Source organism: Flavobacterium sp. FG68, from assembly GCF_057808895.1.
Map to the genome: position 1 here is coordinate 1 of NZ_JBMDIY010000046.1, position 48890 is coordinate 48890.

Sequence of the window (48890 nt, forward strand, 5' to 3'; positions counted from 1 at the left end):
CTAATTATAAAAATGTAGCTTAACTTTTTCTCCAGTTTTTGTTTGCATATCCAGTATTGTAGTTTTCATATTTTAAAATATTTACAGGATAAAATGTCAAAATTTATCTAAGTCATTTACTTCAGATTCTTCTTCATACAGATTTGAAGGTGTGTTTAAATCTTTTTCATATTGTTTGCGATCTTTATTGTTTTGTATAAAGATGTAAATCATCACAATTAAAATGACGATGCTCATAAATGTTAATATGATCCAGCCTGGTTCCATGATAGTGATATTTAAGAGTTAGCTTTTTGATAGTTTTGTCTTATGTTACTAATCAGAATTACGGCTGTGATTGCTGTAATTGCCATTAAGGCTATTATTGTTTTCATGATTTTTTATTTTAAGATTTATTTTTTTAAGAAACTTTAAAAAATGAAATTGGTATCTGTTTTTTATAAGGTTTAATAAAAGGGAGAATTTCATCTCCCTTTTAAAGTTATTCTGATATAGCATATTTATGTTCCACAACAAGCTGATTATCTACCGACCAGATACCAGGGGTTTTCCACACTATTTTTTCTGCTAAATCTTTTTGAAAAAGTGAAGAAACAGCTCCTGTTAATGTCACCGTTGTACCATTAACTTTAATGAATATGTTTTCAGAGTGCAGTGTCCAGTTGCTTTCTAAGGCTCTTACAATATTTTTTTTCTCAATTTCATCCTGTACTTCAGATTTTATTTTGATACGGTTGGTTACGCCTTTAACACCAGTAAGATGGCCGACGGATTTATTGGCGGCTTCTTTTTGATAATTCCAGGTTACCTGACCCTCCAGAGTGACCCAGCCCTTTTCAACTTTAATCTGAATCTTTTCCTGAGGTACATTCCAGTTATCTGTTAGAGCCTTTAAGACATCGTTGGCAATATCTTCATCAGACTTGGTATTGCTGGAGTATTTGATTTCAATTTCCTCAACAACTGCTTTGACGCCATCAACATTTTTGGCAGCATTTTCAGCTTCAATTTTTTTATAATAGCCATCTACAGTTCCCATGAGCGTCACTACGCCGTCTTTGGCGGTTACACCAATTTCAGCGGCATGCAGCTGCGGTTCCCATTTAATGGCATTCTGAACATCTCTTTGCAGTTCTTCATTTGTTTTCATATCGTTTTCATTTAGATATTTAATATTAATAGTAGCTTAATTTGAAATTTTAGTTTTTATCTGCTAAAGGTGAAAAGCTTCGTTTTGTAATAAAGTTTGGTTTTCTTTTTCCTGTATCGAATTTTGTTTAGGAACATGAGTATTAAGTGTGGTTCTCATAATTTCAATGTTGTCATTTGTTTCCTTAGCAAAGAGTACATATTTACGAGCTTTTACTTCGGTTTTATATTTTATGGTTTTGTCTTTTGAAAGTCCCATACCTATTAATGGCAGCGTAGCTCCCAGAAGTATAGCTACACACGCATATATGATTGGTATTCTAAAGTATGGAAGACTTGCGGTGAAGTTGAAAATAAAAAGTAATCCAAACAATAATCCGCATAGCCCTACAGCAAATAATCCAGTAGTACTCCATTTTTCCATTTTATCATAAATATTAAAGTACCCAAGGATGTTTTGTTCCGTATAACAATCTGTTCCAATTATGGAAAGTTTTGTAACGTCGTAACCACTTTTTTTTAGTTTTTTGATTGCATCTTCAGCCTGCTGCTGTGTTTTATAATTTGCTACGAATAATTGTTGATTTTCCATGGCTGTCTATTTTTTTAGTTAGTGTAAGATTTGATTAGGTTTACAAATCATTAGAATCTGTACAACTCTATATCTTAAATTTGCCATTAATTCCTTTTGATTTGCTATGTAAAATTGCATTAATGCACAAAAAATACAAATGATCTGAATCATTTGTATTAATGACTTTTAGCACTTTTATTTTTAGTTTTTAATTTATTACCGGATAAAATATATGTTGGATATCATTTATTACTAGTGAGCAACTTACTAATTTAGTTATTATGAAAACTTTACAAGAATATCAGGTAGATTTAGAATGTCAGGTGAATGGAACTGCAAGAGTAAGTGCCGTTATCTTTAATAACGATATAGAAGTATCATCTTATTCCTGTTTAAAAAATCTCGATGAAAATGCATGGTCGGCAGAACATTTATTTCTCGCGGCTGTAGAAAGTTCTTATATGACAGCATTTTTTAATACAGCCAAACACAAAGGAATAAAGTTTAAGCAGTTCAAAAGTACCGCCCGTGCATCTATACTACTATCAGATGAATTTTTAGAGATAACAGATATCGTTCTAAGACCTATAGTAATTATTGAGGAAAGAAACCAGCTTAATAAAACACTGAAAATTTTTTCACTCTGTACTCAACATTGTTTGGTTGTGAATGCTTTAAAAGTACGGCTGCATATATTTCCGACGATTAATCTGCAATGACAATAATGCTTTCTTTCAATACTTTAAAGCGGCTGTTAAAGCAAAAAGTTATTTCGTATCTTTAAGATATTATACTGTGATCTAATTTATCTACATAACCTATGAATAAAAAGGAACAAGAATTACAGGGACTAAATGTTCACGAGGTACTTGATTTTAGAGCAAAATTTGGAGTAAATAAGTATAATTATAAAAAAGAGAACAGGTTTTTAGATTTCCTAAAAAGCATTTTTGCAGAACCAATGATTCTTTTATTACTCATTGCAGCCGGAATTTACTTTATCAATAGGCAATATAGCGACGCAGTATTTCTTACCGCTTCAATTTTATTAATTGCAGCAATTTCCCTTTATCAGGAAAAGAGAAGCCAAAATGCTTTGGCAAAATTACAGGAATTCACAGAGCCTTTGTGCAAAGTTATTCGTGACGGGAAACAGCAAAATATTAAAACACAAGATATTGTTGTTAGTGATTTGGTAATTGTTGAAGAAGGAGGATTGGTTCCCGCTGATGGTGTTATCATACGTTCAAATGATTTTTCAGTAAACGAATCGATACTTACTGGTGAATCAATGAATGTTTTTAAAGATAAAGAAAAAGAACATAATAAAGTTTTTTCGGGAACTACCGTTGTCAGTGGATTGGCTATATTTAAAGTAAAAGAAATAGGCAATGAAACAAGGTTGGGCAAAATAGGAAGCAGCCTCGAAGCTATTACCGAAGAAAAAACGCCTTTAGAACATCAGATCGGGAATTTTATAAAAAAAATGGTTTTTGTCGGAGTTCTGGTTTTTATTCTGGTATGGGCTATCAATTATTCAAGAATAGGTAATGTTTTGGGAAGCCTTTTGGTAGCGCTTACTTTGGCAATGAGCATATTACCAGAGGAGATACCGGTTGCTTTTACAACATTTATGGCACTGGGAGCACGCCGATTGATGAAAATGGGCATCGTAGTCAAACAAATGAAAACAGTTGAAACCCTAGGTAGCGCCACCATAATCTGTACAGATAAAACAGGTACCATAACTCAGAATAAAATGGAGCTCGCCGGTCTTTATTTACCGTCAGGGTTAGATGCAGACGTTAATACTTTTAGAGAATTAAAAGAAACTGAGGATCTTATAACAACCGCTATGTGGGCCAGTGAACCCATACCTTTTGATCCGATGGAAATAGCACTGCATAATACTTATAAAAAGTTTACAGCTAAAGATTTGACGGCCAATTTTAAAATGATTCATGAATATCCGTTATCAGGAAAGCCGCCTATGATGACTCATATTTTTGAAGATGATGGAGGAAATCGAATTATTGCTGCAAAAGGAGCACCTGAAGCAATTTTTGAAGTTTGCCATCTTACAACTAAGGAAATAGAAATCGTACTATTGGCTATGGATAAACTAACAGGAAAAGGTTACAGGGTTCTTGGTGTTGCCCATGGTCTTTTGGAAGGAAATAGGTATCCTCAAACACAGCAGGAAATTTCATTTCTATTTAAAGGCCTGGTTGCTTTCTACGATCCGCCTAAGGATAATATTTCGGAGGTACTACAGTCTTTTTACAAAGCCGGACTAGGAGTTAAGATTATTACCGGAGATAATGCCCGCACAACAAAAGCTATTGCTCAACAAATCGGTTTTAAGGGATTTGATAAAGCCATTACAGGCGATGAGCTAATGAAGTTACGTGATTCAGAATTACAAAGTAAAGTAATGGATATCAATTTGTTTAGCCGAATGTTTCCCGAAGCAAAACTAAGAATTGTCAACGCTCTCAAAGCAAATGGACAAATTGTTGCCATGACGGGAGACGGTGTTAATGATGGGCCTTCACTTAAAGCAGCTCACATAGGTGTTGCCATGGGAAAAAAAGGAACAGCTATAGCAAAAGATGCTGCCTCCCTTATTCTGGTAGAAGATGATCTTTCTAAAATGGTAGAGGCCGTAGCAATGGGAAGAAGAATTTATACGAATCTGAAAAAGGCAATTCAATATATTATATCAATACATATTCCCATAATTCTAATCGTTTTTATTCCACTTGCTTTAGGATGGATTTATCCGAATATATTCAGTCCGCTCCATGTAATTCTGCTAGAACTAATTATGGGACCAACCTGTTCAATACTCTATGAGAATGAACCTACTGAAGCCGATACCATGCAAAGAGGACCAAGAGCATTGACATCTACTTTTTTTAAGACAAAAGAATTGATAACAAGTATTTTGCAGGGAGTTGTTATTACTATAGGAGTATTAGGTATATATCAGTGGTCAGTATACAATCAATGGAATGAAAACAGCACACGAAGCATGGTTTTTTTAACTTTGATTACGGCCAATGTCTTGCTCACATTAGTAAACCGATCTTTTTATTATTCATTATGGGTAACACTTCACTATAAAAATTTTATGGTTTCTCTTTTAATAGGCATTACGGTGCTTTTGGTTATACTACTATTTGCAGTACCCTTTTTACGTTCTTTATTTAATTTTGAAATGCCTACATTTTTTCAGTTCATTACGTGTGTTTTGGCAGGATCAGTATCCGTATTATGGTTTGAGGTTCCAAAATATTTTAGAAGGAAATGAAAAATCTATTAGATTTCTACCTCACTTCCTATCAGCGGAACAGCACAGTTAAAACCATATCGCTCCTGAATTTTAATTCGAAGTTCATCTGCCGGAAGATTTTCTCCATGTACTAAGTAAATACATTTGGGAACATTTTCAAGTGATGAAAGCCAGTTTACAAGATCTTGCTGATCTCCATGAGCAGAGAGTCCTTCAATCTGAACTATTTTAGCCTCTACGTTATAGTAGTTGCCGTATATTTTAATTTCATAGGCACCTTCTAGAAGTCTTCTTCCACGAGTACCCTCTGCCTGATATCCTACCATTACAACAGTAGTTTTATCCAGGCCTATATAATGCTCGAAATAGGATAATACGCGACCTCCTGTGGCCATTCCGCTTGCGGCGATGATTACCTTCGGCTGAGGATCTTCAATAATTCGCATAGTCTGTTCGTATTCAGAAACTATTTTAAACATTTTACACATTTCGTGGCAGTCATTAGCAGAGAGTTTGTGCCATTGCATATTCAGTAAAAAAATATCCAGGACACTTGCACCCATAGGTGTATCCAGAATATAAGGAACATTTGGAATTCTGCCTTCCGTTTTAAGCTGCCATATCAAATACATTATGGATTGTGCTCTTTCAACAGCAAATCCTGGAATAATAACAGTACCTTTTTGTTCTATAGTGGTATTGATATAGTTTTCAAGCTCTTTTTTTGCATCCAGATCAGGATGAATACGGTTACCATAAGTACTTTCTAAAAAGAGATAATCCCCTAGTGTGGGTTTTGTTGGCGGAAACATCAATACATCGTCATCGCGTCCTATGTCACCTGAAAATACCAAAGTTTTGCCTTCAAGTACTAGTGTAATAGTGCAGGCACCTATAATATGTCCTGCACCAGTATATGTAGCAGTAATATCAGAAGCAATGTCAGTTGAAATGTCAGTTGAAATGTCAGTTGAAATGTCAGTTGAAATGTCAGTTGAAATGTCGGGTTGTACGATTTTAAAATAGGGAAGAACAGCTTCTGCTTGCTCTAAAGTATAAAGAGGTTCTGCTTTTTCATGCTTGGAATAATGTTCTTTGTTAGCTTTATTAGCTTCTTCTTCCTGAATTTTAGCACTGTCTAAAAGAACAAGTTTGGCCACATCTCTAGTAGGAGAGGTGCAATATATTTTGCCTGTAAATCCCTGTGCAACCAATCTCGGAAGCCATCCGCAATGATCGAGATGACCATGGGTGAGAAGTACATAATCTATTGTGGAAGGTAAAACGGGGAAAGGCTCCCAGTTAAGTCGTCTAAGCGTCTTAAGCCCTTGAAAAAGCCCACAATCAATCAATATTCTAGTACCATTACTTTCTATGAGTGTCTTTGAGCCTGTTACAGTTCCGGCGCCTCCAATAAATTTTATTTTCATTTTAAATAAGTTTACAAATTTGTGAAGCTTCTTTTAATACATTTCTGATTCGGTTTTCACTAATTCCTATTTTATGAAGACTTTTCGAATCATTGATAAGATCTTTTACAAGTATTTGATCCAGAATAAGCAATTTTTCTTTTTCAACCATTGAGAGTGTTGTGAGACAGGTAATCGGGTAGAGTCCTCCTTTATCTATTTTATTTTTAATGCTGTCATTTTTAGGATAATCCCAGCTTAAAAGAGTGATGCCGCTACAGACAGCAAAATTTTCAGCATCTTTTGTAAATCGGTTGTTAGTTACTATTATACAGGAATCGATGTTTTCGCTTCCGCTAAAAATAGTGTGCTGTTTTGATTTGAGATCATTAAACCGTGACAGAATATACATGGGTACTTTTACATCTGATGCGCCTTCTCTGCTGCTGTGGAATTTACACTCAACCATCCAGAGCTTGTTCTCTTTTTTAAGGGCTACATCTACTTCATGCGATACACATTTTCCCTGCAGGGTTAGATTTGTCCTTGTCTTATAGCCTTCAGCGGCATAAAGTCTGGATATGAATTTTTCAAAGAAAAAACCGGCCGGCCCAAGCATTTGTAATGCATAGCGCAGGTTATATCGCGCTGCATGTGCGTTTGATGCTTTCTTTAAGATCGCAAATGCCAGCTTGTATATTTCCTTGGTTGTTATGCCTTCATACATTTGATTTTGTATCTGTGCAAGGGACTCTTTGATAAGATCAGGAGCAGCTCCCGATTTTTGAAGAGAAAGTTTTAATTTTTCAATATCGAAAGGAACGACATGACCTGAGTGTTTAATTACTTTCATGCTATTCAATATTAAAGCAGATTCTGATTATTAATCAAAATATGACATAAGATGTGCCTAAAAAAATATTTTATAAGCACATCTTATTTTTTTGGTTTATCCTATTTTAATTTGTTTTGCAGGAGTTTTAGGACTGCTGTTCTTTTTGGGTAATGTAAGCTTTAAAATGCCATTTTTATAATTAGCATCAATTTTATCGGCTGCTACATTATCTGGTAAAGCAAAAGAACGGCTGAAGGAGCTATAAGAGAATTCTCTTTTTCTAAAATTTTTATCTTCCTCTTTTATTTCTTCTTCTTTTTCAGCGCTTATAGTTAATACCCCATTTTTAACCTCTGCTTTGAAATCTTTATTCTGAAGCCCGGGCGCAGCAAGTTCAATTTCAAAATTTTCGGCATTTTCAATAACATTAACATTGGGCATAAAAGCTCCTTTTTGATTTGTAAAAGCAAAAAAGGATGGTATGTCCAGAAAACCATCATTAAAGAAATCTTCAAAAATACTTGGTTGAGAACCATTTTTCTTAGTTGGCACTAGTGTTGTCATGATATTCTAAAATTTAAATTAAACATTTAATTGAATTGTTAATCAAAATTAGAGCAGATTATCGGCAGATAAGATGACGCAAATCATGTGAGAAATTGATACTCATCACATTGAAAAATTAGTTTTTTATTCTGCTTAGTTTTTCTAAATTAAGAATATGTATAGTACTGGAAGTCTTTTCTATTAACCCTTCTTCTTTAAAATCGCTTAAAGTGCGGCTTACAGTTTCAGGTGAAGTTCCGGAAAAAGCAGCAAGATCATCTCTGGAAAATTTAATACTGGTTCCATCAGAGCTATGTTGTTTTAGCAGGTGTACAATGCCTTGGGCAATTCTTTTTCGTACTGACATATAGGCAATCTGCAGCAATCGTTCTTCTTTTTCCCGCATATCATTTGCGAGAATTTTAATGAATTTGGCCCCTACATCAGGATACAGAAAAAGTAGTTTGTCAAGTTGTTCTGTTGGCAAAAAGCTTAAAACGGTTTCTTCGAGTGCGATCGTTGTATCGTTATAGGTATCGTTTGAGAACAGTATACTAATATCAAGATAATCGTTTTCTTTATAAACACCCGTAATAAGTTCACGTCCTTCCTGAGTAAGTTTTACGGTTTTGACTTTTCCGCTTATGATATAATAGATCCCTAGTACATGATCGCCTTCGTAATGAATATATTGATTTTTTTTATAATGTCGCGTACTGCGATCAAGCATGATTTCTTTTAGTTTTACGAGACCGTCTTCTTTAGAAATAACTGCGTTGAGGTTTTCTGCACTCTGTCCATAAAAAAGTTGTTGGAGTTCTTTTTTCTTCAACCGGGCTTCTATTGCCTTAAGGAGCTCAATATCATCAAATGGCTTGGTAAGATAATCATCAACTCCCAGTTCCATTCCTTTTCGGATATCGGCTCTTTCCGCTTTGGCAGTCAAAAATATAATAGGTGTTGCTTGTGTTTCAGGGTGTTTATGGAGTATATGTAAAACGCCATATCCATCAAGTTCAGGCATCATAATATCACATAGTATTAGATCAGGCAACATTTTAAGCGCTGTTTCTACTCCTGTTTTTCCATTAGCCGCGGCAAAAACCTCATATCCTGATAGTTCAAGTATTTCAACAACATTTTCTCTGATATTGTCATTATCTTCGATGATAAGTATTTTAGTCATAACGTGGCAATTCAATGGTAAATAAGGTTCCTTTATCAATGGCGCTTTTAAATGAAATAGTACCATGCAGTAGTGATACATAGCGTGAAACAATATGGAGTCCCAGACCGGTTCCGGGAATATTTCCTGTATTATGTGCTCTGAAAAAAGCTTCAAACAAATGTTTTTGATCTTCCTCTGGAATACCAATGCCATTATCTTTAACATTGATTATTATCATAGTATCCGTGATAGAAGTCGATAGTTCGATTTCGGTTTCCTCTCCTGAATATTTTATAGCATTGGATACAAGATTTATGATACAATTTTTGAGTAAGTTTTTGTCCAGCTTTACCAAAATAATTTCATTATTTGGTATGCTAATTATCTTTTGTTTCTTTTTTGTGAGAAGCTTCATTTCTCCTATAATTTCTTTTATAAAATCCTGCAGATTAAAAGTTGATATTTCAAGAGTAATTTTATTCGACTCTGCTTTTTCAAGAAGTAAAAAATCATTCAAAATTGTGGTCAGGTTTTCAATGGCGCTTTTGATTTTTCGTATATGGGTTTCAATTTTTGGATTATCTATGCTTTCTACATAACGCTGAAGCAGGGCAGTGGAAAGCTGAATTGTACTCAAAGGTGTTCTAAATTCGTGGGAGGCCATAGATAATAGTCGGCTTTTAATTTTATTAAGTTCTTTCTCTTTTTCGAGGGTGTTACTCACCTCTTCTTGTGTGGCGGTTAAGGCTTCAATGGTTTCGTTTAACGTCTGCGTACGGTCTTTTACTAGTTCTTCTAAATGCTGAGTGTATTGCATTAAACGGTTTTCCGCTTCTTTTTGGTGACTCATATCATGAATGAAACCTGCAAAAATTCTTTCTCCCTCAAATTTAACTTCACTTACTCCAAGTCTGAAAGGAAATATGTTTCCGTCTTTTTTCCTCCCAAGCACATCCCTGTCATGTCCAATAATATGCGGAATTCCGGAAGATTTATAATTTTGTATATAAGAATCGTGTTTTTCTTTATCAGGAGAAGGCATTAACAGTGAAATGTTTTTGCCGACAACTTCATCAGGAGTATACAAAAAAAGCCGGCAGGCAGAAGGATTAATCGATTCAACAATTCCTCTTTCGTTGATTATAATGATTCCATCGATTGCATTATCAATAATTGCCTTTAAAAGTGCTTGATTTTTCATGTCGCAATCGATTTGTTTTAAACAAATTTCGTGAAATGTTTTTGATAATCAATGTTTTGTTTTTTTAATTTTATTATTCAAGAAGCTCTTTTAGTGTAGAGAACCATTTCTTTTAACCTTAATTGTCGCTAAAGATTTGTTTATATTTTTAATGCCATTTACCAAAGCATCAGCATTAAAAGAAACACTATCGATTCCTGCCGTTACTAAAAATTTTGTAAAGTATGCAGAATCACTTGGCGCCTGTCCGCAAAGTCCAATTTTCTTACCCATTTTCACAGCGGTATTTATCATTTGGAGTATGAATTGTTTTGAAGCTGGATTTTGTTCATCAAAAAGATCCGCAATTAATTCAGAATCTCTGTCGATGCCTAAAGTAAGCTGTGTTAGATCATTGGAACCGATAGAAAAACCATCAAAAATGGCAGCAAACTCTTCGGCCAGTAATATGTTGGAGGGAATTTCTGCCATTACATATATTTCAAGGCCATTATTGTGCTGTTTTAAACCGTATTCTTCCATTAGAGCGATTACTTTTTTTCCTTCTTCGGGAGTACGACAAAATGGAATCATGAGTTTTACATTGGTAAGTCCCATTTCATCGCGAACTATTTTCATCGCTTCACATTCAAGTCGGAATCCTTCGCGGTATTTTTCATGATAATAACGGGAAGCGCCACGAAAACCAAGCATTGGATTTTCTTCGTGAGGCTCAAAAAAAGAGCCTCCGAGAAGTTGAGAATATTCATTACTTTTAAAATCACTCATTCTCACAATGACTTCTTTGGGATAAAAGGCGGCTGCTATTGTAGCGACACCCTGTGAAAGCTTTTCGATGAGGTAATTTGGTTTGTGACTATAATTTTGCGTTAGTTCTGTTATCGCTAAACTTTGATCAGGATCCATTACTTTTTCCGGATGAATCAGGGCCATCGGATGTATTTTCACATCATGGCTTATTATAAACTCAATTCGAAGTAATCCTACGCCATCATTTGGATAAAATGATAAATCAAATGCTTTCTCGGGTTCAGAAGCTATGAGCTGTATTTTTGGTTTTTGAGGGAGCTGGATTTTACTGAGTGGGACAGTTGTTTGCAGGTATTTCAATTTACCTTTATAGACATTACCGGTTTTTCCTTCAGCACAGCTTAGGGTAATAAGATCTCCGTTTTTAATAATTTCAGTGGCATTACCTGTTCCTACAATTGCTGGGGTTCCCATTTCCCTGGCTACTATAGAGGCATGACTTGTTCTTCCTCCTTTATTGGTAATTATTCCAGCCACTTTTTTAAGAATAGGATCCCAATCCGGGCTGGTAAAATTAGTAATCAGAATTTCGCCGCTTTGTAGTGCTGAAGCCTCTTTCGGCGATAATAAAATTCTCGCAATACCACAAATTATACGGTTTCCTACAGCCTCACCCTGAACTAGTGCGATTCCTTTTTTTTCTAATTTATAAGTAGTAATTGCTATTGGCTTTACTAGAGAATGCACCGTTTCTGGTCTGGCCTGAATAATATAAAACTCGCCATTTAAGCCATCCTTTGCCCATTCAAAATCCATGGGTTTATTATAGTGGTCTTCTATAATGAGGGCCCATCTGGCCAATTTTTCAATTTCGGAATCTTCAAGGACAAATTTGTTACACCATTTTCGGGGGGTAATTTTTAGAATTGTCGAATTAGTACCGGAAGGGTTATCATTATAAATGAGCATCTTATTTTTTGCTCCAAGATTTTTCTGTAAAATAGCTTTTTTATTGTTTCTAACGGATTTTTTAAATACAAGAAATTCATCAGGAGTTACGATACCTTGCACGATTGTTTCGCCTAAACCCCAGGTTCCCGCAATATGAATGACATCCAGAAATCCTGATTCGGGTTCTAATGTAAATCCGATACCGGAACAAGCTAAATCAGAACGAACCATCTGCTGTATACCAACAGAAAGAAATACTTTTTCATGCTCAAAACCATTATCTAGTCTATATTTAATAGCTCTGTCTGTATAGAGTGATGCAAAACAGCACTTAACCGCATATATTAGAGGCATTGTACCTTTAATGTTTAGAAATGAATCGTGTTGTCCTGCAAAACTTGCATTGGCTAGATCTTCTGCCGTTGCACTGCTTCTAACGGCAACGGCCAGATCTCTGCCTTCAGATAATCGAACGTATGCGTCTGAAATTTCAGTCTGAAGATCAAGGGGAAATTTTGCATCAAGTAGCAGCTTTCTCGCTTTCTCACCAATTTCAGTTAAGTTGGTAAAGTCTTTCTTATCCAAAAGTTGCATTAATTCATTTAGCGCAAAACTTAAATGATTGTATTCTATAAAATCTTTGTATGCAGTTGTTGTTATGGCAAAACCATTGGGAACTCTAATGCCATGAGGACTAAGATTATTGTACATTTCTCCAAGAGAAGCGTTTTTCCCTCCAACTTTATTAATATCGTTAATTCCGATCTCACTAAACTTTAAAATATATTTTTTCATTTTCATTTCTTTTAAATCTCTTTTTGATGGCTTTTAATTTTATTTTAAAGATAGTTTGACACGTAAAAATTAAAAATGATTGTGATCATCTTTTGATATTTATAGCTTTCTTATAGGGTGATACAAATCATTTTTCTGCTTAAATTATTAAATGATATTTGCTGTATTCGATTATAGCTAAAATGTATTGAGGATAATTTTAATTTAAAATAAGTTTAGAAAATAATCTCAGATTTTAAATAAAAAGCACAATGAAAGCAAATAAATCACAAAGCAAAAGCATATCGATATTTGAGAAACTCAAAAAAACAGATAAGGCTTGTAATGAGTATTGGAGTGCAAAGGATCTTGCAAAATTGTTAGGGTATTCCAGATATAGTTCATTTATTAAAGTGCTGGATAAGGCAAAGGCTTCCTGTATTAATACAGGTCAGGAGACAGCATCACATTTTAAAGACTTTAGTGCAATAAAATCAGTTGGTAATGATTTACAAAGAAATGGAGGTGATGTAAAATTATCACGCTATGGCTGTTATCTTATAATTCAAAATGCAGATCCTACTTTAAAACCGGTATCGCTTGGACAAGCCTATTTTGCAATACAAGCTCGTCTGCAGGAACTGAACCAACAGCAGAAAAGTAAAAATTTTAAAATGGTAAAAAACCGAAGATATTTTCTTCGCAAAGAATTGGCTAAGAGAAATCTTCAGTTGGCTGGAGCGGCACGAAAAGCCGGTATTGTTAAGCCTGCAGATTATGCCTTTTTTCAAAACCATGGATATAGAGGACTTTATGGTGGTTTGGATGTAAAAGCGATACGCAAGATTAGAGGTCTTGATTCTGATGAAAACATTCTCGATCATATGGATAGTACAGAATTAGCAGTCAATTTATTTCGTGTCACTCAAACCGCTGAAAAGCTAAATGATGAAAATGTGCAGGATAGAGTTGAGGCTAATAGTATACATTTTGCGGTTGGATTAAAAGCTCGTAAGGCAATTGAAGACATCGGAAATACATTGCCAGAGAATATGCCCTTAATGGAAAGTATTACATTGCAACAAAAGCATGATAAAAAATTGCACTCAGAAAATAATAGTAATAAGAAAACATCAGCTAGTTGAAGATATTGAGTTAAAATAAAATCTTTATAAATAATGCTTTAAAGTAAAGATTCTTAAGAAATTAAATAAGTAATATTATGAAAAGAAAGTTTTATATACCAATTGCCATCATTATGCTTTTATATTGCTGCCAGAAAAAGGATTGGATAGATCCAAATGAAAATGACATAGAAATAGATTCAGCTGAAATGTCCGGCATCAATGATAATCTACTTAGAAAGTGGTTCGCATTGAACAGAGAATCAGACAGTATAATTAAATCGGCACAGCTAACTATTGATAAGCAAAGAGATGAAGTCGAATCTCATCCACAGGACGAGCGGGAATACATCAACACGTGCTTAGAAGATGCTCAGAAGCAACTTAACCTACTGAAGGAAAAAGTAAAATTTACTAAACAGTTTGCTGGGGATATTAAGCACTATGATCCATCTTTACAACAGACTATTGACTCATTAGAGGAAGATTATGTTCGGGAAAAATATAAACTGGAAGTTGCATTAAAAGAGTTGAAATAGTGTGAATAATCAACAGTATTTTAAATTATAACTTAGCAGAAGTTAACTTACTAGTTTTAAATTTGCTGCGTTTGAATTGTTTAACATACATCTTCCAAGATTTTGCCGCAAACCTTTGTACAATCTGATTTTGTGGCTCTAATTGTACTTCTTCACATTGTATCTTATTTGTATCTCAAATACATTTTATTCTATGCAATACTGTAGAGTTAATTTCTGGAAGTGTAATTAGCAAAATATTTCAAATCTAGTTGTGCTGGCAAATGAAACCGGTTCTGATGAGGAAATTAATTTTACTTCGCGTACGCTTCTAGTATTAAATTCATTCCTTCCTCGTTCAGTATTTGCTGCACTTTTTGAGGCGTAATTTTACTTTTAAATTCTTTTTCACATTCCATTATTAAAATTTTGTTAAGACAAAAGTAGTGAATTTGTTTTAGTGTGTTGGTTTTTAGTGCTTTATGAATGGTTTGAATTTAGTCAAGTTGACCTTACTGGATTTACAAACCGTTCATTTTTATAAGTTAAAGTGGATTAAATACTGTAAAAAAGATATAAAAAAAAGCTAAAACTTTCGTTTTAACTTTTTTTTAAGAGTGACCCTTACTGAACAATTTACAAATCATTTTATGAACGATTTAAAGAAATTAGCTTATTTTCAAGTGAATTTGTAAGATAATTATTTTAAATTTTGGTTCAGAAGTGGTTTATATATATCGTAGAGGTTAAATGTTAAAAATCGTTAATTACTATTTATGAAAGAATATATAAAATAATGTGAAATCAATTTTTATAGATTCTATTCGAGACCGTACTATTTTATATCCTTTTTAGCTGAGAATTAAAAATATTGAAAATGTATTTATTGTTCAGAAAAACAGGTAGTTATACCTGTTTTTTTGTAGTTTAAACAGTTTAAATTTGTTATGTAATAGAATATTTATTGAGAGTCAAGATGAATTCTTACTGAAATTAATCATTACCAATATTATTAATTCGATTTCTACTCCTTATTTTAATTTCGAAGCCGACCCCACATTAATACATCAATCTATATTTAATTTATTTATATATATAATGAAATATAGATAGGCGTAATGTTAATTTTTCTTTTTTCAATATGAGAAAATAACACCAATTTTATATTCTTAATCTTTTGACATGTCATGCTTGTAAATTAAGAATTTAAAGGAACAAATTGAATAAGTATTGTTAATAAAAACAATTTTAATATGTACACCAAAATTCTAACAGATACGGCAATTAGTTTAGCTAAGGGTATTTCAAAAAAAGTACTTGGAGAATTATTAAATTCTGTAAAAGGTGGTAATAAAGGTATTATAGTGCCTTATCGTTCTGAAGATAATGAAAGTGTTATTTGTTTTATTCATGGGTTTAATGGAAAACCAGGTTCAACATTCGATCCTATTCCCAAATTTATTATTGAAGAAGCTGAATTAAGTAGTTGGAATGTATTAAGTATAGGTTATGCAACAGACTTAATGCCTAATATCGGAAAAGGAATATGGTCTGCAACACCAGATATAGCTAAGGTTTCAGAATATTTACGAACCAATCTTAAAACACTTTTAAATAATTATAAACGTGTAGCTTTAATTGGGCATAGCATGGGTGGGCTGGTTATACAACGAGCAATCCTAGATATTGATGATGAAGCCGATTTTAATAAGATATCGCATATATTATTATACGGAACTCCAAGTGGAGGACTTAGGAAAGCATGGTTTTTCAAATGGTTTAAGAACGCTATAAATGATATGGATGATCAGGGAATGTTTATTAAAACATTAAGGGATGACTGGGATGCAAAATTTAAAAAGGAATATCCTTTTTATTTCGCTGTAATTGCTGGAGAACTAGATGAGTTTGTGCCTATTAAATCAAGTTTATTTCCTTTTAGTGAAGAATATCGTTGTATTACAGCTGGAAATCATATAACAATGGTAAAGCCTGAAAGTAACCTTGATACATCATTCCAAGTTTTAAAAAAATGCCTTAGCAATAAAACGCCATTTCTAATAGGTAATGATAAAGAAATAGGTAACCAGCTAGCCAAATATCGTGACGAAATAAAAGTTTTAGAAAAGAAATATAACGCAAATGATCTTGATAAAAATGGATTTAAGAGGTATATTTTTGCTTTGGAAGGTACTGGCAAAATAAATGATGCTATTACACAACTAGAAGAATCGGAATATTTGAAATCACACACTGACTTTATGGGTATTTTAGGTGGCAGATACAAAAGGAAATATCTTGTTGATACTAGTAAAATACTTTTAGAAAAGGCAATATATTGGTACAATAAGGCGCTTGTTTTATCAATTGAAAAAAAAGAAAGTAGCCAAATTTACTATCATGCAATAAACCTTGCATTTTTATATCTTATGGAAGATGAAACTAACCATAAAAAGATTACAGGAATGGCTCAACTTGCTTTAGATCATGTTGAGCTTGCGAAGTACGGGAGTTATTGGGAAGATGCCACAATTGCAGAGGCCTACCTATATTTAAATAAAATTAATAAGAGTAAAATGCACTATAGATTGGCTGTTAAAGGATGTAATGGCAATATCCGAGAAACAAGTTCTATGCTCATAAATGCTATTTATGCATGTAATAGTCTAAATAGACTAAACTGGAAAACAGATATCCAAAAGATTTTAATTAATTAAATAATTGCTATGCCAATAAATTTAGACATTATTGCCAATTCTATTAAAAATGAGAAATGCGTATTAGTTTTGGGACCAAATTTATATTATAAAGAAGATGAAGGAAAAATAACAGACCCTAAGTTATATTTTGCTCAATTAGAAGACAAATATGAAAGTTCTATTTATTTTTCAAATGAGCAATTATTTGCTATTGGTAGTGATGACCACAAAACTTCATTATTAATTGATCTTCAGAGATATTATAAAGGAGGGGGAGATGTTAACCTTTTTGAGCTAATTTCATCAATAAAGTTTCCTTTGATTATCAATGCGTCACCAGACTATGGATTAATGGAATTTTGTGAAAGAAATGAAATTGATTTAAAGTTTAATGCATTTGACAGAAAAGATTTTAAAAAAGAAAATATTTCCTTCAACTGTGATTGTCCTTTACTTTATAATATAATGGGAAATGCTAAAGACTGGAATCAAATTATCATTGAACATAAAGAACTTTTTGAGCATTTTCAGAAGCTTCTACCTCTTAATTCTATGCCAGAATCAATAGTTGAATTTCTTATAAAGTCCAACTGTTTTATATTTTTAGGTTTTGAGTTTAATTCATGGATATTTCAAATGGTTAGCTATATACTATTAAACCAAAAGGAGGGAGAAGTAAACAATAGTAAGAAAAAATATTGCTATTCAAAACTTTCAGAATCTGACAGGCAAAATGTTATTGATGGTAAATTAAAAAGAGAAATTAATTCTAAAACTATTGACAATAATTTTTCTATGTGTCTAATGATGGATTCCACTTTTCAAATGAAATTTACCGATATAACTCCGGCAAAATTAATTTCAGAAACAGCTGAGGAGTTAAAAAAAAATGAAACTGAAATTAAAACCCCCATTGAATTAAGAAAAACTCGTGATGTAAAAAACCAAAAGCGCTACTCCGCATTTTTATCTTATGCACACTTTGAAGAACCAGATTTGCGAGAAAACCAGAATGATATTATAGAACGTGAGAAACTTCGTGATTTTAATCGCATGTTTATAAGCGATTTTGAATCAACGAAAAGTGATAATACCCATATTAAACTTTTAGTAGATGAGAATGAATTACATTATGGGCAGAGTATTGACTCTTTTATGACGAGAATAGGTAAGGGAAAAGCAGTAGTTATGATTATTACGGACAAATATTTTAAATCGCAATATTGTATGACTGAAATGTCTAGGATTTTTAAATATAACAACAATGATGAAAGGATTTTTGTAATTAAAGTTAATGATAATTTGAAGGATGATGAATTCTATAAAGAATACTGGAAAAAAGAAGTAATAAATTTGGTTTCAAAAGAGACTAATAATTTTGATGAAATAAATAATGCATTAAGTTTTTCTAACCACTTTCCAAATTTTTCTAAAAAAATTAATGATATTAAGTATTTAGAAATAAATCTTTCTGATTTTTATTATATTGAAAATGAAGGGTATAGGCTTAATGAGGAAAAAACAAGTCACTTGCATAGTAAAATAATCGATATTGTTAATAAACTGAAAGCATGATAGATGTACATGGACCAAAATACAGATTCCCAGGATTAAATTCCTATTCTATAAAGGATACCGAAATTTTTAAAGGTCGGGATAATGATTCTTCGAGTCTTTATGCTAAAATAGCATTGCACAAAACTATAGTGTTGCATGCGGAATCTGGAGTAGGAAAAAGTTCGTTAATTCAGGCCGGCCTTTTACCTCTTTTAGAGAAATCTGATGAGAACTATTTTACAGTATCTTTTTGGCTTACTGAGGTTGTTTCTAATGATGAAGATCATAATCTTTTGGTAAACTATGTTATTGGAAAAATTAAGAATGAAATTTCTAAAATTGATCTCAAAAAAAATGAATTTTTAGAAGGACAAGTTGATTCTCTGTGGAAATATTGTAAAAAATTAGAATTCTCGGGTTATAAATTATTACTAATTTTTGACCAGTTTGAAAATTTGCAAGTATTTACACCTGTCCAAATAAAGAAATTTAAATTAGAATTATATGATTTAGTAAACCATAAAATACCTCAACAGATATTTGCTAATATTGAAAAAAAGTTTGCCGACATGTCTGAAACTAGTCTTGAATTTAATGATTTTAATCAGATTTACTTATTCCTTAACAAGCCTAGTGTTGCTAAATTACTTTTTGTAATAAGAGAAGACAAACTAGGAGTTATGAGTTTACTTTCAGATTATTTTCCTGATATTTTAAAAAATGACTTTATTATAAAACCTCTTCAGAATACTGATGCTGAAAAGATATTAATCGAAACATTGAAAATTGAGGGAGATTTTACATACAGCAGTTTAGTCCTTGATCCAACAATTGTGAGAAAAATTGTTGATGAAATAGCAATACGTTCAGCCAAACATCTTTCACATTCAGATGAAAATTTAATAGATCCTATACTCCTGCAGATTGCTGCTAGGGAACTTGAGGAAAACGGAAAAGATGTACCATTTGATATAACAAATCTTGTAAATACCGCTGAAAAATCGTTTAATATTAAATGCTGGCTTAAAGCCCAAAAAGCGGTGTCATTATCTAGAGGTGAATATAATAACCTTGAAAATAAAATTATTTCGCTGTTAGTAATAGATGGTAGAAGAAGTTTAGCAGATTTTGGTGAAAATGAGGAGAAATTCCCTTTTAAAAATATATTAGATATATTAATATCAGAAGGGTATGTAAGAAGAATAGAATATGAAAAAAATACTTTTTATCAATTATCACATGATAGGCTGGTAGTTCCCCTCAAAGAGAAAATTGAAGAAAATAAAAATCGTAAAAATACTAGAAAAAAAGTAAGGATTTTATGTCTAGCATTGCTAGGAGTAGCTATTTTTTTTAGTTTCTATGTTAACAAGCAGAGGAATGAAATAAGACTTATAGAAGAATATAAGATATTAGGGGCCATTACTCAAAAAAACAATCCAACTTTTACTTATTCAGCACTTAAAACTTTTGAAAGCAAATACAGCAAAATACCAGATACTATAACGAGACTTTTATCAAGTTTAGAAGCTTCAAAATATACCTTTCAAACAGGTATATTTCCTATTTCAGGCAAAGTATTAGATTTAAAAAAAGATACTATTGCTAAAACAATCACCATAGTTGATAAAGCAGGTACTACTGTATGGGATTACAACAATTATAGTGTAAAAAAAAATGTGAAGCTAAAATCATCCGGTTATAATTTAAAAAAAATATGCTTCAAGAATAAAGATGCCTATTTGGTTATAAATGGTGATTCACTTGAAATACAATCGTTGTCCGGGTATGTGCAAAAAAAATTTCTATTCAAAGCAAGGGATGAGAATGTTGATGTTTCTAAAGATGGTAAATATATAGTTATTGGAGGTTTGGTATATAACACTGAAAATTCCATTAAGCCAATTGGTTCTTTACCTGTGTTTCCTGACATTAATGATCATGACCAAATGGCAACTATTTTCCTGAATGATAGTCGTCATATAGTAGCAGGATACTGGAGCGGTTATAAACTCATATTTCGCATTGATGATGATCCTCAAAATGGTATAAAATTATCAGCTGTATTACAGCCATATGGTGCTAAAAATAATTATGTAATTACAGCATTAGCTGCTGACGTCTCTAATAAATTTCTATATGTTGGTTCCAGAGATAAAATTATAGAAGTATGGAAAATTGATAGTCTTGATTTTCGTGATAGAGAATTTAAAAATCTTGATCAAATGCAAACTATTAATCGAATTGTTCAATATACTGGAAAAGATAAAGTAATTCATCTATTGACAGGCCATACAGATAATATTAATTCTCTGGCATTATTACCGGATAATAATTTACTAATAAGTGGAAGTGATGATAACACTGCAATTATATGGGATTGTAAGAAATGGAAACAAGTTTCTATTTTGCGGGGAAGGCAATCGAGAATTATTCAAGCTAGTTTTATCGATAATAAAAACCTATATACTGTCACAAACGATGGCCTTGTTTTTTTGTGGAGCAGAGATAAAATAAAAAAATTATATAAACATAATAAGCTGTCTAATTTTTCGCCATTTGATTACTATACTGTTGGTCTAGGTAAAGACTTTAAATTTAAAGACAGTATTTATGATAATTCGACAACAAAAAAAATGCTGTCCAATACGATACACTATATAATATCAATGCCGATTATTAACCAATATCCAGATAATGATGAATATTTAAAAAATATAAAAAGGTCGCTGAGTGAAATCAGAAAAATGTACAAAGCGGTCATTGCTAAATCTGACTTTTCAAAAACTACATCTGCTGAAAATAAAAAAATGCTTTACATACTTTATAATGAGCTCGAATATCGTAAGTCTGATCTTCTTGTACAAAATCAAGATGAAACAGAAGATTATGTGATGCAAAAACGGAGAAAATATTATACAGGCATGATTAAAATGTTAATGGTTGACACATCATATACTGACATTATGAAATTGAAAGAAGTTTCAAATAATTTAAGTTCAATATCCTATTATTTTTATAATTTATCAAAAAAAAATAGAAATAAAGATAAATTTATTACTGAGACTTATGAATTGCAAAATCAAAGGTGTATATTATTGGAAGTTTTCTATAGAAAATATCCATCTGATGGGGATTTGAAATTAATTTTGTCACAGAGCTATGGTGCTCTAAGTTATTATTGTCTTTTTAACGATAAATATAAGGAAGCAATAGCATACGCTAAAAAAGGCATCACACTTGTACCTGATCAAACTGAATGGGTTAATACTAATTTGGCATTAGGTTATTTGCTTTCAAAAGATTTTAAAAGGGCAGAAAACATATATATAAAGTATAAAGGAAAATTAAAAGACTCCTTTCTTTCTGATTTTTCAGAGCTTGAAAAAGCTGGGGTTATTACTACTAAAGACAAGGAAATATTTGCCGAGGTAAAAAAAATAAAGGAAATACTGAGATGAAAATTTAGTAATTAATTATTATTAGTCCATACATCATAGTAATAGACTTTGAAATGTATAAATAAAATTTTAGTATGTAAAGTTTTAAAAACCTATAAATACCTTATTGATAAAAAATCAAATAGAAGAAAAAGCATTAGTTGAATTCTTTCAAAGATTTTCTGAATTTGAGACCTCAGATAAAAGACATCTTGTAAATCTTATTCACCGACAGGTATTAATTTTAAAACTGGTGATCTATCATTAGGCTTAAATCAGGCATTTTTAAAAATATTATCAAAGAAAAGAAACCGAAAAACCAATAGAAAAAATGAATTTCATTGAGAGGAATGTTTCAGTAGAGAAAGCCGTTATTATTCTTTCCAAAAACGGCATTCAGGTAGATGAGAAGGAAGCTAAAATTATTTTGGAGTTACTGTATTTAGTATCAAAAAATTACGATAAACTAAAAGATAAAAAAATCCCATATCCTTAACGGGATTTCGAACCATCGTTCAGCTTCGATTAATTCTCTGATAGCGCCACTTTAAGACTGTTTATTTCAAACAGACTAAGAACTCCTTGTGAAAAATTCGAACCATAAAATATTAGGCTGTAAAGGCTTGAAAAATCTACAAATTTGTGCATAAAAAAAGAGACAACTAATGTATAGTTGTCTCCTTAAGTGATCGACGGGACAAATTTCAACAAAATTTATGGAAGATTTAAAGGTGTTGGCCTACTACATGTAGGCGCTGTCTTTCATTGGCTTAGTAAATTTGGTTTGGATGTCCTGCTGGGGATTGATGCCGATTTATAACTAATAATTACTGTAAATCTCGTATTGGCTTAGCTATTCAAAAATGTAATTTTTATTGAAAAAATTTAGTCGGAGAAAGAGGTACCGCAACCAATATTTAGATCCCAGTAATTACTGGTGTTTTCAGCAGCTTTAGTATTTGTCCGAAATAGTATGTTTCAACAATAGCGATAAAAGTTTCGTTAATTTAAATTTTTAAATTCTAATGGAGTTATTCCAGTTTTATTCTTGAATAAACGACTGAAATAATGCGGATAGTTAAAGCCTAGATTATAAGCGATACTGCTAATTGTTTCAGATTCGGCAAGTAATAAAGTTTTAGCTTTTTCGACTATGAAATTATTTACATGGTCTTTTATGGTATATCCAGTTTCTTTTTTCAGCAAGTCACTCAAATAATTTCCTGAAAGATGTATTTTATCTGAAAAATATTCAACTGATGGGATACCTGTTTCTGCAAATTTTCCACTTTTATAATAGCTGTTTAATATTGTATGAAATTGGCTAACAATATCTTTACATTGCGCTGAACGGGTATTGAATTGTCTTTCATAGTAACGTCTTGAGAGGTTGAGTAGCAATTCTAGCGATGATGAAATAACAGTTTGGCTATGATTGTCAATGCGTTCCAAAATTTCTTTTTGAATCATGGTTTTACAATTAGTAATCGTCTTTTGTTCAGAATCTGATAAATGTAAAGCTTCATGCACATTATAAGTAAAAAAGCCGTATTCATCGATATTTTGCCCCAAAGCCGTATTTCGAATTAAATCTGGATGGAAAAATAACATCCATCCCTTAATTTCATCTAATTGTTGTGCTTTTGATACAGACTGTACTTGGTTCGGGGCGGTAAAAATTAGTACACCTTCATCAAAATCATAATTGTTTCTTCCGTATTGCAAACCACAACTTTTGTCTTTTAAGCCAATTGTATATAATTCTGAGGTGTATTTAACGTCAATAAATTGTTCAGGAATTTCCCATTTTGAGACATCAATTATACTAATTAAGGAATGGGTAGGTTTGTCAAATCCAAAAATCTGATGCAATTGACTAATTGACTTTATGTTTTGAATATCTTGTTTCATATCATAATTATTTATAAAGTTTGCTGTAATAGTAATAAATAGTATTTGAGCCTCTGATGTAAAAACGAATCACAAATGAAAGCTGATAGAAACCAAATTGTAAAGCCAAAACTCATTCCTCTGGCAAAATCATTTTTAAAAAATAGAAATAAAAATAAAGATACTAAAAAAAGGGCTGCCCATAAAGGCCGTAACCAGCTGTATACTTTATCATCATTTTGTACTTTTTCAATTTCAGCTTTTATGGCATTTTCTGAATTGACTTTTATTGATTGCTGTATTTCCTTAAAATGTTCTGGACGCATACACATTTGAAATCCACCATAACCTACTAAGACTAATTGCAATAAAATAAAAGGAAGAATCATTCCTTTGTAAAAGAGCTGTTGAAAATCAACAAAATAAAAGAAAGCAATGATTGCCAGTATACCAACGCTCACCATTATTCGGCCTTGAATAACCTCGCCTTTTACCCATTGGGAAGTATGATTAATAATATCCATATTTATATATCGTTATTTAGGTTTTTACTTATTTTTAAGTTAAAAAAGTAACTCCATCATTTATTTAATTTAAATATTTAACGGAGTTACTATTATGGCTCAATCACTTTACTTGGCTCATTATCATTTTATCGTATACTTTGTCTCCAAACCATTTTCTAATAGCTATTGCTGGTTTTGCCATATAACCTTTAACATATCTGGTTTTTGGTTTTCTATCTGTAGCAGCTTTTGCAATAGTGTGCCCAAGTATATCTACCTCGGTCAGTTGTTTACCGGTATACATTTTAACTGTGTTTTCAGCCACTTTATTTGCAAAATTCGCATAGGCTCCTTTACTTGAAGTCTTCTTTAAATTTTCCGCTGCAATTGTTCCCCAAGCTGTTTTTATACCCCCTGGTTCGACAACCACTACGTTTATTCCAAAGTCTTTCAGCTCTAGACGTAAACAGTCACTCCAGCCTTCAACAGCATGTTTGGTGGCGTGGTACCAGGCCCCTAGTGGGGTATAAATTTTGCCACCCATTGATGAAATATTTACGATCCTGCCAGACTTTTGCTTACGCATACTTGGTAATACTAACTGTGTCAATCTTGCCATTCCAAAAAGATTAACTTCAAATTGTCTTCTTGCTTCGTCAAGGGGTACATCTTCAACAGCTCCATAAGAGCCATACCCTGCATTGTTAATTAGAATATCAATTCTGCCTTCTTTTTCCATAATAGTATTTACAGCCGTAACGATTGATGCGTCATCGGTTAAGTCGAGAGAAACTACACCCATTCCTTTTGCTTTCAGGTCATTCATTTCATCGGTACGTCTTGCCGCTCCATAAACTATATAGCCTTGGCTGTGCAATTGATTAGCTGTTGATTTTCCCATTCCTGAACTTGCTCCTGTGATTAATGCTACTTTTTTCATTTTTCTAAATTTTTATTGTTAATAATGATTTACACTGCAAATTTAGATCGAAGCATTAGGGTGTAGTAACACAGTAAAAGGAATGTCTAACACAAATTACGGAATGTACTATTTATGCTCCGTGGTGCAATATTATTGAGTCTGCTGTAGCCGTTGCATATAACTATACAATATCAAATAAATTGAATCAACTTTTATTAATTTAAGGTTAACCACATTGTTTTTTTTGATAGAATTTCTTTGTGAATGAGGCAGATTTCAGATTGATCCCCTTTTAAATATCCGATGTTCATTAAAAATTCATTTACAATTTGGTCACCACATATTATAGAAGGAAAAAACTAGAGCTTTCAGATACAGAATCTCGAATAATTTTATTAAAAAAAGAAATTACATCTATATTTTATGAATTTAAGCAAAGATATGGATACATGAAAATCACTAGAGAACTTCAAAATCGAGGATTTAAAATACAAATTAGGCAAGTAACTTTTTATATGAGAATGTTGGGTCTGCGTAGCAGATTTAAAAGAAAATATAAGATAACCGCAGCTATTAACATTCATTTTTATTAATGATCAATGCAGTTTTTTTAAAGTTATATTGATGGTTCCAATGCTGCAATAAATAATGAATCCAATAATTTGACATTACAGGATTTCTTTATTTTAATTTTTTTCGTTTATTATACAGTTCTCTAGATAACAGTTTTAAATAAGATGATTGTGACAATTGTCACAAAAAATTAGCGTCATATGACTTTGTGGTTAAATGCCCTTTTTTCCAACTTTGTTAAAGCAATAAATAGTAATTGCCATTTAATAAAAGATAAAAATATGGACACAAAAATCAATGACAAAGTGCCGATCTACTTTCAGGATGCAACAGCCTTAGCAAAAATGATCCGTAATAAAGAAGTTTCTCCTGTTGAAGTATTGCAGGTTCATTTAGATCGAATTGAGAAATACAACCCATCAATTAATGCAATAGTGACTATTGCTGACACCGCAATGAAAGCAGCCAAAGCCGCCGAGATAGCAGTAATGAGAGGGGAGAAATTAGGACCTCTGCATGGTGTACCTTTTACAGTAAAGGATTCCATTGATACCGCAAAAATATTAACCCAAAGAGGTTCCCCAATCTTTAAAGGACGTGTTCCCGATACCGATGCAACCAGCGTGGCAAGAATGAAGGCGGCAGGTGGAATTTTACTTGCCAAGACCAATCTTCCAGAGTTTTCATATTGGATAGAAAGTGATAACCTGCTTAGCGGAAGATCCAATAATCCTTGGGATCTCACCCGAACACCTGGCGGTTCAAGTGGTGGAGAATCAGCAGCTATTGCAGCGGGCATGTCTCCCATTGGATTGGGTACTGATCTTGCCATATCTGTAAGGGGGCCTGCTGCTCAAACGGGAATTGTTTCACTTAAAGCTACTCATGGCAGTGTTCCGATGACGGGCATATGGCCACGTGTACCGCGTCGATTCTGGCATGTGGGACCTATGGCAAGAAGTATACGTGATTTGTCCCTCGCTTTTTCAGTATTATCAGGACCTGATGGGCATGATGCATTTTCAACCAGCAGAGTTCAATTTGATGCTGGAATAGGAAATGTCCCAAGCAGACCGTTAAGAATTGGTTGGATGGTCGGTCCGGGTTTTGGTCCAGTGGATCCCGAAGTTACTTCAGTTGTTGAATCAGCTGCCAATGCCTTAAAAAATCTTGGTCATCACGTAGAAGCAGTTCAAATACTGGCCCTTGAAAAGGACTTTGCATTAGATGTTTTTAATCGTCTTCATGTTATGGAGATGAAAGAGGCATTCAGAGAAGCCACAGTAGGTAGAAGTGATGATGAGATTTATAAAATGGCCAAGACAATGCTTTCACTTCCCGATACTTCAATGAGTGATTTTATTGAAGCTGAACAGGCGGCAGAAAGGATTAGGGATGGGTTTGCAGAATATTTCCATCAGTATGATCTGCTTCTTACACACGTGCTGCCCATTCCTGCCCACAAGCATGGCGTAGAAGAATTTACAATTAACGGACAAAAAGTGGATGCAACTTATTTACAGGGCGCTACAGTCCCATTAAATGTTACCGGTTTACCGGGAATTTCGATGAGATTTGGTACAAGTAAAGAAGGTTTACCAATTAATGTTCAGATTGTAGGAAGCTGGCAGGCAGAATCAACAATGTTGTACGCTGCCTCGCAGCTTGAAGGTGCTGGTTCTTTCAGCAATTTCCATCCCAATCTGTGATTAAAAATTATTTAATCTTCCTTCTATGGCTTATCCATCAATTAGTAGAAGTGGAGTTTTTCTAAAGCAGTAAAAATTGATAAGACCTTGCAGTAAGCTACAAGGTCTTTATTACTTTTTCGTGTAGTCTTTCCTGACTCTACTGAGTGTTTCCCGAGACATTCCAAGGTAAGAAGCAACCATATGCAGGGGGACTTTATTAAAAACATTGGGATAGGTTTTTTGGAATTCAACATATTTTTCCTCCGCTGAATTACTGATCAGTGAATAGATACGTTGCTGACTGGTTTCATAGGCTCTCGCTGAAAGCCTTTCCTGAAAGCTTTTCAGATTGGGTAATTGCAAAAGAAGTTCTTCCCATTCTTCTTTCTTCCACATAATAATGTGACTGGGTGCCAGCGCTTCGATATTATAAAAAGATGGTGTATTGTTGTTATAACTTTCCTGATCTGTCATCCACCAATTCTCAACCCCGAAACGCATGGTATGGTCAATGCCATCATTTCCAAAGCGATATAATCTAAAACAACCTTTGGCAATGAAGCAATTCATTTTCCAGATTTCACCATCATGAAGAATAGACTGTGATTTTCGTAAAGATTTTTCAATAGAAGCTTTGCGAATAGAATTCAATTCTTCATCAGATATATCAATCCAAGTTCGCAAATATTTTTCGAAAATTTCAAACATAATAATTCAAATTTAGTAGGTTCTTAGGTTAATTATTGTATCTCTATAATACCTTTTAAAATAATTATTATTGCTATTAAAACAGGTATAAAGTATTGTTAGCCATGCTCTTTGCTAATACTTAATATTAGCACTGTAAAAATTGGGGATTATCCATTAGTCGGCTCAGGGCTTTTGGAAATATTTTTTCTAAGTCTATCCTGATAACTTCTTATAGTACCCGCCTTATTTTTTTTTAATTCCTTTAATAAATTGATATTGCCAGGCGGATTATATTTTGAGCCCCAAATGGTTAATTCCATTATTAAAGGAACTAATTCAATACCTTTTTCAGTCATACTATAAGTAAACTTTGATTTTTTATCCTCACCAACCTGCTTATTTAAAAACCCATTGGTTTCTAACATATATAATCTGTCTGCAAGAATGTTTGTTGCTATTTTTTCTTTAGATGATGCGAATTCTCCATAGGTAGATTTATCGGCAAATATAATATCCCTTAGTATTAATAGTGCCCATTTATCTCCTATAAAATCAAGAGAAAAGCTAATGGGGCAGTCCGAGCGTAATTTGATTTCTTTCATGAATAAAAAAATTTATAAAAACACTTGCAAATTAAAAGTGAAAATATTTACCTTTACACTTGCAAATCGAAAGCGAAATTACAAATTTATTTAAACATTAAAAAAAGAAATTATGAACATTACAGACAAAACAGTTCTCGTAACAGGTGGTGGCTCCGGAATTGGGTATGCAACTTCAAAATTACTAAGCGAAAAAGGTAATAAAGTAATTATAGTTGGGCGCAATGCAGAAAAACTGGAAAAAGCAGCAAAGGAATTAAAGGTTGATTATCTAGTATGTGATGTGACCGATAATGATGCTATTATAAACCTTGTCACAACGCTAGAAACTAATTATAGTAATTTAAGCGTATTAATTAACAATGCCGGTGTTGGCTTTGTTTATAAGCTAAGTGAAGGAGCAAATGCAGTCGAGAAAGCAAGACAGGAATTTGAGATCAATTATTTTGCGCCGATTCGACTTACGGAAGCTTTATTGCCTTTGTTTAAAAAACAACCTGATGCAGCCATCGTAAATATTACTTCTAATGTAGCGTTTCATCCGCTAGTGGTTTTACCAACCTATTCAGATGCTAAAACAGCTTTGCACTCCCATTCTGTAGCATTACGCTTAACCTTATCTTCCAATACAAATATTAAAGTTTTTGAGGTAATGCCGTCATTGATCAACACTGATGCAACTAAGGAAATGGGGGGTGAGCAACATGGTTTACCACCATTGGTCGTAGCCGAAGAAATTTATAACGGTATTAAAGAAGATCGTTATAATATTTATGTTGGAGAAGCTGGCAGGCAATATGCAGATTATTTTAAAGATCCAGAAGCAGCCATTGCAAAATTTAACGAAGGACTTTACTAAAAGGAATATTGTTATGACCGACAGAAGAAATTTTATTAAGCAAGCAGGCCTGCTGTCAGTGGCAGGTATCGTTGGAGCGAATCAAAATATATTTGCCGAAAATCAATATAAAACCTTTATCCCGGCACCATCAAAATGGGCAGATGGATCAAGATTGGTGGTCTCTGTTACTATGCTGTTTGAGGCTGGTGGCCAACCGGATAACGCACCTAGCCCATTTCCACCTAACATGCTGCCAGGTTACAAAGACTTGCCGGCCAGCAGTTGGTACGAATATGGGTTTAAAGAAGGTATACCCCGGATGCTGGATAACTGGGACAAATTAGGTATAAAGGTAACATCCCATATGGTAGGTTCTGCTGTTTTAAAAAATCCAGCATTGGCAAAAGAAATCGTAGATCGCGGACATGAAGCCGCGGCGCATGGGTTGGATTGGAAAACGCAGTACAACATGTCTTACGATGAGGAAAAAAAATTCATCAAAGACGGAGCGGATGCAATAAAGAAAGCAACAGGAAAGCCCCCTGTTGGCTACAATGCTAACTTTCTGAGGCGTAGTGTAAATACTTTAGAGATCTTGCAAGAACTTGGTTTTACTTACCATATCGATGACCTTAGCAGAGACGAACCGTTTCTAATCAAAGTAAAGCAAAAAGATTTTGCGGTTGTGCCCTATACTATACGTTGTAATGATATGGGCCTAATTGAAATGCGTAATTTTTCGGCGGATCAATTTGTGACTCAGGTCAAGATGGAATTTGACCAACTTTATGCCGAGGCTGCTACCAAGCGCCGTATGCTCTCCATCGCATTTCACGACCGCATAAGTGGCACTCCGCAGATGGTTAACGCTGCCCATGAATTAATTAGCTACATGCAAAAGCATCCTGGCGTCTCATTTAAACGAAAAGATGAGATTGCAGAGATGACGCTTAAAGATCCTACAAGTATTCGGGAATGAAGTTTAACGACATTTCATACAATGCATCGATAAAATATGGAGTCGATCTCGTGGCAAGCAAAATATGTATCTGCTTAAGGATATTGGAGTTAAAGTTAAGGATGCAGAAATGCACCCTTAATTATTTTAGAGAATCTTGTTTTAGATGTGCAGGTGATTTTTAAAATTCGCCTTAGTTTTTTTGGCAGAAAATGTTTCAAGACCAATTCATTAAAGAAAAAATCTTAGAAAATTTATCTTAACAATCTGGATAACCATGCCGTAATTTACTATTACAAAGCATTTGCTGTTATCCCTCCATCTACAACAATGTTTTGTCCAGTTATGTACGAGGACGCTGGCATGGCCAAAAAAGCAATTACAGCTGCCATTTCTTTTGGTTTAGCGACTCTTTTTAATGGTGTTCTTGAGATCACCTGCGCTATTTTCTCTTCATCATGAAGTAGGTTTTCGGTTAGTGGAGTTTCGGTAAACCAAGGAGAAACTGCATTGACCCTAATACCCTCAGATGCCCATTCTACCGCTAAATTTCTAGTCAATTGCAGCAGTCCGGCTTTTGAAATCCCATAAGGAGAACCTGTTTTAGCATCTAAAATACCAGCAACTGACGCAACATTGATAATAGAAGGGTAGGAGGACTTTAGTAAGAGCGGATGTAAAGCTTTATTCATCATAAAAGGAGCCTTAATATTGGTGTCCAATATAAATTGATATTCTTGGTCCGTGTATTCTATCGTTGGTTTTCTAAGGTTAGTACCTGCATTATTAACAAAAACGTCTAGTCTTCCCCATATTAACTCAAGATGTTTCTTGACTTTTTCAACAGCTTCGGTACTGGTTACATCAGCAATAATGCCTTGTATATTTTTATATTTTAAACTTAGTTCAGTTTCCAGTTTTTCAATCTCCTGTCTGTTACGAGCAGTAAATATTACGTTTGCTCCTAATTCTAAAAATAGTTCTACTGTAGCTTTTCCAATTCCTTTACTGCCACCGGTAACCAGAACATTATAATTTTTTAAAGTGAACATATTTGCATTCATCTTTTATTAATTTAAATCGTTAAAGACATTTTATCTGTTCAATTACAGACTTATTTTCAATACAATCCACAAAGCAGGCATCAAATGCCTGCCTTGTGGACAAATTTTATTTAAGCAAATCTGCTAATGGGACATTAACTATTTTAAAGGGTAAGACAGGAGGTGTATTTATTTTTCCGTCTTTATCATCTATAATGTGATTTAGCTGGCTGTTAACCGTGTAAAGCTTACCGTTGCGAATGGCTGAAGCTGTTGGCCTGTCATACACACTTTGATACTTATCTCTGATTTGAAGGGAAGCAGTTGAATAATCTTTATTGAAAGCTGCTGTAAAAATAGCACCTGCGCTGGAATATACGTTTACCATTAAAAGCTGTCCTTTGTAAAAAAACATGCCGTCTGAGCCTGAAAATGAACTTGCTGCCTGATCGTTTTTAAGTTTTATTGAAGACACTTTTTTATTGGATAAATCCACTCTTACCAATGTTCCGCCGCCTTTTATTGTTCTGTTCATTACAGATGCAATAAGGTATTTGTTATCTGGTGTAATGGTCAGTCCATTCAATCCAAACGGCTGGTCAGCAGTGGGATTTTTGAGTAGTTCATCTGTTACAAATACATCGGCATTAGTTGATTCAAATGCAGCGGACCAAATTTTTGGACCAAAAGTATCTGAAGCATAAACCCTGCCATTTGGATCCATTGTAACTTCATTAAAAAACGCGCCTTCGATGAATTTTTCCGGAATTGTTTTTAATAATTTGCCTGTTGTGTAGTCAAAAACCTTGAACTGGCTTCCGGGATTACCGCTTTCTGTCTTGAAATTAAAGTTGGCAACCCAAAGCCTGTTGTTTTTAGTATCAAGATGTAAACCAACGGCTATTACCATTCCGTTTTCTCCAGGTTTACTAAAATTTGAAACTTTATTGTCTTTGTCAATTCGCTGAATTGAACCATCACCAAAACCACCTACTAACAGATCATTATTGGGTAAGGTAATGATCCCTTCAGGAAAGACTGAGCTGCCATCCAACGCAATATAATTTACATCCTTGTCTTTTTGATTTGCCTGACTATATATTTCGTTTAAAAATAATAGGGATAAAAACAAACTTAATACTATATATGTTTTACTATTTTTCATGTGATTATTTTTTTAAGTTTTTGATAAAGTTTACTGTATCGATAGGTTCTGGACGAAAACGATAGTCAGGATCTACATAAACATCCAGGATTTTACCATCTTGGCCTATTACAAATCGGGCAGGAATGGGCAGCTCCCAGGCAGAACCTTCATTGATTTGCTGTATATTATTATTGAATCTGTTCTGATATAAATCTTTCAGGTACTGTGGAAACTCGTACACCAGACCAAATGCCTTTCCTGTTTTGTTATCATCATCTACAAGTAAGCTGTATTCTAAATGAAGTTCGTCTGCTTGTTTTTGCGTTTTTGTAAAACTCTGTGGCGACAATACCACAAGACTAGCTTCATTTGCCTTAAATTCTGGATAAAAGTGATTTAACGCTTTTATTTCTTCTACACAATACGGGCACCAGCTTCCTCTGTAAAAGCTGACTATTAAAGGCCCTTTTTTCAACAATTCAGTCGAAGAAATGATTTCTGAATGTTGATTTTTAAGATTAAATCCGGGAGCCAGATCTCCTTTTTTTAGAACTTTATTTAATGCTCCTGACTCACGAAGAAATTCAATGTGTCTTTCCATCGTTTCATTTTCAGCGGCCGTTAATTTAGAACCCCAAAAATCTCTATGTTTTTTTAAACGCGTTTCAAGGTAAAAGTTTTCGCTATTTTCCATGTCTATTATAGGTTTAAGGTTAATTATAGTTGATCAGCTACAGGGAAGTCAATTTCAAGTTCCGTTAGGTTATGGATGTAGTTGCTGATGATTTTATCGCCGACTACCATAATCACATCAATCATATTGGATTCGGTATAACCGGCTTCGAAGAATTCGGTAACTGCTTTTTGGGTTGCTTTACCACGATTTTCCACAACAGATGAGGTGAATCTTGCCAAAGCATCTAATTTCTTGTCAAATAAAGCGTTACCGCTTCGGATTTCTAAAATTTCATCATCCGTAAAACCATTCATTTTACCTAAAACCGTATGTGCAGACTGGCAATACAGACATCCGTTAATTTGGCTGGTAACCAGATTAACAACTTCTCTTTCTTTTGATTTTAAAGTACTCTTGCGATTTTGAAGTACCAGGTAGTCTCCTAAAGCTGTATCGTTTTTACCAAAGTAGGCATATAGGTTAGGAACAAAGCCAAGGCTCTTTTGAAGATTGTCAAAAATACTTTGATTATTTGGCGTGACCTGGTCACGTGTAGGAACTGCGAAAGTTCTGTTTGCTTTTGTATTCATATACTTTGTAATAATTGTTTGTCATTATTGACATTACAAAGTTGCGGCAAAGGATGCCCTGATTACAATCAACTAGATTAGTAAATAAACAGAAACTGTAGTAACAAAAAAAGTGAAACTAGATTAACTTTTTTTTGAAACCCTTGTATTTCTAAGCTTTGACAGGTATTGGGTTGTCATACCTAAAAAAGACGCCAATGCATATTGAGGAACACGAGCTACTATTGAGGGGTATTTATCTTCAAATTCCTGATATCTTTCTTCGGCAGTTTTGGTAAGATTACTGATTAGCCTTCTTTGCATTCCGGCAAACGAACGTTCTGCCATAATTCTGAAAAATGTTTCAAATTTGTGGTTACTAAGCTTTAATTTCTGTTCGCTTTCAAAATCAATCTGTAGGATGACACTATCTTCCATGGCCATGACAAACATCGAGGCCGGTTTTTGAAATATGTAACCGTTATAATCTGAAATCCACCAGTCTTCAACCGCGAATTGGATAGTGTGCTCTTCGCCTTCATCTGCTACAACATAGGCTCTGAATGAACCCTGAACCACAAAATTTCGATATTTAGGGACAAAATCAGGCTGTATAATAAATTGTCTTTTCTTTACTTTAGTTATTTTGAAGCAGGATACAAATTCCTGCACTTCAGTTTCACTGAGCGAAATTCTATTAATGATATGATCTGAGAGCGATTGAAATTGATCCATGAGAGATTTTGAGAAAACGTTATAAGAAACTAACAATTACAAGATAGTTATATAAATTCAGTTTACAATTTAATAAATACAGCTAACCAAACTTTCTAATTCTTTAGCAAAAATAAAAAAAAGATGAAATTAAATTCAATTGATTTTTTAAGGTGTTTCAATCTGAATTTAAAAATTACTTCCGCTGGCAAAAAAAATAACCTTTTAGAAGCGAGCACTGAATGTTGGACTTAAAAAAATATTAATCTCTAAAAGTTTCGAACCTAAACTCGCCAAACCTTGCTTTTGCTGGATTTCTTGTTTTCAAAAACACCATGTGCCACGATTCTGCCAAAAAACTCTGCAAGATTAATTTTTGAATTATTTGTAGAACATATATGTGTTACACCGTGTCTTAAAACCTTAATAACGACTTACGGAAATATTCTCAAAAAAAAGGGATCCATGCTAGTGTGAAACTCTAATTTGCTCTAATGTGTAGTGCTCGAATCCTTTCAAGTTATCGCACTTTGAATTTAAAATTTCTGTTATATTTATTAGAATGTTAATTTTTTTTATCAACTATTTCCTGACTTTTAGGTCTTTAAAAAAGGAAACAAAAACAAAAAAGTTATGAAGGTATTGATTAATAATTCTATAAATAAAAAACGGCGTCAATTGTCTTCAATTGACGCCATTTGGCTTTGTAGTGACCCATAAAGGACAGATTACAAACCATTTTATGGAGGATTTGAAGAGATTGGCTTACTGGATGTAGCGTCTGTCTTTGAAGGGCTTTATGAATTTGGTTTGGATGTCCTGTTGGGGATTGATGAAAAATTTATCTAGTTTTTTGATATGAGTAATAATATTCGAGCCATGTTCTTTACACTTTGGCAATGTGGTGTTTTTAATTTTTACAATACTTGCCTGAAACGCACAGGCAAGTATTGTAATGAAAATAATTCCAGTTGAAATTTTAACCATTATTATTAATTTTTTTTCTATAAAGATTTGATAAATTTCATTCATTTACCGGTAAATTTGATATTACTGTCGAATTTCGTTTTTTCAAACAAACTATACACTTTATGGCGCAAAGAAACGGGTGTGACTTCAATAAAGTAAGTCAGCAGTTCTTTTGTTGTTGGGTAATTAGGAGTTTTTGATTTTAATTTTCCGTTAGAATTGTTCCAATCACGAATAAACCTTTTTAAAGCAAGATTCACCTTTTCTTCCCCAATATAATTTTGAAGAGCGTACATAACCAATATTCCTTTTGCATTGAATATATAATCTTGTTTTTCAACTAATTCTAAAGGAACTTCTTGTTTGTCGTATCTTTTCTTTGCCTGCAGATAAACGTCTTGTTCTTTTTTTAAAAGCTGCTTTATTTTTTCTTTGGAATATTTCTTTTTCATCACCATTAAAGCAGCATATTGGGACAGGGTTTCCAAAATCATATTTTTTCCTTGAACATTTGCCGCCTGCAGCTGCATTCCCCACCATTGGTGTGCTAATTCATGGGCTGTTGTGTAGAGTATAATATCGACATCTGATTGGTCATCAATATTGAGCATAAACTCATTGGATTCAGAAAATGGTATTGCTCCGGAGAAAGACTCTGCTTGCTGGGTGTAATTAGGAGTTTCTATGATACGCATATTCCTGTGTTGATACGGGCCATAATTCGCAGAAAAATAATCAAAAGATAATTTGACAGCCTGGGTCATTCTGTCCACGTTATATTGATGTCCTTTTTGATAATAGATTTCTAAATCTACCGGAGTTACCAAACGATCATTTTTAGCAGACCATCTGCTCTTGGAAACTTCATAATCTGCTGATATTATCGCATACTGATTTACTATTGGTTTATCGGTTTTATAATGGAAATAGGAACGATTACCTACTGTCAATCTCTTTTGTAAAGTGCCTGAAGAAATAGCTTTTTGACTTTTGTCTGTCCCAATAGTAACTTCAAAATTGATTAAATCGGCGCTGCCTCCATTACCTGCATAAGTTAATTCTGTTTTATCATTTCTTTTGGCCATTCCTTTTGCAGGCGGCAGTTCAAATTCTGCCCTAATTCTAGTATCATCAAGCTCATATTCTCTGCTGTAGCCCAAAGTTGGAAACGCTTTATTTGTCAAGAATGTACCATTTTGAAGGACACTGTTATTAGAATCATTTTCTTTAAAACCTTTAGTTGTATACCTCTGTTTAAATTTCATTTTAACAGCTTCACCTGCCTTTAATGGTTTTTTTAAGGTGTAGATATAAAAGCTGTATTGGTTATATTGTTTATCTGCAGAAGTTTCTCGCTCAAAACTGACTTCTTCTAAATTAATTTCTGATGCTATCGGTTTTTGTAAATAGATTTTATAAATAGGTTTTTTTAAGGTATTGGTAAGTATGTAATATCCTTCAAGGATATAATCTCTGGTTTTTGGATACAGCTCAACTTGCAGCTTAACACCGGTAATTTTAGGCTGAGGCAGATATTCAAACCTTTTGAGCGTTTTTTCATAATCTGCCCTAAATTCTAATTTATCATTGGTACTTTCATATTTGTTCAGGATATTGGTATTGTAGAAAATATAACTTCCTAGTAAAGCAAATACCAGTAATAATGACAATACAAATTGGAGCATGGGTTTTGTTAATCGCTGCATACCGAACTTGATACGTTTTTTTAAACTGGTTTCGGTGCCCCTGATAGAGAGAATAGAGGCGAGGGTTAACAAGAGAATGCCAAATACAATCCAATATGCCTTAATCCACAAATAGGATACTAGAAAGTGACCGTAACCATTCATATCTGAATAGGAATCCAAACCACTCCCGCCAAATTTGTAAAGATCGTGCTCGAAACCAAAGAATTCCGAAACAGTATTTAGGATAACAAAAAACATTACTAAAATAAAGCCTGTGAATTTATTATTTGTCAGCGCCTGAAAGAAAAAAGATATAAAGGTGTACAAAACCAGAAAAGGAAAAAACTCAATAAAAAAGCCATAGAAATAAACATCCAGTTCATAGTGATACCAGCCATTTGCCGTTTGAAAGGTAATTCCAAATATAATTAGTGAGAGTATCAATACGATATAAATCAATAAAAGGCCCAGGAATTTACTCAGCAGGCTTATAATACCTGATATGGATGTTGCGTCATAGATTAAATCCAGCTTAATTTCTCTTTCTTTCCAAATGAGCTCGCCAGAATAGAAGATCAGTATTAATGCAAAAAAATACAGCGATAATTCTTTTAATTCTTTTATAACAAGATAGGTTTTAGGATAACTGGCAGCATCATATGCAATATTCAGATTAATAGAGTTTATTAAAATGATAATCAATGCACAGATGATAATAGCCCAGAACGATACCTGCTTACAAATGGATATAAAATAAAACCATGTAAGTTGTAATAGCTGAATACATTGTGATTTAAAATTATACTTTATTAATACTAACGGTATTTTGAGATTCTCGTTAGCGGCAGTATTTAAATCATGGATAGTATTTATTTTTTTCTCTTTAGTTTTTTTGTTTTTTGCTGTACTAAAATTAAAGTTGAAGTACCCTACTATTAAAATAAGCATCCCTAGAAAAATCCAGAATAATTTATTGTATAGAAGCACACCACTAAAAGGAACAAGTGTTGAATTGCGTTCTGCCGTTGTAAACAAGGCATTCATATCAGTGAGCGTTGTCAGGGAAAAAGGATCTAAAAGAGCTTGCAGGAAATCGTTTTTTATAGATTTTGTCAATAGAAAGGGAACAAAAATAAGTACTCCCTGTGTATAGACTACCATTAAGTTTCTGCTTAAAGCGCCACTAATAAAAAACAATGCCGATCCAAAAAACAGCATGGGCAGCACTACAATTATAAAGGGCTGCAGATAAGCTAAAAAGTTAAAAGGCATTAAATTTTCCGGATAACGCCAAGGCATAAATTCCCCAAGGGTAAATCCTAATAAAAGCCCTGTAAATACAAACAATAATACTGCAAAAGAGCCTAGAAACCGGCCTAATAAATAATCCCGCTTTTGGATTGGATTAACAAATAATAGAGATTCTATATTGTATTGATAGTCCCGCAATACTGAAACACCCATAACCAAAGAAGCCACCATCATTAAAATTGCGGTAACAGCAGCCATTGCTTTTGCTATAACTATAGGAGCATTTGTTTTTACGGAACCCATATCAATCCCTTGAAAGACAAAGTCCACACCCGCAAGGGAAAAGAAGAATATAAAAATAAAAAAGATATAGGTGTCAGGGCGTTTTTTTCTGTATTGGATTTCGAATTTAAATATGTCGTACCACATGGTTAATCGTTAATTTTAATGGATTAGAATAGAAAATTTTACTTGATTAAGTATTCAGGAGAATTAAAGTTTCTTTTTAGAAGTGGCAAGAATCTGCGAAAAGTACACATCTTCTAAACCAGCATTTACTGAAATAAAACCATTTTCCGGATTGCTTTCACTTATGACATGAATTATAGGTTTTCCAAGAAATAATTTTTCTGCAATTACTTTGTATTCTTTCTTATACTCTTCCAATTCATTTTTATGAATTGTTTTTTGATATATTTTTCCTTCAGTCTGGTTTATTAGTTCTAAAGGATTCCCTTTAAGAAGTACTTCTCCCTTATTGATGATGGCCATGCTCGTGCATAATTCCTTTACATCATCCACGATATGTGTGGATAGTATTACCACTGTGTTTTCACTAAGCTCGCTTAAGATGTTATAAAACCGGTTTCTTTCAACAGGATCGAGCCCGGCAGTGGGCTCATCAACAATAAGTAATTTTGGGTTATTGAGTAATGCCTGCGCGATGCCAAAGCGCTGTTTCATTCCGCCGGAAAATCCGCTGAGGTTTTGGTTTTTTACCTCATATAGATTAGTCTTATGCAAAAGTGCATTCACTATTTCGCGGCGTTCCTTCTGCTTTGTAATTCCTTTTAATACCGCTAAGTGGTGCAGGAGAACTTCAGCGGAAATTTTAGGGTACAAACCAAATTGCTGGGGCAGGTATCCCAATACTTTTCTTAGTTGATGTTGCTGCGTAAGGACATCGATATCTCCAAGTTTCACGCTGCCGGAGTCTGCCTCTTGCAATGTGGCGATTGTTCTCATTAAAGTTGATTTTCCTGCGCCATTGGGACCCAAAAGGCCAAACATGCCTACCGGAATATCCAGCGTTATGTTTTGCAGTGCTTTTACACCATTAGAATAGGTTTTGGAGAGATTGGAAATACTAAGACTGTTCATTTGTTTGAATTTAAATTTTAAACAAACCTATTTTCTTAGCTGGTATCAAGAAAGTAAATGTGATGAACCAGTCTGTTTTGTGACACAAATATACTTGGTGCCCATAAAGTGCTTTTATCACTTATTTCTGTCCGTTGGAAGGTCTCTATGGATTGTTTACCAACTTATTTTATCAATAATTTTTATTAATTTACATTTGTGATTATGATTTTAACAGCTAACAATAACAAGAGGAATATCATCGGGGCGATTGCTTTAGTTTTAGCAGCAGTCCCAATAGTGGCAATATTTTTTATAGTAATTACCTCGAATAAGGATTCTGTAGTGCTTTTTGAAAACTATAGTCCAAAAGTCAGCATTCCGATTATCAGTTTTTATTTTCTGCTCTATCTGGCATTATTTTGCTTTGGCATTTATTGGCTGGTAAAACAAATTTTGTTTATTGTTAAATTAAAAAACGAAAACGGGAAAATGGAACTGCTGCATCTGCAGAATCAGGTAAATCCCCATTTCTTTTTTAATATGCTCAATAATTTGTACGGCTGGGTGGCAAAGGACCAGAAAAAAGCACAGGAGTTAATTTTGAAACTTTCAGATATGATGCGTTATAGTATTTATGAAGGCCAGAAAGATTTTGTTACGATAGGAGAAGAAATTGCCTATTTAAAAAACTACATCGACTTGCATACTTTACGTTATCACAAAAAGATAAACGTAAATTTTGAAACTACTGTGGAGGATGATCAGCTTAAAATAATTCCTTTACTTTATATAATGCTTTTGGAGAATGCATTTAAACATGGTGTCGAAAATTTAAGAGAAAATGCATTTGTTACTATTAAACTTAGTTCAAATAATAATACTATATCTTTTAAAGTAGAGAATAACTATGATACGGATTTAGTAAGTCAGTCATCTGGTATCGGTATTAAGAATTTGAAAAGAAGATTAGAATTGGCTTATCCAAAAAAACATGAGTTTTTAGTTTCAAAAAATAATACTACATACAAAGCACTTTTAATTTTAAAATTATAATGATCAGGTATTTAATTATAGATGATGAACACATAGCGCATACTATTATTGAGGAGTATTGTAATATGCTTCCCAATATGCAGTTAAAAAAGAATTGTTATGATGCCTTAGAGGCTCTGGATTATTTAAGAGATCATACTGTAGATTTAATTTTCTTAGATCTAAATATGCCCAAATTAAAAGGATTTGATTTTTTAAAAACACTGGCATCTCCTCCCAAAATTATTGTTATGACAGCTTACCAGGAGTACGCAATTGAAGGTTATGAACTTAATATTATTGACTACCTCTTAAAGCCATTTGGTTTTGAACGCTTTTTAAAAGCTATAAACAAAATTTCCAGTTTGACTTCTAAAGGAAGTATTAATCCTGTGGAGGATGAATATTCAAGAAGCATTTTTTTACGTGCAGATAAAAAACACATACAGATTTTTATCGGTATGATCTTATATGTAGAAGCATCAGGAAACTATGTTAAAGTAATTACCAAAAATGACAATGCAATACTTGTTAGAGAAAAACTCTCTGATTTGATGGAATTACTGCCTAAAAATGATTTTATGCAGGTACATAAATCCTTTGCTGTTGCCATTAAACATATTAAAAGTGTGGAAGGAAACAGGATCAAAATCAGTGATTTTACAATTCCTATCGGGAAACTGTATAAGATGAATGTAAATGGGTTATTAAATTCAAAATTATAAAAGCATCATAATGTTTTCTTTATAAGTTTGTCCAATAGGCACTTTGTATTTATCAATTAATATCCTGTTGCCTTCAATCTGTTTAATTTTATCTTTTGCAGCAATAAAAGATTTATGGGTTCTTATAAAATTAAATTTTGGAAGAAGCTGTTCAAAATCTGAAATTTTCTGATGACTTATAATCATGTCATTTTTTAGATATACTTTACAATAATGTCCATAAGCTTCTATAAACAGTAAATCGTCAAAATGAATTTGATGATGCTTTTTATCACCCCTTAAAAAAAAGCTATTTGTTTTTGGCTCTGCTTGGTTTGCCGGCAGTGCTGTTATACTTTTTTTATTTTGAGAATTATCTATTGTTTTGTTAATTGCTTTTATGAAACGCTCAAAGCTAAAGGGCTTCAGTAGATAATCAGAGACATTAAGTTCATAACCTTCTAAAGCAAATTCTTTATAGGCTGAGGTCACTATTATTTTAGGTGGATTGGGTAATGTTTTTAAAAAATCGAAGCCGGATAATTTAGGCATATTGATATCTAAAAATAACAAGTCGACTGCATTTTCATTTAAGAATTCTATAGCTTCAAAGGCATTATAGCAATTTCCTTTCTTTTTCAAATGCGTCAAGTTTTCGCAATAGTTTTCAATAATACGATGTGCAATAGGTTCATCATCTATAATTAAATAGTATATCATGTCATTTCTATTTTTAGCTGTAATTTATAAATAGAATCTGTAATGTCAATTTTCATTTGGTGTTTATTAGGATATAATAGTTTCAAACGCTGTTTTAAATTGTTTAATCCAATACCGGGAGTTTGAGATTCCCGCGCTTCAAAGTTATTCTCAATATCAAAACAGATTAGGCCATTATCAGTTTTTATATTAATGTGAATATAAGCATCTTCCGTTAAACGCTCTACTCCATGCTTAAAAGCATTTTCTAAGGGAATAATAAATAGTAACGGCGCAATTTTGTATTCAGCTCTCCCCTCATGATTAAAAGAAATATCGACACTTTTTTGATATCGTATTTTATGTAAATCAATGTAATTCTTTAAATATTCTATCTCATCCTTTATTGGTATGATATCTTCTTTTCCCATATAAATGGTATAGCGCATTATGTCAGATAATTTTAAGACGACGTTAGGAGCATCATCAGATTTTTCTATTATTAAACCATATAGATTATTTAAAGTATTGAAAAAAAAGTGCGGATTGATCTGGCTTTTGAGTAGGGATAACTCTGCTTTGGCTTTTTTGGACTCAATTGTTTTGAGCCATTTCCATTGCTGATAAAACCATATGAAAAGTAACATAAAAAAGGGAAGCGTCAGGATTATTTTAATCTCTTTTTCCTGCTGAAAATAATTATTTACATCTTTGGTATAAACCCTTATATAATAGAAATAGCCTAAGGCCAGAACATAAAAACCGATTAGAATCAAGCCATGCTTCTTAAAATAGGAGGATGCTATAATGGAGAAAAAAGATAATCCAACACCAGCTAATCCTACAAATGTTATTGGATTATCAATTATTTTCGAATTCATATCGTTTACAATGATTGCCAGAAAAATGACAATCAAGACAAGTAACTTTAAACTAGTGGCTTTATGCTGTTTTAAAAATGAAAAATAATGGATAGGCAGTGAGATTATCAGCCAGCTAAAAATGAAACTCAATGTGTTGGACAATAGTGCGGTATTATCTATGTAAATAAAATGAAAATGTAACAAAACAGCCGCCATTATCCTTTGGATCACCAATCCATAGATAAAAGCTTTGTACTTTTTAAGAAATTCAGTCATGAGTCAAAATTAACAAAAATTGACTTTTTTCCTCTACAATGTGCATCAATTCACTTAAATGAAACATAAACGCTAATATTTTCGACTTCAACTAGATTTGATTATACAAATTAATTGTATGTGCTAACTATTTAAAGGTTCATGAAAGAAGTTTTAAACCATTTTAGTTTACAGATAGGTTTGCTGTAAATTATAAATATTTAAAAATAAAACATTATGAAAAACTATTTTAAAATGATCCTTCTGACACTATTTTTAATTGTACAAAACGCAATGGCACAAGACAGTAAACGGCTATTGGATACAAAAGAGAAAAAGGCCATTGTATCGGCAATAAAAACTCATATTGAAAAATCTTATATCGATCTAGATTTGTCAAAAAGAATGACAATTGAACTGGATAAAAATTTAAAATCTAATAAATATAAAGAAGTTGCGAGTCCTGATGAGTTCTCTAAAATACTGACCGAAGATTTACAGCAAATTAGCAAAGATTTGCATCTAAAAGTTCGATTTGAACCCGAGCATATTGCCAAGGAAAAGAATGTTATTTCTCAGGAAGCGCAATTAGAAATGGAGAAAAGAATGGCTTTGCAAATGGCCGAAATTAATTACGGATTTAAAGAGGTAAAAATATTGGACGGAAATATTGGCTATTTAAATTTAAACCAATTTGCAGATGTAAAATATGCAGAAGAAACAGCTGCAGCTGCAATGAATTTTTTAAGCAATACTAATGCAGTCATTATCGATCTGCGTGCTAATGGAGGCGGTGTTCCCAGTATGATGCAGTTATTATCGAGTTACTTCTTTGATGAAAAACCTGTTTTATTAAGTGATTTTTATGAACGAGAAACCAATGAAAAAACGCAGCTGTATTCGTTTGAAAATATAAACGGAAAACGAAGTGCAGACAAGCCGCTTTATATTCTAACCAGTAAGCATACTTTTTCGGCGGCAGAAGCATTTACTTACACATTAAAACATTTGGACAGGGCAACAGTAGTAGGAGAAATCACTAAAGGCGGCGCTAATAGAACAAAACGAATTAATATAGATAACGAATTCACAATATCAGTGCCTTATTTACAACCGATTAATCCGGTTACAAAAACTAACTGGGAAGCAAAAGGTGTTCAGCCTGACATAAAAACTGATGAAAAAGACGCTTTTGTGTATGCTTATGTAGATGCTGTTAAAAAAACATTCAAAAGAAATAAAAATACTGTTTTAAACAAAATTGGCTACGCGTTTTTACAAGATAAACAAATTGATAATGGGCTCATTGTATTTCAGGAGAATGTAAAATTATTTCCCAATGACTCGAATTGCTGGGACAGTTTGGGAGAAGCTTATTTTGCAGATCATGATAAAGAAAAAGCATTGCAGGCCTATAGAAAAGCTCTAGAATTAGATCCGGGTTCAAAATCGGCAAAAGCAATGATTCAAAAATTAGAAAGCAATGAATTAAGATAAAAACGGACATAGCACTGTGGTGCTCTAACTCCTATTATTACTGGTTTCCGGGGCATGGGAAGAAGTATTGAAATTGCAAAATAAAGCCTCTAAGATAATTATCTTAAAGGCTTTCCTATATTAGTATCAAGTGAGAGTGCCGGGTAATAGTAATTAGTAATTTTATAATTGTGATAACTAAAAACTCTTCTGCCACTATTTAACAGCAGAATATGACAGTAAACCAGGAGCCTGCTCAGGTGTAGAGTTTAGATCATTTATCCTGCTTATTTAATTTTCAAAATTTAGACAAAAGTCAGCAGATATCCCGTTATAGAACCAGCTAAAACTATAAAAGCGCTGTTGATTTTCTTGTATTTAAATAGTATGGCAATGCTTAATAAAGCAATTAAGACAGTGCGCCAGCCGGCAATAGTTTCGCTTCCCATTTCCAGACAAATGGAAATTATAATGGCTATGGATGCCGCATTTACAGCATCTAAGAATGCAGAAAACAATTGAGAATGCCGCATTTTTTTTACCAGCGGGTTTAGTAATGCCACAAAAACAAAAGAGGGTAAGAAAATGGCAATGGTTGAAAATAAAGCTCCTGAAAAACCATTAATCTGGCAGCCGATAAAAGTTACTGCTGAGAAAACCGGACCGGGTGTAAACTGACCGACAGCTATCGCATCAATTAATTGTGTTCTGGACAAAAGCCCCGCAGCAACTAATTCAGCATCGAGAAAAGCGAAAAGCACATAACCGCTTCCATACAAAATGGCACCAATTTTTAAGAAAATCAAGAATAAATTCCAGTTTAATGCCGAGAAGAAACGATGATCCGAAATTTGAAAAAGCGCCAGAGGAATAAAGGAATGAAGGTTATTATTCTTCTCGAGCTTGAAATAATAAAGCAGCACGGCCAGCACTCCGGCACCAAACATCAAAAATATTTCGTTGAATTTCAGCAGTGAAAGAAGCAAAACTGCAGCCGCGATAATTCCCAGCTGGATTGTTTTTATGGATTTTTTTGCCAGTGGAAAAACCGCAGACAATATAACGGCAATAATAGCGGGCTTTATGCCGTATATAAAAGGTTTAACTTCTGGAATCTGACCGTATTCTTTATACAGCCAGGCGAAAAATCCTGTAATGATTACCGCGGGAAAAATAAAGCAGATTCCCGCAGTAATCAGGCCTTTCCAGCCTGCTTTTTCATGTCCGATATGAATTGCCATTTCGGTGCTGTTTGGGCCGGGTATTAAATTTGTTGCGCCGATTAAGTCCAGAAAGTGCTGCTGGGTGAGCCATTTTCTTTTTTCAACTACTTCTTGCTGCATCATGGCGATATGAGCTGCAGGACCGCCAAAACCAATTGCTCCAAGCTTGAGAAAAAGTTTTGCAATCTCTTTTAAAGGAGTTTTGTTATTCATCATAGAACCATCTTTTGTCTAGGGACCATGAGCCTGAGCCTTTTATTAAAAGAAAAATACTGCCTAAAAGCATGGCCCAGTCGGTTCTGCTCTCGTGAAGCATTTTCCAGAAGCCTTTATCTATTAAAATTTCCGTTTTTGTTATGGCTATGGCAGAAATCATAATGATGATTAACGGAATACTGGCAGCCCTTACAAATAGACCTAGTAAAACCAGAATGCCGCAGATAATTTCAAAGCATCCTGTAAAATTCGCTAAAAACTCAGGGGCGGGCAGTCCAATTTTCGCAAAGCGGCCGGCACCTAAGGTTTCAGGGAATAGAAATTTCTGGATGCCTTCGGAAAGAAATACGGCTCCTGTCATGAGCCTGATCAGTATGGTAGTTTTGGAATTATCAGTGTTGAATATTTTAGATTTAATTTTCATGCAGTTTAAAATTTAAAGACAAGGTTCGTAATTGTTATAAAGAGGATCAAGAAAACTTTAAAGAGCTGGATTTTTATATTAATTTGTTTTATGGAATAAAGATATTACTGTTTTGCGTTTTTTTTAGATTCATCCTTTTATAATTGATTAATTTTTTTTCCACAATAACTTTCAAAACGAGAATTTTTAGGTTCTCCAACCACTTGTCTGCTATAGATACTATTGTGACCGGAGAGCAGATAGGAAACCACACAGGCAATAGCGGCATAAATACCGCATTCTGCCCCGAAGAGTTCAATTGCCATTAAAATGCAGGCCAGGGGTGTATTGGCAGCACCTGCAAAAACGGCTGTAAATCCCATTGCGGCCAAAAGACCGGTAGGCAGTGGGATAAAGAGCGATAAAGCACTCCCCAGGGCAGCACCGATGAAAAATAAAGGGGTCACTTCTCCGCCTTTAAAACCGGCTGAAAGGGTGAGAATTGTAAATGCCATTTTTAAAGCAAAATCATAGAATGGAAGCTGGTGGTCAAAGGATGCCACGATTGTGGGAATTCCTAAACCTATATATTTTGTGGTGCCCATTACAAATACAGCTGCCCAAACAATTATACCGCCAATAAAGGGGCGAAGGGGAGCATAGGTGATTTTGCTTTTAAAAACAGCCGAAACATAATGTATGGTTTTGCTGAATGAAGCCGCGCACAAGCCAAATGCAATACCTGCTAAAATGCTGTAAATAATAGGAAGTGCTGCGATATGGGGAATGATATCGATATGGTAATGGGTGTGTTTAACCTGCCAGAGACTGGTAACTAAATCGGCAAGAATTGCTGATGCAAATGCCGGAAAGATGACGTCGTATTTTATTTTGCCGATTAAAAATACTTCTAAGCCAAATACAGCCCCTGCCAGCGGGGTGCCGAAAATGGAGCCAAAACCTGCTGCTATGGCTGAGATCAGCAATATTTTACGTTCGCTCGGATTGAGCTTAAAGGGCTTTGTAAACTGATCTGCAATAGCTCCTGCCATTTGCAATGCTGTTCCCTCACGGCCAGCCGAACCGCCAAAAAAATGGGTTGTAATGGTTCCCATATAGACAAATGGAGCCATTCTAAAGGGAATAATTTCCTTGGGATCGTGGATGCTGTCTATAAGCAGATTATTTCCGGCTTCAATGTCTTTGCCTAAATAATGATAAAGCAGCCCAATCAGTAAACCTCCAATAGGCAAAAGTGCAATCAGCCATAAATGATTTTCCCTGAAATTAGTTGCCCAGTCAAGAGATATTAAAAATCCTGCAGAAGCGGATCCTATACAAATACCTAATATTAAACAGATAAAAAACCATTTAATAATATAGGGGACTGCCGGGAATTTTCTTAAAAATAGATTGAAACGAATTTGAGTTTTTTTACCTGCTGATTTCTTTTGCTTACGATTAGTCATAATTATCCTGATTAAATGTACAATACATTACTATAATCAGGCGTCATCAGCTCTTACAAGCGGTTGGGTTAGGAAGAACACCATTTCCTATTGAGATGTAAAATTAAACTTTATTTTTATTGCAGCAAAGTTTTGGGTGTTTTTTTGAATACAATTTTTTAAATACCCTTGTTGAGTTAAAAAACTTCTTCGTCTTTATTTGAATCAGCAAAAATATAGGACGTAAGAATTCGATGCATTTGCTTTTTTTATAAAGATTTTTGAGATGCCCAAAAATGAGCCAGGCTATTTGGCAGCTTTACTAATTTGCAGGGGTAAATTGAAAACCCTAAATTTGTGATATGACAAAACTCATCAACCTTAAAATCTTTACCCGTTTTTTTCATTCCTCTTCCGCCGGTGGTATTGTTCTACTGGATGTGCTAACTTAGCATGGAGTTCTAGTTAAGAACTAAATCTTAACTTTAG

42 protein-coding genes and 1 riboswitch are annotated in these 48890 nt (G+C 33.6%); of the genes, 15 read left to right on the plus strand and 27 right to left on the minus strand.

The features are described 5' to 3' along the window. Positions 1-96 precede the first annotated feature (96 nt). The 3 genes from ACODSB_RS21950 to ACODSB_RS21960 form a co-directional block, all read right to left on the minus strand. Positions 97-267, minus strand: coding sequence for a hypothetical protein (locus tag ACODSB_RS21950; protein ID WP_488938580.1), 171 nt, complete (start codon positions 265-267; stop codon positions 97-99). A 214-nt stretch (positions 268-481) separates the two neighbouring features. Beyond that, positions 482-1150 carry a BON domain-containing protein gene (locus ACODSB_RS21955; RefSeq protein ID WP_488938581.1) on the minus strand — a complete coding sequence of 223 codons (669 nt, stop codon included), beginning with the start codon at positions 1148-1150 and terminating at the stop codon, positions 482-484. A gap of 63 nt (positions 1151-1213) precedes the next feature. After that, on the minus strand, positions 1214-1741 hold the full coding sequence (locus tag ACODSB_RS21960; RefSeq protein WP_488938582.1) for a general stress protein: 528 nt from the start codon (positions 1739-1741) through the stop codon (positions 1214-1216). 263 nt (positions 1742-2004) lie between these two features. On the opposite strand from ACODSB_RS21960, the gene ACODSB_RS21965 reads away from it, so the two are divergent. Further along, the gene (locus ACODSB_RS21965) at positions 2005-2442 is read left to right on the plus strand and encodes an OsmC family protein (RefSeq protein ID WP_488938583.1); all 438 of its coding nucleotides are present in this window, start codon (positions 2005-2007) and stop codon (positions 2440-2442) included. A 101-nt stretch (positions 2443-2543) separates the two neighbouring features. Further along, a complete protein-coding gene (locus tag ACODSB_RS21970; RefSeq protein WP_488938584.1) occupies positions 2544-5036 on the plus strand; it encodes a cation-translocating P-type ATPase in 2493 nt (830 codons plus the stop codon). A gap of 8 nt (positions 5037-5044) precedes the next feature. Here the strand turns inward: ACODSB_RS21970 and ACODSB_RS21975 are convergent, their stop codons facing one another. From ACODSB_RS21975 to ppsA, 6 genes are all read right to left on the minus strand, one after another. Continuing rightward, positions 5045-6448: an MBL fold metallo-hydrolase gene (locus tag ACODSB_RS21975; protein WP_488938585.1), complete on the minus strand. Its 1404-nt coding sequence runs from the start codon at positions 6446-6448 to the stop codon at positions 5045-5047. Position 6449: 1 nt separating this feature from the next. Then, positions 6450-7280: an ATP cone domain-containing protein gene (locus ACODSB_RS21980; RefSeq protein ID WP_488938586.1), complete on the minus strand. Its 831-nt coding sequence runs from the start codon at positions 7278-7280 to the stop codon at positions 6450-6452. 96 nt (positions 7281-7376) lie between these two features. Further along, on the minus strand, positions 7377-7826 hold the full coding sequence (locus ACODSB_RS21985) for an Hsp20/alpha crystallin family protein (protein ID WP_488938587.1): 450 nt from the start codon (positions 7824-7826) through the stop codon (positions 7377-7379). A gap of 118 nt (positions 7827-7944) precedes the next feature. After that, entirely contained in the window at positions 7945-8994 is a 1050-nt protein-coding gene (locus ACODSB_RS21990; protein ID WP_488938588.1) for a response regulator, read from the minus strand. Then, positions 8987-10177 carry a PAS domain-containing sensor histidine kinase gene (locus ACODSB_RS21995; RefSeq protein ID WP_488938589.1) on the minus strand — a complete coding sequence of 397 codons (1191 nt, stop codon included), beginning with the start codon at positions 10175-10177 and terminating at the stop codon, positions 8987-8989. Before ACODSB_RS21995 ends, ACODSB_RS21990 begins: the two co-directional genes overlap by 8 nt. A gap of 90 nt (positions 10178-10267) precedes the next feature. Continuing rightward, on the minus strand, positions 10268-12673 hold the full coding sequence (gene ppsA / locus ACODSB_RS22000; protein ID WP_488938590.1) for a phosphoenolpyruvate synthase: 2406 nt from the start codon (positions 12671-12673) through the stop codon (positions 10268-10270). A 251-nt stretch (positions 12674-12924) separates the two neighbouring features. Between ppsA and dinD the strand changes: the two genes are divergently transcribed. The 6 genes from dinD (at position 12925) to ACODSB_RS22030 (ending at position 22486) form a co-directional block, all read left to right on the plus strand. Beyond that, positions 12925-13797 (plus strand): DNA damage-inducible protein D, encoded by an 873-nt coding sequence (gene dinD / locus ACODSB_RS22005; protein WP_488938591.1) that lies wholly within the window; start codon positions 12925-12927, stop codon positions 13795-13797. A gap of 77 nt (positions 13798-13874) precedes the next feature. Next, positions 13875-14315: a hypothetical protein gene (locus ACODSB_RS22010; protein ID WP_488938592.1), complete on the plus strand. Its 441-nt coding sequence runs from the start codon at positions 13875-13877 to the stop codon at positions 14313-14315. A gap of 1232 nt (positions 14316-15547) precedes the next feature. Continuing rightward, the gene (locus ACODSB_RS22015) at positions 15548-17011 is read left to right on the plus strand and encodes a tetratricopeptide repeat-containing protein (RefSeq protein ID WP_488938593.1); all 1464 of its coding nucleotides are present in this window, start codon (positions 15548-15550) and stop codon (positions 17009-17011) included. A 9-nt stretch (positions 17012-17020) separates the two neighbouring features. Then, positions 17021-18568 (plus strand): toll/interleukin-1 receptor domain-containing protein, encoded by a 1548-nt coding sequence (locus tag ACODSB_RS22020; RefSeq protein ID WP_488938594.1) that lies wholly within the window; start codon positions 17021-17023, stop codon positions 18566-18568. After that, on the plus strand, positions 18565-22011 hold the full coding sequence (locus ACODSB_RS22025; protein ID WP_488938595.1) for an nSTAND1 domain-containing NTPase: 3447 nt from the start codon (positions 18565-18567) through the stop codon (positions 22009-22011). The genes ACODSB_RS22020 and ACODSB_RS22025 overlap by 4 nt, the downstream gene beginning before the upstream one ends. A gap of 310 nt (positions 22012-22321) precedes the next feature. Beyond that, entirely contained in the window at positions 22322-22486 is a 165-nt protein-coding gene (locus ACODSB_RS22030) for a PTS sugar transporter subunit IIBC (protein WP_488938596.1), read from the plus strand. Between the two features lie 506 nt (positions 22487-22992). Here ACODSB_RS22030 and ACODSB_RS22035 read toward each other — a convergent pair. The 3 genes from ACODSB_RS22035 to ACODSB_RS22045 form a co-directional block, all read right to left on the minus strand. After that, on the minus strand, positions 22993-23901 hold the full coding sequence (locus ACODSB_RS22035) for a helix-turn-helix domain-containing protein (RefSeq protein ID WP_488938597.1): 909 nt from the start codon (positions 23899-23901) through the stop codon (positions 22993-22995). A gap of 11 nt (positions 23902-23912) precedes the next feature. Continuing rightward, positions 23913-24404: a hypothetical protein gene (locus ACODSB_RS22040; protein WP_488938598.1), complete on the minus strand. Its 492-nt coding sequence runs from the start codon at positions 24402-24404 to the stop codon at positions 23913-23915. A gap of 103 nt (positions 24405-24507) precedes the next feature. Next, entirely contained in the window at positions 24508-25326 is an 819-nt protein-coding gene (locus ACODSB_RS22045; RefSeq protein WP_488938599.1) for an oxidoreductase, read from the minus strand. 311 nt (positions 25327-25637) lie between these two features. Here ACODSB_RS22045 and ACODSB_RS22050 point away from each other — a divergent pair, with 311 nt between their 5' ends. Further along, positions 25638-25901 carry an IS3 family transposase gene (locus ACODSB_RS22050; RefSeq protein ID WP_488938600.1) on the plus strand — a complete coding sequence of 88 codons (264 nt, stop codon included), beginning with the start codon at positions 25638-25640 and terminating at the stop codon, positions 25899-25901. Positions 25902-26081: 180 nt separating this feature from the next. Next, positions 26082-27590, plus strand: a complete 1509-nt coding sequence (locus ACODSB_RS22055; protein WP_488938601.1) for an amidase — start codon at positions 26082-26084, stop codon at positions 27588-27590. A 111-nt stretch (positions 27591-27701) separates the two neighbouring features. On the opposite strand, the gene ACODSB_RS22060 is transcribed toward ACODSB_RS22055, so the two are convergent. Together ACODSB_RS22060 and ACODSB_RS22065 are read right to left on the minus strand one after the other, a co-directional pair. Next, a complete protein-coding gene (locus ACODSB_RS22060) occupies positions 27702-28280 on the minus strand; it encodes a Crp/Fnr family transcriptional regulator (RefSeq protein ID WP_488938602.1) in 579 nt (192 codons plus the stop codon). Positions 28281-28429: 149 nt separating this feature from the next. Then, on the minus strand, positions 28430-28864 hold the full coding sequence (locus tag ACODSB_RS22065; protein WP_488938603.1) for a winged helix-turn-helix transcriptional regulator: 435 nt from the start codon (positions 28862-28864) through the stop codon (positions 28430-28432). Between the two features lie 112 nt (positions 28865-28976). Between ACODSB_RS22065 and ACODSB_RS22070 the strand changes: the two genes are divergently transcribed. Further along, positions 28977-29723: an SDR family oxidoreductase gene (locus tag ACODSB_RS22070; protein ID WP_488938604.1), complete on the plus strand. Its 747-nt coding sequence runs from the start codon at positions 28977-28979 to the stop codon at positions 29721-29723. A 13-nt stretch (positions 29724-29736) separates the two neighbouring features. Continuing rightward, positions 29737-30684: a polysaccharide deacetylase family protein gene (locus ACODSB_RS22075; protein WP_488938605.1), complete on the plus strand. Its 948-nt coding sequence runs from the start codon at positions 29737-29739 to the stop codon at positions 30682-30684. A 272-nt stretch (positions 30685-30956) separates the two neighbouring features. Here ACODSB_RS22075 and ACODSB_RS22080 read toward each other — a convergent pair whose 3' ends face one another. The 8 genes from ACODSB_RS22080 to ACODSB_RS22115 all read right to left on the minus strand — a co-directional run bounded on the left by ACODSB_RS22080 (position 30957) and on the right by ACODSB_RS22115 (position 40100). Then, entirely contained in the window at positions 30957-31727 is a 771-nt protein-coding gene (locus tag ACODSB_RS22080; protein ID WP_488938606.1) for an SDR family oxidoreductase, read from the minus strand. Between the two features lie 106 nt (positions 31728-31833). Next, a complete protein-coding gene (locus ACODSB_RS22085) occupies positions 31834-32871 on the minus strand; it encodes a YncE family protein (protein WP_488938607.1) in 1038 nt (345 codons plus the stop codon). Between the two features lie 4 nt (positions 32872-32875). After that, positions 32876-33547 (minus strand): peroxiredoxin-like family protein, encoded by a 672-nt coding sequence (locus tag ACODSB_RS22090; RefSeq protein ID WP_488938608.1) that lies wholly within the window; start codon positions 33545-33547, stop codon positions 32876-32878. Positions 33548-33570: 23 nt separating this feature from the next. After that, complete coding sequence (locus ACODSB_RS22095; RefSeq protein WP_488938609.1) at positions 33571-34119, minus strand: carboxymuconolactone decarboxylase family protein; 549 nt, start codon at positions 34117-34119, stop codon at positions 33571-33573. A 123-nt stretch (positions 34120-34242) separates the two neighbouring features. Then, positions 34243-34833 (minus strand): Crp/Fnr family transcriptional regulator, encoded by a 591-nt coding sequence (locus ACODSB_RS22100; RefSeq protein WP_488938610.1) that lies wholly within the window; start codon positions 34831-34833, stop codon positions 34243-34245. 744 nt (positions 34834-35577) lie between these two features. Further along, entirely contained in the window at positions 35578-35844 is a 267-nt protein-coding gene (locus ACODSB_RS22105) for a hypothetical protein (RefSeq protein ID WP_488938611.1), read from the minus strand. After that, entirely contained in the window at positions 35841-39149 is a 3309-nt protein-coding gene (locus ACODSB_RS22110; RefSeq protein WP_488938612.1) for an ABC transporter permease/M1 family aminopeptidase, read from the minus strand. The genes ACODSB_RS22105 and ACODSB_RS22110 overlap by 4 nt, the downstream gene beginning before the upstream one ends. A 63-nt stretch (positions 39150-39212) precedes the next feature. Beyond that, entirely contained in the window at positions 39213-40100 is an 888-nt protein-coding gene (locus ACODSB_RS22115) for an ABC transporter ATP-binding protein (protein ID WP_488938613.1), read from the minus strand. 204 nt (positions 40101-40304) lie between these two features. On the opposite strand from ACODSB_RS22115, the gene ACODSB_RS22120 reads away from it, so the two are divergent. Next, positions 40305-41135, plus strand: a complete 831-nt coding sequence (locus ACODSB_RS22120; protein WP_488938614.1) for a sensor histidine kinase — start codon at positions 40305-40307, stop codon at positions 41133-41135. After that, positions 41135-41839, plus strand: a complete 705-nt coding sequence (locus ACODSB_RS22125) for a LytR/AlgR family response regulator transcription factor (RefSeq protein ID WP_488938615.1) — start codon at positions 41135-41137, stop codon at positions 41837-41839. Before ACODSB_RS22120 ends, ACODSB_RS22125 begins: the two co-directional genes overlap by 1 nt. Here the strand turns inward: ACODSB_RS22125 and ACODSB_RS22130 are convergent. Continuing rightward, the gene (locus ACODSB_RS22130; RefSeq protein ID WP_488938616.1) at positions 41834-42538 is read right to left on the minus strand and encodes a LytR/AlgR family response regulator transcription factor; all 705 of its coding nucleotides are present in this window, start codon (positions 42536-42538) and stop codon (positions 41834-41836) included. The genes ACODSB_RS22125 and ACODSB_RS22130 overlap by 6 nt on opposite strands. Then, positions 42535-43656: a sensor histidine kinase gene (locus tag ACODSB_RS22135; protein ID WP_488938617.1), complete on the minus strand. Its 1122-nt coding sequence runs from the start codon at positions 43654-43656 to the stop codon at positions 42535-42537. The genes ACODSB_RS22130 and ACODSB_RS22135 overlap by 4 nt, the downstream gene beginning before the upstream one ends. Before the next feature lie 216 nt (positions 43657-43872). Here ACODSB_RS22135 and ACODSB_RS22140 point away from each other — a divergent pair, with 216 nt between their 5' ends. Further along, complete coding sequence (locus ACODSB_RS22140; protein ID WP_488938618.1) at positions 43873-45132, plus strand: S41 family peptidase; 1260 nt, start codon at positions 43873-43875, stop codon at positions 45130-45132. 284 nt (positions 45133-45416) lie between these two features. Here ACODSB_RS22140 and chrA read toward each other — a convergent pair whose 3' ends face one another. From chrA to ACODSB_RS22155, 3 genes are all read right to left on the minus strand, one after another. After that, a complete protein-coding gene (gene chrA / locus ACODSB_RS22145) occupies positions 45417-46547 on the minus strand; it encodes a chromate efflux transporter (RefSeq protein WP_488938621.1) in 1131 nt (376 codons plus the stop codon). Further along, a complete protein-coding gene (locus ACODSB_RS22150; RefSeq protein WP_488938619.1) occupies positions 46540-46974 on the minus strand; it encodes a DoxX family protein in 435 nt (144 codons plus the stop codon). Before ACODSB_RS22150 ends, chrA begins: the two co-directional genes overlap by 8 nt. Before the next feature lie 137 nt (positions 46975-47111). Next, positions 47112-48422, minus strand: coding sequence for a voltage-gated chloride channel family protein (locus ACODSB_RS22155; RefSeq protein ID WP_488938620.1), 1311 nt, complete (start codon positions 48420-48422; stop codon positions 47112-47114). A gap of 30 nt (positions 48423-48452) precedes the next feature. After that, a riboswitch (Fluoride riboswitch) is annotated at positions 48453-48519 on the minus strand. Positions 48520-48890 lie beyond the last annotated feature (371 nt).

Excerpts from the sequence above, each read along its gene's own strand:
- ACODSB_RS21950 (WP_488938580.1), bottom strand. The coding sequence starts at position 267 with ATGGAACCAGGCTGGATCATATTAACATTTATGAGCATCGTCATTTTA.
- ACODSB_RS21955 (WP_488938581.1), bottom strand. The coding sequence starts at position 1,150 with ATGAAAACAAATGAAGAACTGCAAAGAGATGTTCAGAATGCCATTAAA.
- ACODSB_RS21960 (WP_488938582.1), bottom strand. The coding sequence starts at position 1,741 with ATGGAAAATCAACAATTATTCGTAGCAAATTATAAAACACAGCAGCAG.
- ACODSB_RS21965 (WP_488938583.1), top strand. The coding sequence starts at position 2,005 with ATGAAAACTTTACAAGAATATCAGGTAGATTTAGAATGTCAGGTGAAT.
- ACODSB_RS21970 (WP_488938584.1), top strand. The coding sequence starts at position 2,544 with ATGAATAAAAAGGAACAAGAATTACAGGGACTAAATGTTCACGAGGTA.
- ACODSB_RS21975 (WP_488938585.1), bottom strand. The coding sequence starts at position 6,448 with ATGAAAATAAAATTTATTGGAGGCGCCGGAACTGTAACAGGCTCAAAG.
- ACODSB_RS21980 (WP_488938586.1), bottom strand. The coding sequence starts at position 7,280 with ATGAAAGTAATTAAACACTCAGGTCATGTCGTTCCTTTCGATATTGAA.
- ACODSB_RS21985 (WP_488938587.1), bottom strand. The coding sequence starts at position 7,826 with ATGACAACACTAGTGCCAACTAAGAAAAATGGTTCTCAACCAAGTATT.
- ACODSB_RS21990 (WP_488938588.1), bottom strand. The coding sequence starts at position 8,994 with ATGACTAAAATACTTATCATCGAAGATAATGACAATATCAGAGAAAAT.
- ACODSB_RS21995 (WP_488938589.1), bottom strand. The coding sequence starts at position 10,177 with ATGAAAAATCAAGCACTTTTAAAGGCAATTATTGATAATGCAATCGAT.
- ppsA (WP_488938590.1), bottom strand. The coding sequence starts at position 12,673 with ATGAAAAAATATATTTTAAAGTTTAGTGAGATCGGAATTAACGATATT.
- dinD (WP_488938591.1), top strand. The coding sequence starts at position 12,925 with ATGAAAGCAAATAAATCACAAAGCAAAAGCATATCGATATTTGAGAAA.
- ACODSB_RS22010 (WP_488938592.1), top strand. The coding sequence starts at position 13,875 with ATGAAAAGAAAGTTTTATATACCAATTGCCATCATTATGCTTTTATAT.
- ACODSB_RS22015 (WP_488938593.1), top strand. The coding sequence starts at position 15,548 with ATGTACACCAAAATTCTAACAGATACGGCAATTAGTTTAGCTAAGGGT.
- ACODSB_RS22020 (WP_488938594.1), top strand. The coding sequence starts at position 17,021 with ATGCCAATAAATTTAGACATTATTGCCAATTCTATTAAAAATGAGAAA.
- ACODSB_RS22025 (WP_488938595.1), top strand. The coding sequence starts at position 18,565 with ATGATAGATGTACATGGACCAAAATACAGATTCCCAGGATTAAATTCC.
- ACODSB_RS22030 (WP_488938596.1), top strand. The coding sequence starts at position 22,322 with ATGAATTTCATTGAGAGGAATGTTTCAGTAGAGAAAGCCGTTATTATT.
- ACODSB_RS22035 (WP_488938597.1), bottom strand. The coding sequence starts at position 23,901 with ATGAAACAAGATATTCAAAACATAAAGTCAATTAGTCAATTGCATCAG.
- ACODSB_RS22040 (WP_488938598.1), bottom strand. The coding sequence starts at position 24,404 with ATGGATATTATTAATCATACTTCCCAATGGGTAAAAGGCGAGGTTATT.
- ACODSB_RS22045 (WP_488938599.1), bottom strand. The coding sequence starts at position 25,326 with ATGAAAAAAGTAGCATTAATCACAGGAGCAAGTTCAGGAATGGGAAAA.
- ACODSB_RS22055 (WP_488938601.1), top strand. The coding sequence starts at position 26,082 with ATGACTTTGTGGTTAAATGCCCTTTTTTCCAACTTTGTTAAAGCAATA.
- ACODSB_RS22060 (WP_488938602.1), bottom strand. The coding sequence starts at position 28,280 with ATGTTTGAAATTTTCGAAAAATATTTGCGAACTTGGATTGATATATCT.
- ACODSB_RS22065 (WP_488938603.1), bottom strand. The coding sequence starts at position 28,864 with ATGAAAGAAATCAAATTACGCTCGGACTGCCCCATTAGCTTTTCTCTT.
- ACODSB_RS22070 (WP_488938604.1), top strand. The coding sequence starts at position 28,977 with ATGAACATTACAGACAAAACAGTTCTCGTAACAGGTGGTGGCTCCGGA.
- ACODSB_RS22075 (WP_488938605.1), top strand. The coding sequence starts at position 29,737 with ATGACCGACAGAAGAAATTTTATTAAGCAAGCAGGCCTGCTGTCAGTG.
- ACODSB_RS22080 (WP_488938606.1), bottom strand. The coding sequence starts at position 31,727 with ATGAATGCAAATATGTTCACTTTAAAAAATTATAATGTTCTGGTTACC.
- ACODSB_RS22085 (WP_488938607.1), bottom strand. The coding sequence starts at position 32,871 with ATGAAAAATAGTAAAACATATATAGTATTAAGTTTGTTTTTATCCCTA.
- ACODSB_RS22090 (WP_488938608.1), bottom strand. The coding sequence starts at position 33,547 with ATGGAAAATAGCGAAAACTTTTACCTTGAAACGCGTTTAAAAAAACAT.
- ACODSB_RS22095 (WP_488938609.1), bottom strand. The coding sequence starts at position 34,119 with ATGAATACAAAAGCAAACAGAACTTTCGCAGTTCCTACACGTGACCAG.
- ACODSB_RS22100 (WP_488938610.1), bottom strand. The coding sequence starts at position 34,833 with ATGGATCAATTTCAATCGCTCTCAGATCATATCATTAATAGAATTTCG.
- ACODSB_RS22105 (WP_488938611.1), bottom strand. The coding sequence starts at position 35,844 with ATGAATGAAATTTATCAAATCTTTATAGAAAAAAAATTAATAATAATG.
- ACODSB_RS22110 (WP_488938612.1), bottom strand. The coding sequence starts at position 39,149 with ATGTGGTACGACATATTTAAATTCGAAATCCAATACAGAAAAAAACGC.
- ACODSB_RS22115 (WP_488938613.1), bottom strand. The coding sequence starts at position 40,100 with ATGAACAGTCTTAGTATTTCCAATCTCTCCAAAACCTATTCTAATGGT.
- ACODSB_RS22120 (WP_488938614.1), top strand. The coding sequence starts at position 40,305 with ATGATTTTAACAGCTAACAATAACAAGAGGAATATCATCGGGGCGATT.
- ACODSB_RS22125 (WP_488938615.1), top strand. The coding sequence starts at position 41,135 with ATGATCAGGTATTTAATTATAGATGATGAACACATAGCGCATACTATT.
- ACODSB_RS22130 (WP_488938616.1), bottom strand. The coding sequence starts at position 42,538 with ATGATATACTATTTAATTATAGATGATGAACCTATTGCACATCGTATT.
- ACODSB_RS22135 (WP_488938617.1), bottom strand. The coding sequence starts at position 43,656 with ATGACTGAATTTCTTAAAAAGTACAAAGCTTTTATCTATGGATTGGTG.
- ACODSB_RS22140 (WP_488938618.1), top strand. The coding sequence starts at position 43,873 with ATGAAAAACTATTTTAAAATGATCCTTCTGACACTATTTTTAATTGTA.
- chrA (WP_488938621.1), bottom strand. The coding sequence starts at position 46,547 with ATGAATAACAAAACTCCTTTAAAAGAGATTGCAAAACTTTTTCTCAAG.
- ACODSB_RS22150 (WP_488938619.1), bottom strand. The coding sequence starts at position 46,974 with ATGAAAATTAAATCTAAAATATTCAACACTGATAATTCCAAAACTACC.
- ACODSB_RS22155 (WP_488938620.1), bottom strand. The coding sequence starts at position 48,422 with ATGACTAATCGTAAGCAAAAGAAATCAGCAGGTAAAAAAACTCAAATT.